Source organism: Stenotrophomonas sp. GD03958, assembly GCF_029839005.1.
GTDB lineage: Bacteria > Pseudomonadota > Gammaproteobacteria > Xanthomonadales > Xanthomonadaceae > Stenotrophomonas > Stenotrophomonas hibiscicola.
This window is the reverse complement of the sequence record NZ_JAOBZT010000023.1, coordinates 1-57,506: the sequence shown is the minus strand read 5'-3', so window position 1 is coordinate 57,506 and position 57,506 is coordinate 1. Positions and strand designations below refer to the sequence as shown.

The following is a 57,506-nucleotide window of genomic DNA, read 5'->3' as shown; positions in this document are numbered from 1 at the left end:
ACCCTTGAATTTCTCGTCGCCCAACACTTCATGCACGGCATTCTGCACCTGCTTGCCCTGCGCCCACGGGCCGACCACGCCCAGTGTCAGCTGGGTGGTCTGCAGGCGGTCGCCGCTGCGCGCATTGAAACCGAAGTTTGCGATCAGCACGCCGGCGTAAGGGCGGTCGTCCTCGATCAGGTCCCTGCGGCTGAAATCGGTTGGGGTGAAAATCCCCTGGCCGATGCTGAAGATCATGTTCTGCTGTTCGAACCTGCCCGGATGCAGCCCTTCCAGGTACCGGTTCACCCAGCGCGCCATGCGCGGCAGGCAGGGGTCGTCGGTGTAATCGACCAGATTGGGGGAGACCAGGGTCAACAGCGCACCGTTGGTATAGCCCTGATCCTGGTGGCGGCCGCCGAACAGGTCGTTGTCGACGCGGAAATTGACCTGAGGCGGATGGTCGCGCATCGCGTCCGGGCCACATTGTTCGGCCGCCTGGGCGGCAAGCGGGAGGGCAGCAGTCAGCAGGCCGTACAGGCCGAGGGCCGCAAGGCGGCGGTGGGAGGGGGGACTCATTGGGAGGGCTTTGTTCTGTCTGTCGTTATATGCCGCGACACGGTACTCGTGGGGACGTGACGGAACGAGCGCGTTCGAATCACTTGTCTGTTCCGAAAACGACATTGTCTCGTAAGGACAATCCTGAACCCTTCTGTAGCGGGCTTCGGGGCAATGACCAATGCTGAACGTCTGTTCAGCTGCAACGCAGCGACTCACCAGTGCGCCGTTTGACGTTGATGAATACTCTTGGGTTTGTTGCCCTGCGGCCCGATAATGGCTCCATGGAAATCAAGTCCGACAACCCCGACCACGGCTTCCAGTTCCCCGGCCAGTTCGAGCTCAGCGCCATGGGCCCGGCCAACCGCGGCCTGGAACATGAGCTCCCCCGCCTGCTGCTGGCTGCCGGCATCGATGTGGTCAACGAACGCATCAGCTGGAAGCACTCCTCCAACGGCAAGTACGTCTCCGTCCGCATCGTGTTCAAGGCCGAAAGCCGCGAGCAGTACGACCTGGCGCACCAGGCGCTGCGCGACCACCCGGAAGTGAAGTGGACGCTGTAGCCGACAGCTGCCCGGCCGAAGCCGCCCCGGAACACCGCGCGCCGCGTCCGGCGGTGGTCCGTGACCTCGGCCGCCAGGCCTACGAGCCGGTATGGCGCGCCATGCAGCGCTTCACCGACCAGCGCAGCGACAACGATGCCGACGAGCTGTGGGTGGTCGAGCACGACCCGGTGTTCACCCTGGGCCAGGCCGGCAAGGACGAGCATGTGCTGGCACCGGGTGAGATCCCGGTGCTGCACGTGGACCGAGGTGGCCAGGTGACCTACCACGGTCCCGGCCAGATCGTGGTCTATCCGCTGCTGCGCCTGCCGCGGCTGGGGATCGGGGTCCGCGACTACGTGTGCCGCATCGAGCAGGCCCTCATCGATACGCTGGCCGAGTGGAACATCGGTGCCGAACGCCGCGAGGGCGCCCCGGGCGTCTACGTTGGTGGTGCCAAGATCGCCGCGCTCGGCATCCGTGTGCGGCGCGGCTGCACCTTCCACGGGCTGGCCTTCAACGTGGCCATGGACCTGGAACCCTTCCACCGCATCAATCCCTGTGGCTATCAGGGGTTGCAGGTGACCTCGGTAGTAGACTTGGGCGGGCCCTCCGGCATGGAGGCCGTCAAGCCGGTACTGCTGGAGCACCTGGCCCGCCAGTTCGGCCTGCTGCTCCAGCCCACGCACGAACTGCCCGATCTTTCTGCGGCCGCCTGACCGCTCCCGGAACTGCCATGACTGAAACCACCGCCCGTTCCATTCCCCTGCAGATCGTGCAGGGCGACTCCCCATCCGCCGCGCCGTTGCAGGCCGGGGTCAAGCAGCTGGGCGGTGACAAGATCAACCGCTCGCCGGTGCAGTTCGCCGACGCGCCGGTGCTGCGCAAGCCGTCATGGATCCGCGTGCGCATTCCCTCGGGAAATGCCGTGCAGAACCTGAAGGCCAAGCTGCGCGAAAACCGCCTGGTTACCGTATGCGAGGAAGCCAGCTGCCCGAACATCCACGAATGCTTCGGCCATGGCACCGCCACCTTCATGATCCTCGGCGAGGTCTGCACCCGCCGCTGCTCGTTCTGCGACGTGGCCCACGGCCGCCCGAAGCCGCCGGATGCCAACGAACCGGCCAGCCTCGGCCAGACCGTGGCCGACATGGGCCTGAAGTACGTGGTGGTGACCAGCGTCGACCGCGACGACCTGCGCGACGGTGGTGCCCAGCACTTCGTCGACTGCATCACCGCCATCCGCGAAAAGTCGCCGGGAACCCGCATCGAGGTGCTGACGCCGGACTTCCGTGGCAAGGGCCGCATGGAGCGCGCGCTGGAGATCCTGGCGCAGAACCCGCCGGATGTGTTCAACCACAACATCGAAACCGTACCGGACCTGTACCGCAATGTGCGCCCGGGTGCGGACTACCAGTGGTCGCTGAACCTGCTGAAGAACTTCAAGGCGCAGCACCCGGGCGTGCCGACCAAGAGCGGCATCATGCTGGGCCTGGGCGAAGACTTCGAACAGATCAAGGCCACCATGCGCGACCTGCGCGCGCACGATGTGGACATGATCACCATCGGCCAGTACCTGCAGCCGACCGCGCATCACCACCCGGTGCTGAAGTACTGGACTCCCGAGGACTACAAGGCGCTGGAGGACTACGGCTACGAGCTGGGATTCAGCCACGTGGCCTCCGGCCCGATGGTGCGCTCGTCGTACCACGCCGACGTCCAGGCCAAGGGCGCCGGCATTTCCTGACACCCTGCCGGTGGGTGAGAGCTACTTCTCCTTGGGTGCGGACCGTTGGTCCGCACACCTCTGCCTGCCGTAGAGCCCAGCCCATGCTCGGCTGCTTGCTGCCGGCCAGCCGAGCATGGGCTCGGCTCTACATGCATTCACAATTTGCTACACCGGCCCGGCTAGGCTGGTTTTCCACCGAGCGCGGCCGGGTGACAAACCCGGCAACTTTCGGCACTGTCGTGGTGTCTTAACACCCCGCAGTCTCCCCCTTGGCAAGGCGCCTTCGAGCACGTCAATGAAATTCAAAGCCCCCGCATTCCTGATGGCCCTGGCGCTGGTGGCGCCGCTGGCGCTGGCGGCCAAGGCCGACTCGCCGGCATTGCCCGCTGCGGTAACCGCCGATCAGGTGACCACCTCCAAGCTGGTGTACGGCCTACTGTCCGACAGCCGTTATGCCTACCGCCCGCGCGCGCTGGACGAGGCCACGTCCAAGGACGTGTTCAAGCGCTACCTGGAGACGCTGGACGGAGGCAAGCAGTACTTCACCCAGGCCGACGTGGCGCGCTTTGCGCCGTTCGAAGCCAACATTTCCTCCGCCATTCGCGGCGGCGAGCTGGAGCCGGCATTCCAGGTGTTTGCGGTCTACAAGCAGCGCGTCGGCGAGCGCGTGGCCTACGCGCGCAAGCTGCTCAAGCAGGAACCGGACTTCACCACCGACGAGCGCTTCGAGTACGACCGCAAGAAGGTGCCGTGGGCCGCCAGCAGCGCCGAGCTGGATGAGCTGTGGCGCAAGTCGGTGAAGAATGACTGGCTGCGCCTTAAGCTGGCCGGCAAGAAGCCCGATGACATCCGCAAGACGCTGGACAAGCGCTATGCCACGCTTGAAAAGTCGGTCAACGAGCTGAAGGGCGAGGATGTCTTCCAGTTCTTCATGAACGCCTACACCAGCGCTGTCGATCCGCACACCGACTACTTCACCCCGCGCACCGCCGAGAACTTCAACCAGGCGATGTCGCTTTCGCTGGAAGGCATCGGTGCGCAGCTGCAGCGGCAGGACGACATGGTGGTCATCCGCGAGATCATTGCCGGTGGCCCGGCTGCAGTGGATGGCACGCTGAAGCCGGGTGACCGCATCGTCGGCGTCGGCCAGGGCAAGTCCGGCCTGGTCGAGGACGTGATCGGCTGGCGCATCGACGACGTCGTGGCCAAGATCCGCGGTGCCAAGGATACCCAGGTGAAGCTGGAATTCATTCCGGCCGCCGAGGGTGCCGACGGCAAGCACCACACCCTGGTGCTGACCCGCCAGAAGGTGCGCCTGGCCGAACAGGCCGCGAAGGGAGAGACCATGACCATCCCGGCCGCCAATGGCGAGCCGGCACGCAGGATCGGCGTGATCAAGCTGCCGACCTTCTACCAGGACTTCGAAGGCCGTCGCCGCAATGCGGCCGACTACGCCTCGGCCACCCGCGACGTGGCCAAGCTGCTGGCCGGCTTCAAGAACGACAAGCTGGACGGCGTGGTGCTGGACCTGCGCAACAACGGCGGCGGTTCGCTGGATGAAGCCATCGAACTGACCGGCCTGTTCATCGAGCAGGGCCCGGTGGTGCAGGTGCGCGAGTCTGGTGGCCGCGTCACCGTCAACAGCGACCGCAACCAGAGCGTGGCGTGGGATGGCCCGCTGGCGGTGCTGATCAACCGCGGTTCGGCCTCGGCCTCGGAAATTTTCGCTGGTGCCATCCAGGACTACGGTCGTGGCCTGGTGATCGGTGAAACCAGCTTCGGCAAGGGCACCGTTCAGAACATCGTCGACCTCGACCGTTGGCCGAGCGGCGAGACCCAGCGCTTTGGCCAGGTCAAGCTGACCATCGCCCAGTTCTTCCGCATCAGCGGCAGCAGCACCCAGCACAAGGGCGTGGTGCCCGACCTGGCCTTCCCGGCCAGTGTCGACGCCACCGAGTTCGGCGAGAGCACCTACGACAACGCCTTGCCGTGGACCCGCATCGCCGCCGTGCCGCACACCCAGTACGGCAACTTCGCGCCGCTGCTGCCGAAGCTGGAAACCCGCCACGACGCACGCATCGCCACCGACAAGGAGTTCCAGTGGTGGAACGAGGACGTGGAACAGTTCCGCACCGAGGCGGCCAAGAAGTACATCTCGCTCAACGAGGCCACCCGCCGCGCCGAGCGTGAGCGCCAGGACGCCCAGCGCAAGGAACGCCAGCTGCAGCGCAAGGAGCTGGGCCTGGCCCTGGACCCGCTGGCCGATGACAGCAGCGATGACGGCCTGACGGGCAACGAGCGCGACATCGTCAAGGACGCCGCGCGCGAGAAGGCGGCCGAGAAGCGCCCGGACCCGCTGCTGCGCGAGTCGGCGTCCATCCTGGCCGATGCGGTGAACCTGCTTGCCAACGACCGCCCGCTGTCGGCACAGGTGCTGCCGCAGTCGACCGGCGCCGGTCGCTGGGCGGACTGAGCCGGACACGGCATGTGATACCCGAGGGCCGGCATTGCCGGCCCTTCTGCTTGAAAAGGAGATGGAGGGGATTACGTCGCTTGTGCCACGAACGACTTGATCCCCTCCGTCCCTTTTTTCGTGCATGAACCGGCTGCAAACGGGGCCGCCTGACGCGGGTGCTTTCGACCTGCCGCACACAGCAACGGGGCTACCCTTGCCGGTACCGTCCTCGCAGGAGCACCCATGCGGTCCTCCCTCGTTTCCAGTGCTGTTGTGGCGCTTGGCAGCGCCCTGATCCTGTCGGCCTGTGGTGGCCGTGCCGCCGACAGCACGCTGCTGCGCGAATCCTTCGATTCGGGCGACACGTTCTCGCGTACCGTCGATGGCCGCCCCGGCGATGCCTGTGAAGCGGCGCGGCGCACCCTGCTCAGCCAGGGGTACGCCATCGCCCGTGCCGATGACGCACAGGTGGAAGGCAACAAGAACTTCCAGCCGCGCGAAGACGACCATGAGCAGCTGGTGCTGCGCATCTCCTGTGCGCCCCGGGGCGACCAGGCGTTGGTGTTCGTAAGCGCCGTGCAGGACCGTTATGCGTTGAAGAAGAGCCCGACGTCCGCCAGTGTCGGCGTCGGTGCACTGGGCTCGGTGTCACTGCCGTTCGGCAGCAATGACGATTCGCTGGTGAAAGTGGCGAGCAGCACGGTTACCGACGCCGATTTCTATCGCCGTTTCTTCCAGCGCCTGCAGCAGTACCTGCCACAGGCTGCGGGCACGCCACCGCCGCCACCACCCGCAGCAGTTCCTGAGCCCGCGCCGGTCCGCACGGACCAAGGGTGAACGTGCACGGCTGGCTGATGGGCGCGGCCCTGTTGCTCGCGCCTGTGATGGGCGTGGCGGCCACAGCCGGCGACTGCGCCCAGGGGCTGCTGCTGCGGCTGGGCTGGCGCTTCGACGAGGCCGCGCTGAAGGAGCCGCAGGTGCATGGTGGTGCGGTGTGCACCCGTGCGTCGCTGGCCGAGGCGCAGGCAGCAGGCGATCTGCACGTGCGCTGGCCGGCGCACATGCCCGCTGCTGCACGCCAGGCGCTGCTGCAGCAGTTGCTGGACGATCCGGCCACGATCTGCGCCTATGCGTTCCAGCTGGGGGCGGCCACGCAACGCGCCGCATCGGCATTGCAGGCCAACACCCGCTTCCGCTTCTTCGGCCTGCAGATGGGCTGGATCGGTTTCGGCCTGCAGGGCCCGCGCGCTCAAGGCTGGCAGCGTACGCACAGTCTTGGCCGCGGTTTCGTTCCCAGCGCGGGCAACAGCAAGGCGCTGCAGGCGTTCTACAACGGCGCCGTGCGTGCCGAATGCGGTGTCGGCCGCCAGGTCGCGCAGCTGGCCACCCAGCGCGAGCTGTATGGCGATGCTGCCTTCGATACGGAGTTCTCTGCGGATGAGCTGTCGATCGGCACCTTTCTCGCCCTGCATGGGACCGACAGCATCCTGCTTGGCGCGCATGCCGGCGATTTCTTCGCCGATGGCAAGGCAGTGCGTACCTCGGCGATGGGGCGCCAGGCGTTCGTCGGTGTGCCTGGTTTCATCGAGCATGCATACGACAAGGCCACGCTGGACGACCTGAGCAACCAGGCCGAGAACTTCGTGGTGGTCGACGTGGGCGAGGACGCTGCGCGGGCGCTGGCCACGCATGGCGGCCTGGCCTGGTACGACCAGCGCAACGTCGAACTATGGAAACTCGCGCAGGACATCCCGCGCACCGGCCAGCGCTACTTCGAACGCCTGCTGTTCGAGCGCGACCCTGAGGTGCGCGCGGCGCTTGCGCCGCGCTACCACGCCACGCTGGCACGCATGGACCGCCTGCTGGACGATCCGTTCTACCAGCAGTTCGTGATCTATGTGCATCCGCGCGGTATACGTCCCATCGGCTACCACATCGCCCGCCTGCTCGACCGCAACCCGCGAACCCCCTTTTCGATCGACCTGGCGGTGCACAATCTGCATACCACGCTCTACCGGCGTTGGCGCGAGGCGCAGCTGCGCCACTGCGCGGCTACCGGCAGGCCAGGCAGCCTGACCCTAGACCCCAACTGAAGGTGAAACAATGGATATTGCAATGATCGGCCTCGGCCGCATGGGCGCCAACATGGCCCAGCGCCTGCACCGCGGCGGCCACCGCGTGGTCGGCTACGACCCGGGCGAAGGCGCCCGCCAGCGCGCCGCCGAGGCCGGCCTGGAGGTGGTTGATTCGCTGGCCGCCGCCGTGGCCGCGCTGCCGGTGCCGCGCGTGGTGTGGCTGATGGTGCCCGCCGGCGAAACCGTCGACCAGACCCTGGGCCAGCTGACCCCGCACCTGGCCGAGGGTGACATCGTCATCGACGGCGGCAACTCCAACTACCAGGACTCGATCCGCCGCGCCAAGGCGCTGGCCGAGGACGACCTGGGCTACGTCGACTGCGGCACCAGCGGTGGCGTGTGGGGCCTGCAGGAAGGCTACAGCCTGATGGTCGGTGGCGAAGCGCCGGTGGTGGAGCAGATCGCGCCGCTGCTGCGTACGCTGGCACCGGCCGAGGACCGCGGCTGGGCGCGTGTCGGCCCATCCGGCGCTGGCCACTTCACCAAAATGGTGCACAACGGTATCGAGTACGGAATGATGCAGGCTTACGCCGAAGGCTTCGCGCTGATGGAGCGCAAGCAGGAGATGGAGCTGGACCTTGCCCAGGTGGCCGAAGTCTGGCGGCACGGCAGCGTGGTGCGTTCGTGGCTGCTGGACCTGAGCACCGAAGCACTCAAGCGCAATCCGTCGCTGGATGGCATCGCGCCGTATGTGGAGGATTCCGGTGAAGGCCGCTGGACCGTCGCCGAAGCCATCGCGCTGGACGTGCCCGCCCCGGTGATCACCTTGTCGCTGCTGGAACGCCTGCGTTCGCGCGAATCCAACTCGTTCACCGACCGCCTGCTGTCGGCGATGCGCAACGAGTTCGGTGGGCACGCCATCAAGAAGTCGTAAGCAATCGGCGTCGGACCCCTTTCCGCAGGAAAGGGCGCTGACCCCCATGGCGCCAGGGGCAGTCGAGCATGGCTCGACTCTACAAAAGCATTTTCCGATTGTTTGCACGTCATCCACGCGTGGCGTGGACCTACTGGCAGATCGCGGGAAAGTGTCGAAGGCCGGGTGGGGGCGGTTGCGGGGGTGTCTGCGGCATGGATGCCGCGGCCAAGCCTCCAGGGACGGATTTACGGCGTCCCCCGCAACCCGACCCACCCCGCCCTCCCACGGAATGCACGCCTTGGCTTCCGACGTTGACGTTGCCTCGGCGGGTGCAGGGCGCAGCCCTGCCGGTCACCCCAGTTCGATCCGCCGCCCTTGCTGGGCACTGTCCATGCCCGCCTGCAGCAACCGCATCAACTGCAGTGCCTGCACCGGGCTGACCGTAGCTTCGCCGTCGCCGTGCATCGCCGCGGCGAACTGCGCATACAGCCGCCGGTAGTCGCCAGGCAGGTTGTCCACCGTCGTGCGCTGCACGTTGTCTTCGGCATCGCAGCGCACCAGCTCACCATGCCGCGGATCGATACCCCAGCCTGGCGCACCGGGTGCCACACTGCGGCGCAGCTGCGCCTCCTGCACGTCCAGGCCGTGCTTGATCCAGCTTGCCTTGCTGCCATGCACGCTGAAGTGCGGGGTCTGTGCCGCGACCAATGAACCGGAATGGAGAATCGCGCGATGCCGCGGGTAGTGCAGCACGGCGTGGAAGTAATCGATGCCGCTGCCGCCTTGGCGCAGCACGGCAAGATCCGCATCGATCGCCTCGGGCCAGCCGAACAGCACCAGCATCTGGTCCAGCAGATGCGGACCCAGGTCGTACCACAGGCCACTACCGGGCCCGTCCTGCTCGCGCCAGCGATCGCGCACCTGCGGCCGGTAACGGTCGAAATGCGCATGGCACTCGGCCACGTCGCCCAGTGCGCCTTCGGCCAGCAGCGCCTGCAGGGTGAGGAAATCCGCATCGAAGCGCCGGTTCTGGAACACGGTGGCGATGCGGCCGGCGCTGCGTGCCGCAGCCAGTACCGCTTCGGCTTCAGCGACATCCAGCGCAAACGGCTTGTCGACCAGCACGTGCTTGCCCGCGGCCAGCGCCGCGATTGCAAGCGGCGCGTGCTGCGCGTTCGGTGTGGCAATCACCACCGCGTCCACGGCCGGATCGTCGAACACGTCCTGCGGCATCGCACGCACGTGCACGTCGCTGAACGCGCGCAGCAATGTGTCGCGCTGCGAACTGACGATGCTGTGCAGCGCCAGCCCGGGTGTGTGCTGGATCAGCGGCGCATGGAAGACGCGGCCGGCGAGGCCGTAGCCGATCAGGGCCAGTTGCAGGTCGGGGCGCATGGCAGAGCTCCGGCTTTGGGAAGGGCAGGGTATACGACGGGTGGTGGCAGGCCAAACTGAACCGTTGCCCCAGGAAACAGTTCGATTCACGGCGGCATGACCGCAGCGCCACGCCTGCTCTACGGCGGCTTGTCCAGACTGGCAGCACATCCCGAAGGAGTACGACACGATGAGCAATACCTCCCGCACACTGATTGCTTCTGCCTTGACGCTGGGCCTGGCGCTGTCCTCCTCGGCTGCATTTGCCAAGGATCCCGCTGCCAAGAGCCCGCCGACCAGCAGCCATCCGGCCACGCATGCTGATCGCCATGACTCCAATGAGCCTGTGACCGATACCTGGATCACCACCAAGGTGAAGGCCGACCTGCTGGCCAGCAGCAACGTTCCGGGCACGGAGATCAAGGTGGAAACCGTGAACGGCGTTGTCAGCCTGAGCGGCGCGGTGGCCTCCCAGGCCGAGAAGGACAAGGCGGTTGCCACTGCCAAGGGCATCAAGGGCGTGACCCGCGTCGATGCCGCTGCACTGAAGGTCAGCACTGCTGCCAAGCGCTGACCTGGCGGAGTGGGCGTCCCGGTATGGGGCGCCCACTCCCGTGTGACGCCGAGCCGTGCTCGGCTGCCGTTGGGTTCCAGCCGACCGTGGGCTCGGCCGTACAGCGCCGAAGTACCAGCCGTTCAGCCAGCGGCGCTGGAAACTCCAGAGTTTTGACCCGCCTGCGCTATATTGCCGGTTCCGCCGCACTGGGGCCGGGTACGGCCCATGCTTTGCGGCCGTGTTGATGAGGAACTATGGCGCTGGTTTTCAGTGATGACATCTGGGACCGCTGGCGGATGCCCGCCTTGGCGCTGGCCGCCGCAGCGATCATCGTGGTGCCGTGGTTGACACTGCGCCACCTGCAGCAGGACAGCGAAGATGCGATGGCCTGGGTCAATCATACCCAGGCTGTCGGCGTGGCCTTGCAGCAGCTGCAGGCCGATGTACGCGATGTCGAATCGGCCGCGCTGACCCTGTCCAAGGGCGTGGACGCGCCTGGCCTGCGCGAGCGCATGGCCAAAGCCAATGAACTTCCCGGTCGCCTGGCTGAACTGGGCCGGATGACCCGCGACAATCCTGAGCAGCTGATCCGCATCGGCCGCATCGAGTCGATGCTGGAAGGGCGCATGGCGCTTGCCCGCGAACTGGCAAAGTCAGAGCCCAACAGTGACCAGCGCGAGCTGGTGCAGGACCTGAGTACGCGTTATCCGATCCGCGGGCTGGTGGAGGAACTGCAGGCCAGCGAGCAGAAGCTGCTGGCACAGCGCGCTGAGCAGGCCGCCCGCCAGCGCAAGCAGACCGAGTTGGTGTCGTGGAGTTCGCTGGTGGTCCAGCTGGCGTTGCTCGGCCTGGTGCTGTGGCTGCTGCAGCGGCAGATCGGCCGCCGCCTGCACGCCGAGCGGCAGTCATTGCGTTCGGCCGCGCGTGCAGCGTCGGTGCTGCAGACGGTGCGCGAGCCGATCGTGCTTCTCGACCGCGATCTGCGCGTGCAGCTGCACAATCCTGCTTTCGCCGAGCTGTATGGTCTGCAGGATGAGCGCGCCGAGGGCCTGTTGCTGGATAACGTCGGCAACGGTGCGTGGCAAGACCCGGTGATGCGCCAGCGACTGTCCGATGTGCTGCTGCGCGGCCGGGAACTCTGGGACTTCGAGCATGAACAGCGCACCGCCGATGGCTTGGTGCGCTACATGCTGCTCAACGCCCGGCGCATGCCGCTGCCGGACACCGATGACGAAGTGGTGTTGCTCACGGTCAGCGACGTCACCGTGCAGCGTGCGGTGCAGCTGCGTGTGGAGGAACTGAACCGCCAGCTGGAAGGCAAGGTTGCACAGGTGTCCGAGGTCAACAGGGAACTGGAAGCCTTCAGTTACTCGGTCTCGCACGATCTGCGGGCGCCGCTGCGCCACGTGGCTGGATTCTCCGACAAGCTGTCGCGCCATCTCGGCGATGCGGCCGATGACAAGAGCCGCCATTACCTGGAAGTGATCTCCAGTTCGGCGCGGCGCATGGCCGCGCTGATCGACGACCTGCTGGTCTATTCGCGGCTGGGCCGTGCGGCAATGCGGCACCAGGCGGTGGACATGCAGTCGCTGGTGGCCGATACCCGCGCCATGCTCGATTCCAATCTGCAGGCCGAGGCTGAGGCCAGCGGCCACGTGCACCAGGTGGAGTGGAACATCGCGCCGCTGCCGATCGTGGTGGGTGACGAGAACATGATCCGCCAGGTCTGGCTGAACCTGCTTGGCAACGCGGTGAAGTACTCGGGCAACCGCGAACCGGCGAAGATCCGCGTGGATTACCAGCCCCAGCCCGACGGCGGCCATCAGTTCACGGTCAGCGACAATGGTGCAGGCTTTGACATGGCCTATGCCGGAAAGCTGTTCGGTGTGTTCCAGCGCCTGCACAAGGCCAGCGACTACCCCGGAACCGGTATCGGCCTGGCCAGCGTCCGTCGCGTGCTCACCCGCCATGGCGGCCGTATCTGGGCCGAGGCCGAACCGGACGTCGGCGCCACCTTCCACTTCTACCTGCCCCCCGCGACCGACGCGGACAAACAAGGTCCCTCTGCATGACGACTCTGCGCACCATTCTTCTCGCCGAAGACAGCCCGGCCGATGCCGAAATGGCGATCGACGCCCTGGAAGAGGCGCGTCTGGCCAATCCCATCGTGCACGTCGAGGATGGCGTGGAAGTGATGGACTACCTGCTGCGCCGCGGCGCCTTCGCCAACCGCGAGGAAGGCCTGCCGGCGGTGCTGCTGCTGGACATCAAGATGCCGCGCATGGACGGCCTGGAAGTGCTGCGGCAGATCCGCGAGCACGAAGAACTCAAGCGCCTGCCGGTGGTGATCCTGTCGTCCTCGCGCGAGGAAAGTGATTTGGCCCGCAGCTGGGACATGGGGGTCAATGCCTACGTGGTCAAGCCGGTGGACGTGGACCAGTTCTTCGGTGCGGTGCAGACCCTGGGCAAGTTCTGGGCGTTGATCAACCAGGCACCGGAACTCGAGTGAGCCCATGCCCCTGACCGGTCCTGCCCTGGGGGCGCTGCGCATCCTGCTGGTGGAGGACTCACCGGAAGATGCCGAGCTGATGTCCGAACAGATGCTCGATGCGGGCCTGGACGCTCGTTTCGAACGCGTCGAGAGCGAGGCGGAGCTGCGCCAGGCACTGGCCGCGTTCCAGCCGGACATCGTGCTGTCCGACCTGAGCATGCCGGGGTTTTCCGGTGATGATGCGCTGCGCATCGTGCGCGAGACGGCGCCGGAAGTCCCTTTCATCTTCGTCTCCGGCACCATGGGTGAGGAGAACGCGGTGGCGGCGCTGCAGAAAGGCGCCAACGATTACATCATCAAGCACCAGCCGGCGCGCCTGCCGTCGGCGGTGGCGCGTGCGATCCGCGATGCCCGCAGCGCCGTAGAGCGCGCACGGGTGGAGACCGAACTGATGCGCGCGCAGCGCCTGGAAAGCCTGTCGCTGCTCGCCGCCGGCCTCAGCCATGACCTGCGCAACATCCTGCAGCCGCTGCTGATCATGCCGGACCTGTTGAAGGCGCGTACCGACGATCCGCAGTTGCACCACCTGGCCGACGTCATCGCCGAGTGTGGCCGCCGCGGCCACGAGATGGCCGAATCGATGCTGTCGTTCGTGCGCGGTTCGCGCAAGCCGAGCGAGCGTATCGAGATCAAGGGCCTGTTCGATGCGGTGGCCCTGCTGTTGCGCAGCAACGTGCCCGATGCCGTGCGCCTGGAACTGCAGGTGCAGGACGAAGGCCTGGTAGTGGATGCCAACTACACCGAACTGCAGCAGGTCATGCTGAACCTGGCACTCAATGCGATCCAGGCGATGCCCAACGGCGGCCGACTGAGCCTGACCGCCAGCCATGCCGGCCAGCGCGATGGCGTGGACTGGATGCGTATCTGCGTTGCCGATGAAGGCATTGGCATGGATGCGGACACGCTGTCGCACCTGTTCAATCCATTCTTCACCACCAAGGCAGATGGCACTGGCCTGGGCCTGATCTCCTGCAAGCGCATTGTTGAGGGCGCTGGTGGCAGCATCCATGTCAGCAGCCAGCCGGGACAGGGCACCTGCTTCGAACTGCGCCTGCCGATGCACGAGATCATCGACGGCAGCGAGCCGATCGAACAGCTGGTGGCCTTGGGCAGCGGCCAGTCGATCCTGGTGGTCGATGGGGAAGCCACGCGCCTGTCGCTGCTCGGCAACGCGCTGTCCAGCCAGGGCTACCAGCTGCAGTTGGCCTCCGATGGCCCGGCGGCGCTGCGCTGGATGCAGCAGGAGGCAATGCCGGCGCTGGTGATTGCCGATGCCGGCTCCAAGCTGCTGCCGGCCAGCCAGCTGCTGGGCGAGATGGCTGCGCTCGGTTACCGCGGCCCGGCGCTGGTGCTGGAAGACCCTGCGGTGCCGGTCTCGGCCGACGCCTTCCCGGCCGGAGTGGAGGTGCATGTACTGCACAAGCCGCTGCAGATGCAGCAGGTATTCCGCGCCGTGGCAGAAGCGCTGGGCTGATGCCCCGGTAGCGCCGGCCGCTGGCCGGCATCCCTGTGTGCTGGTATCAACGCGGTCGCCGGCCAGCGGCCGGCACTACTGTTCGTCGGTTTCCCAGGGGAACCGCGGCAGGGCGTCCACCGCCTGTTCCAGGCGCCGTGACCAGTTCTGGTGGATATCGGCATACAGCGCTGAATCCGCGCCCAGCCGCAGTTGCCGACCGATACGCAGTTCACCGTCGCGCAGCAGCGCCAGGTCGATCGGCAGGCCCACCGACAGGTTGGACCGGATGGTGGAGTCCAGCGAGACGATGGCCGTGCGCGCGGCGTCCTCCAGCCGCGTGGTCGGGCTGAGGATGCGATCCAGGATCGGCTTGCCGTACTTGGATTCACCGATCTGCAGGTAGGGCGTCTCCGGCGAGGCGGCAATGGCGTTGCCGAGCGGGTAGATCATGTACAGCCCGGGCCGCTCGCCGGCGATCTGGCCGCCGAAGATCAGCGTGGCCTGGGTGTTGACCCCGTCATGGCCGTGTTCGCTGTGGCTGCTGTGCACCTGGCTGTCCACCAGCAGCTGACCCACATACGCGGCGGCTTCGAACAGGTGGGTCATGTCGCGCAGGTTGGGCACGCGCCGCTCTGCGGCGTCGCGGCCCAGGCGCGACACCAGCAGCTGGGTGGTGGCCAGGTTGCCAGCCGCCATCAGCACGTAGGCTGCCTGGCCGGGATATTCGAACACGTGCAGCTTGCGATGCACGCGCACATCGTCCAGCGAGGCATTGGTTCGGGTGTCGGCAGCGAAGACCAGGCCCTCGTCCACCTCGATTCCAACGCAATAGGTCATGTCGGTGCCCTATCATGTGCGTCCCGGATTGTAGGCAGGCCGCCGTGACGACGGCATGTCCACGCCCCCCCCAAGTGCCGTCACCTGAACCGCATGACCACCGTGCTCCTGAGCCTGGGCAGCAACGTCCAGCCCCGCCGCTACCTCCACGCCGCGGTGACGGCCCTGCGTGAGCGCTTTGGCGCACTGCAGGTGTCACCCGCCTACCGTACTGCCGCGGTCGGCTTCGATGGCCCGGCCTTCCTCAACAATGCGGTGGCGATCGAGACCGATCTGCCGCTGCAGGAACTGGACGACTGGCTGCATGCGCTGGAAGATGCGCACGGCCGCGATCGCAGCGGGCCGCGCTTCTCCGACCGGACCCTGGACATCGACGTGGTGTTCTACGGCGACCTGGTGGTGGAAGGCCCCGGCCACCTGCGCATTCCGCGCCCAGAACTGAAGCATGCCTTCGTGCTGAAGCCGCTGGCGGACATCGCGCCGGGCTTCATCGACCCGGTCAGCGGGCAGGACCTGGCCACGCTGTGGCGGGCGCACGCGCAGTTTGGCGAGGCGTTCGAGGTGGTGGACCTGGAATGATGGGGTTGCCGGCCAGCGGCCGGCACTACCTGTAGTGCCGCTGGCCGGCAACATTTCAGCTGACGGTGCGCCCACCATCCACGCGCAGGGTGTGGCCGGTGACGAAGCTGGCTTCGGCCACCAGCCAGTACACCGCTTCGGCGATCTCCTCGACCGTGCCGATCCGCGCCAGCGGCGTGCGCGCCAGCAGCGCCTCGCGCGCGAAATCGTCCTTGCCCTGTTCCGGCCACAGGATCGCACCCGGCGCCACCGCGTTGACCCGCACCTTCGGCGCCAGCTCCAGTGCCAGTGCGCGGGTGGCCATCTCCAGCGCGGCCTTGGCCATGGTGTAGGCGATGTGGTCGCGCATCGGATGGGTGCCGTGCAGGTCGGTCAAATTGACGATGCAGCCCTGCTGGCGGCGCAGGTAGGGCGCCGCCGCTTGTGACAGCAGCAGCGGCGCACGTGCATTGACTGCATACAGTGCGTCCATCGCCTCGGCGGTGACCTGGCCGAGCGGGGTGGGGAAGAAGTTGGAGGCGTTGTTGACCAGCGCGTCCAGGCGGCCGAAGTGGGTAACGGCCTGTTCCACCAGGTCGGGCAGGGCGTCGGCGTCACGCAGGTCGGCCTTCAGGGCCAGCACGCTGCCCGGCCGCACATTGTCGAAATCGAACGCGGCCTGCTGCAGTTCGGCGCTGGAGGTGTTGGCATGCAGTACCACCGACCAGCCACAGGCGTGGAACTGGCGGGCGATGGCCGCGCCGATCCGGCGCGCGCTGCCGGTGATCAGGACCACGGGGTGGGTATCGCTCATCGAGGGTCCTCCAAGGCTCAGCTATCCTGTGCACATTGTCACCGCATTCGAACACGCCATGCAGCCCACCTTCCCCCTGCCCGAAGCCGATGCCCTGGCCCACAGCGACCAGCTGGCGGCCGCCCTGCGTGCTGAAATCCTCGCGCAGGGCGGGGCCATGCCCTTCTCGCGCTTCATGGAGCTGTGCCTGTACACCCCCGGCTGGGGCTATTACAGCGCCGGCGCCAGCAAGTTCGGTGGCAGCGGTGACTTCACCACCGCGCCCGAGCTCGGCAGCCTGTTTGCCGGCAGCGTAGCCAATGCGCTGGCACCGGTGTTCGCCCAGCTCGGCGCGCAGGCGCGGATGCTGGAGCTGGGCGGCGGCACCGGCGCCTTCGCCGAGGCCGTGCTGCTGCGCCTGGCCGAGCTGGACGCGCTGCCGTCGCGCTACGCCATCCTCGAACCCAGTGCCGACCTGCGCGAGCGCCAGCAGCAGCGCCTGCAGCAGAACCTGCCGGCCGAGCTGGCCGCGCGCGTGGACTGGGTCGACCGCCCGTTCGACGAGGACTGGGAAGGCGTGGTGTTCGCCAACGAGGTGATCGACGCGCTGCCGACCCCGCGCTTCCTGATCCGCGATGGCGAGGTCTACGAGGAAACCGTCGAGCTGGACGCCGAAGGCAATTTCATCCGTGGCGCGCAGCCGGCCGACATCCTGCTCAACGGTGCGGTGCGCCATATCGAGCGCTACCTGGAAAAGCCTTTCGCCGAGGGCTACCGTTCCGAAGTGTTGCCGCAGCTGCCGTACTGGCTGCAGGCGGTGGCTGGTGGCATGCAGCGTGGTGCGATGCTGTTCGTCGACTACGGCTACAGTCGCAGCGAGTTCTACCAGCACGACCGCGATGAGGGCACCGTGCGCGCGTTCTACCGCCACCACGTGCACAACGACGTGCACCGCTGGCCGGGCCTGCAGGACATCACCGCGTCGGTGGATTTCACCGCGATGGCCGAGGCCGGCATGCACGGCGGTTTCGAGCTGGCCGGCTACTGCAGCCAGGCCAGCTTCCTGCTCGGCAACGGCCTGGACCAGGTGCTGCTGCTGGCCGAGGAGCGCACCGATGAAGTCGGCCGCATCCAGCTGCGCGACCAGGTGAAGAAGCTGACCCTGCCGACCGAGATGGGCGAGCGCTTCCAGGCCATCGGCCTGCAGCGTGGCGTCGACTTCGAACCGGCCTTCGAGCTGGGTGACCTGAGCTGGCGCCTGTGAGCACGGCGTTGCCGGTGATCAAGCCGCTGCGTCGGCCACGGTTGTGGACCGTACTGTGGGCGACAGCGGTGCTGCTGGTGATCGTGGTCTGCCTGATCCCACCGCCGCCGATTCCGTTGCCGGAAAACAGCGACAAGGGCGAGCACTTCCTCGCCTATTTCATCCTGGCCGGCAGCGCGGTGCAGCTGTACCGGCGCGGACGTCCGCTGCTGTGGGTCGGTGTGGGTCTGGTGCTGATGGGCATCGGGATCGAGTTCGCACAGGGCGCGCTGACCAGCAACCGCACCGCCGACCCGATGGATGCCATCGCCAACACGATCGGTGTGCTCGCCGGCATGGCCACCGCACTGACCCCGCTGCGCGACCTGCTGCTGCGCTGGCGCGGGTAAGGTTCCTGTAGAGCCGAGCCCATGCTCGGCTTCCTCCCAAAGGCAGCCCAGCATGGGCTCGGCTCCACAGTAGATCCACGCCATGCGTGGATCGATTGCGCCAGGACAGGCCTGGGGTCACTTCCCCAGCCTGACCTCATCCAGCACCCACATCGCCGGGCGCGTGTCGCCGGTGAAGTTGATGCACAGGTCACCGGTGCCCTGGATTCCCTTCGGCAGCGTTGCACGCAGGGTCACGAAGCCATCGGCATCCGGCTTGGCCGGCAACGGCACTTCCGCCAGCACCTTGCCGCTGCAGTCGCCACGACGCACCAGCATCTCCCCATGCGCGCGCCTCGCTTTTTCGAAGCGACGCTTCGGCTCGTCGTGGGCCAGCTGGAAGTAATAGGGGATGCGCCCGGCACGGACTTCCACGCTGCCGACGCCGTCCAGCTGCGCCTGCGGCCAGCGCCAGCAGGGCTGGAAGATATCCACGTTGAACACCGCGCGGTTTCCTTCGCGCGGGCCATCGTCCTCCAGGCGCAGCACCAGCCCCTTCTTGCCCACGCAGCTGAGCAGCTCATCGCTGCGGCGGCTGAGCAGCGATTGTGCGCTGAACGCCGCGACCGTCGGCTTCGCCGTCAGCATCTGGCCCTGGTAGAACGCGGCGGCCTGCACGGTAGCGGGCAGCTGCGCGGTCAGCGGCTGCTGGTACAGCGGCGACTGCGCGGTCACCGGCTGGCCATCGGTGCTGTAGCGCACTTCATAGCCCAGCGGATTGGCCAGCGACACGGTCACCGTGTTGGCGGCGCGGTTGTTGGTGTAGTCCACGCCCACTTCGAACGGGGTCTGCGCGTAGGCCAGGCCCCAGGCGCGGTAGCGCTGCAGCTGCGCGGGCAGGCGCGCGAGGAAATCGCGGAAGTCGCGATGTTCCGGCGTGCTCCAGCCGGTCTCGGCCACTGCGGCCAGGCGCGGGAACAGGTTGTGCTGCAGGCGTGCGTAGGTGCGCGTGTGCTCGGTGAACATGTTGGCCTGCAGACCGAGAATGTGCTGGCGCTTGTCGGTCGCCAGCTCGGCCGGCACCGGCTCGTAGTTGTACAGCTTGCCGAGGTTGACCTGGGCCGGGCGGCCCGGCGGTTCGTTCGGCGAGGCCGTCTGCAGGTAATCCAGATAGAGGTAGCCCACCGGCGACATGACCACGTCATGGCCAGCACTGGCCGCGGCCAGGCCACCTTCGGTGCCCTGCCACGACATCACCGTGGCCTGCGGTGGCAGGCCGCCTTCGAGGATTTCGTCCCACCCGATCAGGCGCCGGTCGTGCTTCTCCAAGAAGGTCTCCAGGCGCTTGATGATGTGGCTCTGCATGGCCATTTCATCCTTGATGCCCAGTGCACGCATGCGCTGCTGCACCTGCTTCGAGGCTTGCCACTGGTCCTTCACCGCCTCGTCGCCACCCACGTGCACGTACTTGGCCGGGAACAGTTCGATCACTTCCTCCAGGACGTTCTCAAGGAAGGTGACGGTGCTGTCTTCCACGTTGAACAGGTTCGGGAACACGCCCCATTCGCTGATCGGCTTCAGCGGGGTATTGATCGAACCCAGTTCCGGGTACGCGGCAATCGCTGCGGTCGCGTGCCCCGGCACATCGATTTCCGGAATCACCTGGATATGCAGCTTCGCGGCATAGGCGATCACTTCGCGGATCTGGTCCTGCGTGTAGAAGCCGCAATACGGATGCTCCTTGCCAGTGACCGGATCGATGCCACCGTCGCCGGCCGGCAGGCGGCAGCTGCCCACTTCGGTCAGCTTCGGATAGCGCTTGATCTCCATGCGCCAACCCTGGTCATCGGTCAGGTGCCAATGGAAGGTGTTGAGCTTGTGCGCGGCCATCGCATCGAGCACGCGCTTGATCTCGTCCAGGCTCTGGAAATGCCGTGCCGAGTCGAGCATGAAACCGCGCCAGCTGAAGCGCGGCGCGTCCTGGATCTGCACTGCGGGAAGCACGCCGTTGCTTCCGCCCGTGGCCAGCTGGGCAAGCGTGGTTGCGCCGTAGAACAGGCCGGTTTCGTTGCCGGCCTGGATCACCACGCCCTGCGCGGTGCTTTCCAGCGTGTAGCTCTCGCCGCTGTCACGGAAGGTGGGCACGATCTGGAAGCGGATGCCGCCCGGGGGGGCTGCCGTCTTGCCCTTGGCCGGCGTAAGGCGCGGACCGCCACTGCGCGCCAGCAGGTCGGCGAACTGGGTGGCGACGCGCTGCGCGGCTTCGCCTTCGGCGTGCAGCACGGTGTCGGCGCGGACGGTGATGCCGCTGCCCTGGCCACGCTGCACGCTGGCCGGGGCAGGAATCAGCATCAGGCTGTCGGCGCGCAGCAGGGGGCCGGGTGCTTCAGTGGCGGGTGTGGGGTCGGCGGCAAGTGCCGGCAGTGCCGGCAACAGGGCGAGCAGGCTGCCCAGCAGCACTGCGCTGCGCATCCGGGCGCGGGAAGGCTTGACCATCGGTACGACTCCTTGGAACGGTGCGATGAACGCTATACATGAAAAACGCCGGGCCCGGAATGACCAGGCCCGGCGTGCGTGCACGACTCGGCGATGTTGCCGCCGCTGGATCAGTACTTGAAGCGGAAGTTGAGGTAGTACTGGCGACCGTTCTCATAGAACGCGCTCGGGATCGAGGCGCTCTGGTAGTACTTCAGGGTCGGGTTGTTGAGGTTCAGTGCATCGAAGCTCACGCTCATCCAGTCGGTCGCCTTGTAGCTGAGCGACAGCGACAGTGTGCCGAAATCATCCTGGTAGTACGGGCTCGCGCCCTTCAGACCGATCAGGAACGAGGAACGGTAGGTGTAGCTGACGCGCGCACCGAAGGTATCATTCTCGAAGTAGGCACCCACGTTGTAGGTGTTCTTCGAGGTACCCAGCAGGTTGTTGCTGCCGTCTTCCCAGGTGTGGGAGGTGCTGCCGTCGGCGTAGGTGTAGTTGGCGTTCAGGCCGAAGTTCTCACCCAGCGGCTGTTCGTAGGCGAACTCCATGCCGTAGACCTTGCCGTCGGCGTTGACCGGCACGGCGACCTGGTAGGCCTCCAGCTGGTTGCTCAGCTCGCTGTACAGCATCTGGGTCTGGGTGCCGAAGGCCACGTAGTCCTTCAGGTTCATCGAGTACGCGCCCAGCGACACCAGGCCGCGCGGCATGAAGTACCACTCCAGGTTGGCATCGAAGTTGGTCGACAGCACCGGCTTCAGCTTCGGGTTGCCGCCACCGCCGACCTTGGTCAGGTCCGAACCCCAGGACGATGCGCCCAGTGCCGAGAAGTCCGGCAGGGTCTGGGTCTGCGACGCGGCGAAGCGGAACACCAGGTCATCGGCCAGATCGAACTTCAGGTTCGCGCTGGGCAGGATGCGGTCGTGCTTGTTTTCGAACGACAGCGCCTTCCATTTGCCGAACAGGCTGCTGACGTCGGCGTTGGCGATATCGCTGACCGCCTGGTAGGTGTCGATGTCCTGCTTGATGTTGACGTAGCGCAGGCCGACGTTGCCGCTCCAACGGTCGCCGCTGAAGTTGGCCTGCACATAGCCGGCGAAGTTCTTCTCGGCAACCTTCCACTCGGCGCCATAGTTGTGGCGACCGGTCGGGCCGTCATTGCCGGCCAGCCAGGTGGAGTTGTTGAGCACTGCGTCCTTCAGCGCACCGGGGGTGTAGTACCAGATGTTGCGCGGGAAATTGCCGCCGATGCCGCCGGCGAAGCCACCCGGGAAGCTGCCGGTGGGGGCGCCCTTCAGTGCGTCCCAGATCGCGCCCGGCGTTGCGCCTTCCGGCGACAGCGCCTCGCGCTTGTGGTCGGCATAGCGCACACCGAAGTCGAGCGAGTTCAGCACGCCGCCATCGTTGAAGTACTGATTGAAGTCCGCCGTGAACCACTTTTCCTTGTCTTCGGCAGTGACTTCCTGGTTGCCCCAGGTGCCGAAGCTGGTCACGCCGTTCGGGCTGATGTCGCCGCCGACGTTCCAGTCCACCGGCGAACCGTTGCCGTGGGTGGTCCAGTTGGCGCCGCCGCCGTCAGCCACTGTCACTTCCGCGATGAACTGGCGCGGCGTGGTGCCGGTGCCCTTGGTGCTGCCGGCCTGGAACTTGGCGTTGAGGCTGTCATTGATCTGCCAGTCGGCATCGAGGGTGATGTAGTTGCTCTTGGCGGTGGCCTCGCGGTAGATCATGTCGTACACCGCGTACGGCGTACCGGCGACGCCTGCGAAGTTGGCGTTGGTCAGCACGCCATCCTTGACCACATAGCCTGGCAGCGGGGCCTGGCCCGGGCGGGTGATCACGCCGGCGTCGTCCTTGTCGTCGCCCATGATCTTGCTACCCCACAACATGAAGTTGCGGTTGTAGTTGTTGGCTTCCATCTTGGAACTGAAGCCTTCCAGGCCCAGCGTCAGATTGTCGGCCGGCTTGAACTGCAGTGAGATCAGGCCACCCTTGCGCTCGCGGGTCTGCTCGAACAAGGTCGAGCCGAGCAGGGCGGGCGCATAGACACCGGCCAGGTCCGGGTTGGACTTGGCTACGGTGCCGTTCGGGTCGATCTTGAAGAAGCCCGACGGGATTTCCTGCGCTTCACGACGCAGTTCACGCTTCTGGCTGAACCCCTGCACCATCACGCCGAAGGTGCCGTCGTCGTTCTTGTAGTTGAACAGGCCCGACAGCTGCGGGTCGGTCGACTTGGCCTGGTCCGAGCGCACCGCGCCGATCGAGGCTTCAGCGGTGATCTGCTTGGAAAATTCCAGCGGCTTGCGGGTGAGGATGTTGACGGTGCCGGTGGTGCCGCCGTCCTGCAGCTTGGCCTGCGAGGACTTGTTCACCTCCACCGAGCGCACCAGTTCCGACGGCAGCAGGGTGTAGCTGACGCTGCGGCCGACATTGCTACCTTGGCTGAGCACGAACCAGTCGGCCGAGCCGACGCTGTGGCCGTTGATCAGGGTCTGGGTCAGGCTCGGACTGGTGCCGCGCAGGCTGACACGGTCGGCTTCGTCGAAACCGCCTTCATCGGCGCTGGACGAGCTGATGTTCACGCCAGGCAGGCGCTGCAGGGTATCGGCCACGTTATGCGCGGGCAGCTTGCCCACGTCTTCGGCAGTGACCACTTCCACGCGCGCATTGGCTTCGCGCTTGGTGTCCAGCGACTTTTCCATCGAGCCACGGATGCCGGTAACGGTCACGGTGTCCAGATCGGTGGCGGTCGGGGCCGCCTGCTGCGCGTGCACACTGAAGGCGATGCAGCTGACGATGGCGGCCGAAAGCAGGGTCTTGCGGGTGTTCATGATGTCTCTCCTCATCATTCGATTGGGTGCCGGCGGCGGTGTTCGGTTACGGTTGCCTTGACATGCGCGGGGCGGCGGCGAAGTCCCGCGTTGGCGTGCCACGTACTGCGTGCTGCGATTGCGTTGAAGCCTGTTGCGGTGTCAGGCGGCGGACTGCTGCTGCAGGTACCAGCTGGCAGCGCCGACCACGCCCAACTGGCCGTGCTCGACGACCTTCACCGGGATGCGTGCCAGCGCTTCGCCCATCGGCCCCTTCTGCAGGTAGCGCTCGACGAAGGTGCTGGCGCGCAGGTATTCGCGGATCTGCGGCAGGATGCCGCCGGCCAGGTAGACGCCACCGTAGGCACCGTAGAACAGGGCCATGTCGCCGATGGTGCTGCCGAGCAGGCCGCAGAACACATCCAGCGCCTGGCGGGCGTTCGCATCGGTATCGGCCATGGCGGCGGCAGTGACCGCATCGGGACTGGCCAACGTCGGTGCCTGCCCCTGCAGCGCGCACACCGCGCGGTAGAGGTTCATCAGGCCCGGGCCGGAGATCGCATGTTCGATCGACACATGGGCGCGGTCGCGCTGCATGTGGCGGACGATGGCCATTTCAAGTTCCGTGCTGGCCGCCAGGGTAGGCTGGCCGGCTTCGGTGGGAAGCACCACCGGGCCGTGCGCAGTGGGAATCCACAGTGCCGCACCGAGGCCGGTGCCGGGGCCGACCACCAGGGTCGGGCCACGTGCGGCGGTGTCCGGCCCGCACAGGTGCAGCACGCCACTGGCGTCCACCTGCGCGGCGGCATAGGCCACCGCTTCGAAGTCGTTGACGATGTAGACCCGCTGCAGGCCGACGTCGGCTTCCACCTGGCGCGCCGACAGCGGCCACGGCAGGTTGGCGGTGATCACCGTGCCGTCCTCGCGGGCGTAGCCGGCGCTGGCGACCACGCAATGCGTGGGCCGCGGGCCTTCACCCAGGAAGTCGGACAGGATCGCGCTGAGGCCGCCGTGGTCGGCGTTGCGGTACTTGCGGTACTCCAGCACCTGCACCGGGTGGGCGGCATCACCGCTGGCCTGGACCCGGGCCACACGCACATGGGTGCCACCGACGTCGGCGGCCAGGAACGAGGGCGCGATTCGGGACAGGACATGGGCCGGGGCGGGGTGGCTGGCGGTCACGCGGGCTCCTGCTGCAGGTGGGGCCGGACCCGGGAAAGGGGGCGGCGATTGGGCGGAGTCTGTAACCCCGCTGACAACGATGTCAACGAGTTCGTGACACTTTCGTTGCTGCGCCGCAACGAACGGGGTATGCAGTAAACGTTTACATGGCGTGATCATGCGTTTCACGCGGGAACCTTTGCTGCACGGGGCTCAAGGGCTCAAGCGCATTCAGCAGAACGCGCTGTGATCGGGTTGCGCAGTGCAGCACGAGGTTCACAGGGCTGCGCGTGGAAGTTGACAAACCGCGGCTGTCCATCGAAAGAATGTGACAACGTTGTTCCCAGCCACTCTCCGACGCCGCGTTCTGCGGCCGTCGCCGCAGGAGCCCTCCTGATGTCCGCCGTCCCCGCTGCAAGCGCGCGCCCGAACGTGGCCACCTCCATCGCCATCGTTGGCGTGTTGTTCTTCCTGATCGGCTTCTTCACCTGGCTAAACGGTCCGCTGATCACCTTTGTCAAGTTGGCTTTCGAACTCAGCGAGGTCGGCGCCTTCCTGGTGCTGATGGTGTTCTACCTGTCCTATTTCTTCCTGGCCCTGCCGGCGTCCTGGATCCTGCGCCGCACCGGCATGAAGAAGGGCCTGAGCCTGAGCCTGCTGGTGATGGCCGGTGGTGCCGCGCTTTTCGGTGAATTCGCCACCCAGCGCTGGTACCCGGGCGCGCTCGGCGGCCTGTTCGTGATCGGCAGCGGCCTGGCCCTGCTGCAGACCGCGATCAACCCCTACATCTCCATCCTCGGCCCGATCGAGACGGCGGCGCGCCGCATCGCGCTGATGGGCATCTGCAACAAGATCGCCGGCATGCTGGCGCCGGTGCTGATCGGCACGCTGGTGCTGCACGGCATCGGCGACCTCGATGCGCAGGTGCAGGCGGCTGACGCGGTCACCAAGGCCGCGCTGCTGAACGAGTTCGCTGCCAAGATCCACACCCCGTACCTGGCGATGGCCGCGCTGCTGGTGGTGCTGGCGGTTGCGGTGCTGTTCTCGCCGCTGCCGGAAATCAAATCCTCCGAGGCCAATGCCACGCCGGCGGCTGCCGGTGCCGCCGAGCGCCGCAGCATCTTCCAGTTCCCGCACCTGTGGCTGGGCGTGCTGTGCCTGTTCGTCTACGTCGGCGTGGAGGTGATGGCTGGTGATGCGATCGGTACCTACGGCCACGGCTTCGACCTGCCGCTGGACCAGACCAAGATGTTCACCTCGCTCACTCTGGGCGCGATGCTGATCGGCTATGTGGTCGGTCTGCTGCTGATCCCCAGGGTGGTTTCGCAGTCGCGCTACCTGACCATCTCAGCGGTGCTGGGCGTGGTGTTCTGCCTTGGCGCCTGGGCCACCCGCGGCTACGTATCGGTGGCCTTCGTGGCCCTGCTGGGCTTTGCCAACGCCATGATGTGGCCGGCCATCTTCCCGCTGGCGATCCGCGGCCTGGGCCGCTTCACCGAGACCGGCTCGGCCCTGCTGGTGATGGGCATCGCCGGCGGCGCGATCATTCCGCAGCTGTTCGCCGTGCTCAAGCAGCACATCGACTTCCAGCTGGTGTTCGTGCTGCTGATGGTGCCGTGCTACCTGTACATCCTGTTCTATTCAGTGATCGGCCACCGCGCCGGCCTGCCGCAGGACAAGGCCTGATCGGCGATGATGGACGGCAGTCAACCCCAGGGAAAACCCATGCGCAGAGCGACCATCAAGGACGTTGCGGAGAAAGCCAAGGTCTCGCTGAAGACGGTCTCGCGCGTGATCAACAACGAGCCCTCGGTGATGCAGGCCACCCGCGCGCGGGTGCTGCGTGCCATTGCCGAGCTCGACTATGAACCCGATCCGTCCGCGCGCAACCTGCGCAGCGGCACCACCTTCGTGATCGGGCTGGTCTACGACAACCCGAACCCGTACCACATCATCGGCGTGCAGAACGGCGTGCTCGCCGCCTGCCGCGAGACCGGGTTCGGGCTGCAGATCCATCCCTGCGATTCCAGCTCGCCGCTGCTGGCCGATGAACTGGCCGACTGGCTGCAGCGTTCGCGCCTGGCCGGGCTGGTGCTGACCGCACCGATGTCCGAGCGCCGCGACCTGATCCAGGCGCTGACCGCGCGCGGCATCAAGCTGGTGCGCATCATCGCCGCCACCGAAGACCCGGCCGATGGCGCCTGTGTGTTCGTGGACGACCGCGAGGCCGCCTACGAGATCACCGAGCACTTGATCCAGCTCGGCCACCAGCGCATCGGCTTCCTCTGGGGCGGCAGCTCGCACCGTTCCTCGGGCGAACGCTATGCCGGTTACGAAGCCGCGCTGAAGGACTACGGCATGACCGTGGACAAGCACCTGGTGGTGCAGGGCGATTACACCTTCGATGACGGTTTCCGTGGGGCGCGCCGCCTGCTGGCGCTGCGCGAACCGCCCACCGCCATCTTCGGCTCCAACGATGAAATCGCCGCCGGCGTACTGGCAGCCGCAAAGTCGGCCGGCATGAACGTGCCCTACGACCTGTCCATTGCCGGTTTCGAGGACAGCCCGTTCTCGCGCCAGTCGTGGCCGCCGCTGACCACGGCCAAGCAGGCCACCGAAGATATCGCCCGCCACGCCGCGCGCCTGCTGATCGCGCAGCTGCGCAGCGATGCCTACGACGACGCGCCGGCGCCGCTGCACAACCAGGGCTTCGTGCCGCAGCTGGTGGTGCGTGGTTCGACCGCGCCGATGCGCCCCGCCGGCGCACGCCCCCTTCCTTCCGATCCTGCCTGAGCCTGCCATGTCGCTGTCAGACCCCACGTCCACCCTGATGTTCGCCGAGGCCGCTGAAGCGGCCGACGTGGTCGCGCGCCAGTTCTCGCGCAACCACGCCATCATCGAAACCCTGGCCGCCAGCCTGCGTGCTGCACCGCCGCCGTTCGTGGTCACCTGTGCACGCGGCAGCTCCGACCACGCCGCCACCTATGGCAAGTATCTGCTGGAAACCCAGCTGGGCCTGGTGGTCGCGTCGGCCTCGCCATCGGTGGGGTCGGTCTACGCCGCACCATTGCAGCTGCGCGGCGCACTGTTCATCGTCATCTCGCAGTCGGGCAAGAGCCCGGACCTGCTGCGCAACGCCGAGGCCGCCAAGGCGGCCGGTGCGCGCGTGATCGCGCTGGTCAACGTCGAGGATTCACCGCTGGCGCAGCTGGCCGACACGGTCATTCCGCTGCACGCGGGTGCCGAAAAGAGCGTGGCGGCGACCAAGAGCTACCTGGCGTCGCTGGCCGCGCTGCTGCAGCTGGCCGCGTACTGGAAGCAGGACAGCAGCCTGCGTGCGGCGCTGGACCTGCTGCCCGACGCGCTGCGTGAGGCGTGGCAGTGCGACTGGAGCGCGGTGACCGAAGGCCTGGTCGAGGCCACCAACCTGTTCGTGCTCGGCCGTGGCCTGGGCTTGGGGGCGGCCCAGGAAGCGGCGCTGAAGTTCAAGGAAACCTGCAGCCTGCATGCCGAAGCCTACAGCTCGGCCGAAGTGAAGCATGGCCCGATGGCGCTGGTCGACCGCGGCTTCCCGGTGCTGGCCTTCGCCCAGCCCGACGAAACCGGCGCCGGCACCCGCGCGGTGGTCGAGGAATTTTCTGCCCGGGGCGCGCAGGTGTGGCTGGCCGGGGCCGGCGGCAACCTGCCGGTGGCTGCAGCGCCGCATCCGTTGTGCGCACCGTTGTTGACCGTGCAGAGCTTCTACCGCGCAATCAATGCGCTGGCATTGCGTCGTGGCTTCAACCCGGACCTGCCGCCGCACCTGAACAAGGTGACGGAGACGGTGTGATGGCAACCGTGCTGCGCAATGCCCGCATCCTGGCGGGCGATGAGTTCCGCGACGATCTGGCAGTGGTGATCGAAGATGGCCGCATCAGCGCGCTGCTGCCCGATGCCGCGCCGCAGCTCGGCCACGCTGCCGAGCAGGTGGACCTGGGCGGTGGCTGGCTGCTGCCCGGCTTCATCGACGTGCAGGTCAATGGTGGTGGCGGCGCGCTGTTCAACAACACGCCGGACGTGACGGCGCTGCGCACCATTGCGCAGGCGCATCGTCGTTTCGGTACCACCGCGATGCTGCCGACGCTGATCAGCGATGACGTGGCGGTGATGCGCGAAGCCATCGGTGCGATGCGCGAGGCCATCGCGCAGGGCGTGCCGGGCGTGATCGGCATCCACTTGGAAGGCCCGTACATCGCGCCGGCGCGCAAGGGCACGCACGATGCCAGCAAGTTCCGCGTGCCGGATGAAGACGAGATCGCGCTGGCGGCATCGCTCGACAACGGCGTGACCCTGCTGACGCTGGCGCCGGAACGCGTCCCGCTGGAGACGATCCGCGCGCTGGTCGAGCGTGGCGTGATCGTTGCTGCCGGTCACACCGCCGGCACCTATGAGGAGATCCGCGCCGGCCTGGATGCCGGTGTGCGTGGCTTTACCCATCTGTACAACGCGATGTCGCCGCTGCAGGGCCGCGAGCCGGGCGCGGTGGGTGCTGCACTGGAAGACCGCGATAGCTGGATCGGCATCATCGTAGATGGCGTGCATGTGCACCCGGCCAGCCTGCGCGTGGCGCTGGCTGCCAAGCCGCGGGGTCGCCTGCTGCTGGTGACCGATGCGATGCCGCCGGTCGGTGCCGACGATCCCAGTTACGTGCTGTATGGCGAAACCATCACCGCCATTGATGGCGTGGTGCGCAATGCCGCCGGTTCGCTGGCGGGCTCGGCGCTGGACATGGCCACGGCGGTGCGCAACACCGTGCAGCTGCTCGGCCAGTCGCTGGCCGAAGCGGCACGCATGGCCTCGACCTACCCGGCGCAGTTCCTCAACGTCGATGATCGCCTGGGCCACATCGCCGAGGGCTACCAGGCCGACCTGGTGCTGCTGGATGACGCCCTGCAGGTGCGTGGCACCTGGATTGCCGGGCAGTACGAGGCCGCCTGATGAACAGTTCGCCGCCACGCCGGCTGGGCTCGATCGATGCCCTGCGCGGCATCACCGTGGCGGCGATGCTGCTGGTCAACAACCCGGGTGACTGGAGTGCAGTGTTCGCGCCGCTGCGCCATTCGGAATGGCATGGCTGCACGCCCACCGATCTGGTGTTCCCGTTCTTCCTGTTCCTGGTGGGCGTGTCGATGGCCTTCAGCGTGGCACCGCGCGCGCAGGATGCGGCGGCGCGACCCGCGTTGGCGCGCGGTGTGCTGGAGCGCGCGCTGCGCATCCTGGTGGCCGGTGCGCTGCTGCACCTGCTGATCTGGTGGGCACTGCATACCCAGCACTTCCGCATCTGGGGCGTGCTGCAACGGATTGCCGTGTGCGCGGCATTGGTGGGCGTGCTGGCGGTGTATGCACGGCCGCGCATGCAGATGGGCGTGCTGGTCACGCTGCTGGTGGGCTACGCGGTGCTGCTGATGGGCATCGGTGACCTGGCGCCGTGGACCAACCCGGCCAGCCGCCTGGACACCACGCTGTTTGCACCGTGGATCTATCAATGGCATGCCGATACCGGCCTCGGCCATGACCCGGAAGGATTGCTGAGCACGCTGGGTGCACTGGCCAGTACCGTGCTCGGCCTGTTGGCCGGTGGCCTGTTGCGCAGCGGACGTGCCGCCGCGCTGGCGGGGCTGGGTGCGGTGACCGCCGTGCTGGGTCTGTTGCTGGCCACGGTGCTGCCGTTGAACAAGCAGCTGTGGACGCCCAGCTACGCGCTGTGGACCGGCGGCCTTGCCGCGCTGGCACTGTGGCTGGGCCACGTGCTGATCGACCAGAAGGGATGGCCCGCACTGGGCCGGCGCTTCGGGGTCAATGCGATCACCGCGTACCTGGGGGCCTCGGTGATGTCAGTGCTGTTGATGGCCAGCGGCGCCTGGAGCTGGATCTGGCAGCAGCTGGCCACGGCGATGCCGCAGGCGGTGGAGCTGGCGTCGATGCTGCAGGCGCTGGCGTTCGTCGCACTGTGGTGGGGCGTGGCGTGGTGGCTGGATAAGCGGAAGATCTATCTCAAGATCTGATCCCTCGGGACCCGGGGTCGGATCCCGTTTCCGCAGGAAAGGGCTCTGGCCCCATCCGTGAACGGCATCCACGCATGGCGTGGTTCTACCGACCCTGCATCGTCGATCGATCGCGCGAGATGCCCCGTAGATCCACGCCATGCGTGGATGCTCTCCGCGTGGCGTCTGACCGCCGCAAAGATGAACAATTTCAGTCACGTAGAGGTGGGGTGATAGCTGATCGAGTTCGCATCTGAACTGTGATAGTTGGCACGCTATTTCACCTGTCGAAACGGTTCACCATGGCGCAGACTGCGCTCGCAGTACCGCATATCCGCAGTTCCTGATCCCTTGTCCAGGAGTGCCGTATGTCCCGTGCCGTCCCGCGCGCAACGCGTATGCGCCGCCTCACCGCTTCCGTACTGCAGGCCCTGGCCGTCCCGTCCGTCATGCTGTTGAGTGCCGGCGCCGCCTGGGCGGGCTGTGACAACGCCACCCCGACCGCAGGCCAGACGGTCACTTGCGACGCCAACGCGCCGAACCCGCAGACCGTTCCCATCACCGCCAATGGCCCGGCCGGCATCACCATCAATGTCGCCAGCGGCGCACAGCTGCAACAGAGCGGCGGTGCAAGCGCCATCTCGCTGGTCGGCGCAGGTGGGCATCTGTTGTCCAACGTGGGCACGATCAGTTCGGTCGGCGGTGTGGCGGTCCAGCTCGGTGGCGGCAGCCGTGTCGAAAATGCGGGCAGCATCAGCACCGGCAACAACACCGCCCTGCAGCTCGTCGGTGCGGGCGACAGCGTGCTGGTCAATCGCGGAACGATCAGCGGGCGCAGCGGGGTGCAGTTCGGTGCCGGCAATGATCGCCTGGAGATGCAGGCCGGCAGCATCAGCGGCGGGGTCCTGCAAGGGGATGGCAACGATGTGCTGCTGCTGGGCAATGGCACCATCGACAGCGTCGACCAGGGCAACGGCGATGACCAGATGACCGTCACCGGCGGCACCGTCACCGGCCTGGTAGCGCAGGGCAGTGGCCGCGATGATTTCGTCATGAGTGGCGGCACGGTCGGCGCGCTGCAGCAGGGCGACAACATCGATACCTTCCGCATGAGCGGTGGCCGCATCATCGGCGCGTTCGAGGATGGCGACCAGGCCTGGATGACCGGTGGCCGCATCGGCCGCGTCAACATGAAGCTGGACAAGAACCTGTGGGACCAGTCCGGCGGCACCGTGGATGGCAATGTGGTGACCGGTTTCGACACCGATACCATCATCATCTCGGGTACCGCCTACATCGGCGGCAACATAAGCGTCAGCGGCGGCAACGACAGCGTGACCATTACCGATGGCACCGTGCGCGGGCAGGTACTGCTCAGTACCGGCGATGACACCTTCAACTGGAATGGCGGCGGCATCGTCTACGGCGCGATCGACATGGGCCCGGACAACGACGTGGCCAACCTCAGCAACCTCAACCAGGGCAATCTCGGTGCGGTGCCGCTGTTCGACGGCGGCAGTGGCATCGACCAGCTCAACCTCAGCAACGTCAAGACCACGGGCGTGGGCCGCTTCCAGAACTGGGAGACGATCAGCCTGACCAACAGCACCGAGCTGAGCTTCGATGGCGACCTGGTGCTGGGCGACAGCGCAACCGGCACCGGCACGCTCACCGTGGATGACACCAGTACCGTGTATGCGGGCAGTGGCGGCCATGCCATCCGTCCGTTCAACAGTGGCGCACTGGTGGAGATGGTCAATGCCGGGCGCATCGACCTGACCGGTACCGGCGCGGGCGACGTGTTCACCGTGCGTGGCAATTATCGAGGCGATGGCGGTGGCCTTTACCTGCGTACCGTGCTGGGCGCGGACAACTCCACCAGCGACCGTCTGGTGATCGACGGCGGTACTGCCACCGGGACCACCGGCATCGGCGTGCTCAATGCCGGCGGTAGCGGCGCCGCCACGCTGGCCGATGGCATCCTGGTGGTGCAGGCCTTGAATGGTGGCCGCACCGCGCCGGGCGCGTTCTCGCTGTTCGCACCGGTTGCCGCCGGTGCCTACGAGTACTTCCTGTTCAAGGGCGGCGTCAGTGCTGGTACCGGGGAGAACTGGTACCTGCGCTCCACGCTGGTCAGCGGGCCGACGCCGGCACCCAATGGCGGCGGTACTGCCGTACCACCACCATTGACGCCGCCGGTGGCACCACCGCCGCCGATCACCCCGGCACCGCCGCCGCCGCCCGAAGGCGCCCCCGACCCGGACCTGACCGCAGGCGAGACCGCGCCACCACCGCCGCCACCGGAACCGGCGCCGGTGGCGCCGCCCAGCGATCCGGCCGTGCCGGACGTGCCGGTGGCCGGTGGTGCGCTGCCCGGAACCGGTACGCCGCCGACGCCGGGCGCACGCCCCGCCGAGGGCGCAGTGGTACCGCTGTACCGGGTGGAGACTGCGACCTATGCCGTGGTGCCGCCGCTGCTGCGTGAGACTTCGCTGGCCAGCCTGGGTGCCTTCCACGAGCGCCAGGGCGAGCAGCGCCTGCTGTACAACCAGGGCACATTCCGTACCGCCTGGGGGCGCTTGGTGGGCCAGAGCAGCGAGATCCACTGGAAGGGCGATGCGCAGCCCGGCTTCGGTGGCGATGTGATGGGCCTGCAGGCCGGCATCGACGTATGGGCTGCGGCGTCTGATAGCCATCGTAACCAGATCGGCGTGTTCGTCGGCCGCACCCGTGCGCAGGGCAAGACCACCGGCCTCGCACTGGGCTGGGAGAACGTGCAGGTGGGCCAGAACCGCCTGGACGACAAGCACGTGGGCCTGTACTGGACGTTCACCGACAGCAGTGGCGGCTACATCGACGCCGTGGCGATGCAGAGCCGCTACGACGGCCGCGTGCGTTCCTCGCGTGGGCTCGGCTTCGGCATCAAGGGCGATGGCACCAGCGTGTCAGTGGAGGCCGGAAAGCCGCTGCTGCACGTCGGGCAGTCCGCATGGTGGCTGGAACCGCAGGTGCAGGTGATCTGGCAGCGCGCTTCGCTGGATGACCGTCGCGATGAAGTATCGAGCGTGCGCTTCGACAACGACAACGCCTGGACCGGCCGCATCGGCCTGCGCCTGGCCGGCGATTATCAGTTGGCCGACAACGGCTGGCAGCCGTATTTCAAGCTCAATTACTGGCATGGCCGTTCCGGCGAGGACCGCATCCGTTTCGACGACGACGTGATCGTCAATTCGCAGCGCTCGCGCGCGCTGGAAGCCGGCGTGGGTGTGGTCGGGCGCTTCAACCGCACCATCAGCGCGTACGCGGTGGCCGACTACACGCGCGAACTGGGCGGCGACCGCAACGAGAAGCGCCGCATCATCGAAGGCAACATCGGCCTGCGCGCGGACTGGTAGCGCCGGGCCATGCCCGGCGGCATGACCCGCTCTGGTGGGTGTCGACCTTGGTCGACACGAACCCTGCCGCCGTCATGACTTTGTAGAGCCGAGCCATGCTCGGCTGCTTCAGTCGCGATTTCCCCAAGCCGAGCATAGGCTCGGCTCCACAGAACACTAGCGCGTGGCGAGATCGATCCCACCGCGGCTATCCTACGGCTTCGATACATGACAAGGAGTCGTCGATGCTGGACCTAAGGAATGTCCGTGCCGCCATGCTCACCACGCTGCTGCTTTCATCTTCGGCCGCAGTTGCAGAGGAGACAGTGGAGCTGCCGTCGCCGGAAGCGCGTGAGCAGATGCTGCAGTTGTTGGAAACCCAGTCCTTGTACCGTCGCCGCGTAGATTGGAACGACGTGCGCGCGCGCCTGAACGCGGCAGGGGATGACCGCGCGCAACAGCGCCGTGTTCTGGATGAAGCCGCCGCACGCAGCAGCGGAGGCCATGGCCGCTGGTTTTCACCAAGCGAGCAGCGTCAGCGCTCCGAACGTGCCCAGCGCTTGAATGCCAGTCAGGCGACCGACTTCGCTGCCCCCAGTCATGCCAATCCCCGCATCGGCGTGCTGCGGGTGAGCCCCTTCGTGGAAGACCTGCAACGCAACGAATCAGAACGTTATGAAGCACGCAAGGTCTACGCGCTGGCGTTGCAGGAGCATATCGCTGGCCTGGATGACGGCACGCGGTGCGGCTGGGTGGTGGATGTAAGCAGCAATGGTGGTGGCAACATGTGGCCTATGTTGTTTGGTTTGTTGCCATTGCTGCATGGAACGCCGGATACGCAGGGGGCGCTGATCGGCGCCTTCCGTAGTGCCGATGGATTGCTGTGGTGGCGGCAGGCGGAAGGAGAAGTCGTGCAAGGCAATGCCTCGATGCTGCGTTCACGACAGGGCGCGTATCGGTTGCGAGCGGGCACGGCACCGGTGGCGGTGGTGATGGGGGCAGGCACTGCAAGCTCCGGCGAAGCAGTGGCACTTGCGTTTCGAGGGCAACCGGGGAGTCGCAGTTTCGGTCAGCCCAGCGCAGGCTTTTCTACTGGCAATCGACCGACGACGCTGGTGGATGGTACCACCCTGTTGTTGACTCACAACGTGATGACCGATCGTAACGGGCAGGGCGACGGTGGCAGAATGCAGCCGGATCAGGCTACGGCCAGCGGGCCGGCCACCCTTGCCGCCGCCCAAGCCTGGCTGCTGGCCCAACCAGCCTGCCAGGGCCGCTGATCCATGATCCTGATCGGCCAACAGGAACGGGTGCTGATCGTCGGCCCGACCGAAGCCCATCACTGTCTGCGCTGCCAGACGGAAACCGAGTTCGCGCCGCAGCTGCCCTACAAGATGGCGCGCATCGACCTGCTGTTCGGCCTCACCTACCATCGCCGTTATGAGCTGGCCTGCACCCGGTGCGGGCACGGCTGGGTGCTGGACACCGACACCATGGACCAGCAGCTGGGCGGGGTGCCGATCCCGTGGCGGCACCGCTTCGGCCTGCCACTGATGCTGGTGGTGGTGGCCGGTCTGGCTGCGTTGGGCTGGCTGTGGCGGCATGGATTCCTCGGTTGAGGAGCGGGCCTGTTAAAGTCTGCCCTGCAACCACGTACCGGAACCGACCATGGACCACGACACCCCGTTCGAACCCCTCAACGACCTCGAGGTGCGCCTGCTGCAGGCCCAGGACGGCACGCTGACCGCATCGCAGTTCCTCGATGGCCTGCTGACCTCGACGGCGTTCGTGCTGCTGGACAAGGCCATCGGCGAAGACGGTGCCTGGGACGAGAGCATCTCGCCGCTGGTGCTGACCAGCGAGAGCGGCGAGCCGATGTTCGCAGTGTTCACTGCGCATGAGCGCGCTGGCCTGTGGCATGAGCAGCTGCCGCAGTTCGCGCATGCCATGCCGATCGCGGTGCACGCGCTGCTGGCCGGTATCGGCGACGGCGTCGGCCTGGTGCTGAACCCCGGCCTGGACGTGGGTATGGAGATGATTCCCGATGCCGTGGCCCAGCTGAAGCAGCGGGCGGCGGCGATCACCCGTGGGATGGCGCATTGAAGCCAGCGATATAGGGTTGCCGGCCAGCGGCCGGCACTACCAATAGCGGTGCACGCGGCTGTCGCGGATCAGCGGGCCGCCGCGAAGGCTTTTACCCGCGCCTTGGTGGGAGAGACAGTGTGTCTTCTCCTATTGAGGGTCAGTCTTTTCTGACTCTCACACAGCTGACAAATGTGATAGCGTCGCTTCGGGCGGCGTAAGGATTGTGCAGTCGCCTTCGGGAAAAGGACGGTGCAAGGCCGGCCTTTGGGAAATGGAATCCAAATCTGAAGGAATGCCTAGTGATCGATGCATTGCGTCGTGTTGCGTTGCGTTCGACTGTGCTGCCAGTTTTCTTGATCGGTCTTATTATCTCGGGACCAGTCGCGGCTCAGTCGGTTGCGGACGGTATCCATCCCTATTTGGAATACCGGAAGCGAATCCAGAACGCTGAATCGCTGTCCACTTTGGATACGGGGCTGTTCGGCGAGGGCGTAAGTCTATACGACGGAAGCACGCAGTTCCGCGTGGTCGAAATCGACCTGCCAGGCAACAGTAATCTGCCCGTGCAGTTTGCACGCCGATTGAATATGCAGTTGCAGCCGCAAGGTAGCATCCGCGACCACGATGCTCGCCTGTTGGGCCTGGGAAATTGGGATGTTGAAGTGCCTCATGTGGCGGTAACCTACGCGAATTCCACCGGTCTTCCTGCAAGGGTATGCACTGTGGGGAGTGTGCCGGGCAGCGGCATCTTCAATGTCAGGGAGTTCTGGAGCGGGCTCAACGTACACCTGCCAGGTCGAGGCGACACTGCCATGCTTGGCATTATCGCAGGCACCCCCTTGCCTACTGCAGGAACGAGCACCCGACTTTCGACCCGCGGGGTATCTCCAACACATGCAACAGTTGTTGGGCTTGAGCCGGAAGCAGCCAGCCGCTTGTTTTCGCCTTCGGTATCCAATCCCGTTCCCGTCGTCGAAAGGCTTCAGAGGCCGTAAATGTCTACGCTAAAAGTATTTGTCGATTTCAATAACAGGGATGCTGAAGGCCTTCTCAGGCTTATCCTTAGAGGCACGTTGGATGACTTGTGGAAAGAGTGCGTGACCCTCGAAAAGGGAATGCCAATAATTGGATCGGACGGAGACCTTGTCGCCTCGATCATCGTTGTTGAACCAGGGGGAGAGGGCATATGGCGAGGCAGGATCGTTGATGGCCCTTGGGAAGATGATTCCCATAAGTGATTCAGGGCAATTGACGCAGCTGGAGTCACTCCTTTGTGAATAACTTCATCCGGTTCCAGAATGCGCATCAACACTGCGAACGCCGTGGGTGCAATCTCCCGTTCCATGCATGAGGCACGACGAAACGACTTGGCTTTCACTCAGGGCTTTTCTTCCAGGGCCTAGGATCTTTCATCTTCGCAGTAGAGTCGTGCAGGTAGCTGACTGCCAGCATGATTGCCTCCTGGTAGTGTCAGACCGCTGTACCCGGCCATCCAACGGGTTGGTGGTGCAGGACGGCTTTGAACGGTGAACTGCCATGAGGGCCGCCTGGGAGGCGACAGTGATGCTATCGGTCATTTTCAGAACGTTGCTGTCTTGACTCTGGTTGCGTGGGGGGGGCTGCTGCCAGGGCGCAGACGATCACCTATATCCACACCGATGCGCTTGGATCGGTGGTGGCCAATCGGATGTCAATGGCGCAGTGATCAAGCGCCATATCTATGAACCCTACGGGACAGTATTTGGTGGTCAGGTTGATGATGGTCTTGGGTATACCGGGCACGTGAGCGATTCGGCCAATGGGCTGAGCTACATGCAGCAGCGGTATGTGGATCCGTAGTTGGGTCTATTCCTGTTGGTGAACCCCGGTGACAGCACATCAACAGCCAGCTAGCCAATTCAATCGATACCGAAATGCGGACGGAAATCCCTACAAGTTCACGGATCCTGATGGAAGGGCCGCGCTGCCACTGCTCGCAAGGAACCCCGATGAGTGGAGTGGAAGATGAATGACAGTGTGACGAAGGTAAGATTTGCCTTGGATGACGGCGGGGTGGAGATTATGCATGTCCGACTTTTGCCGGATGGTTCGCTTGTGCTGGACAATATTCCATTTTATGCATACGGGGTTAGTTGTGGAGATACTATCGCGACGGAGCGTGACGAAGATGGCTTAATGTTCGTGGGAGTTCTCGCTCGGGGGGGGCATTCCACATATCGAGTCAGGTTGCCAGCATTCGCAGGAGATGAGCGCTTCCTGATGCGTTGGTCAGAACTGGAAGTTCTTGGCTGTACCTACGAAGGCTCTAACGTTGGTGAAAGACTACTCTATGCCGTGGATGTGCCGCCTCACGCTGCAGTGGCCGAAGTGTATAGGCTCTTGGAGCAAGGTGAGAGCGAGGGTGATTGGGAGTTTGAGGAGGGATTCTACTGTTCTCCTGATTTCATTTCTTCGGAACTTCACTAATCGTGGTCTTACCATGTTTTTCCTTTGCATTGGGGTTGCGGCGGCGAAAGTTCAGTGGGAAGGAAGTCGATGAGCGTAGTGTCATCAACTCGCAGAATTCCTATTCGGATCCTTAAGCGCATCAAGGCTCTCATGTCTCCGGTGAAATGTTCTGTTCCGGTCCTCAGGCGCGGCGAAACGTCCCCATTGTTTAGCCCATTGACGGTAGCCCAAGGGCTCCCATCAGGCATTCGACTACTCTCAGGCATGGCCGCCCATTCACCGTGCGGTTTAAGGCGTACGCGGGGCTGGTATGCGTCACGATGCGAACGGGCAGAAGCAATCCTCCAAGAAGTCCATCGACAAAGCGGGCGCTTCTCCGGCGCAGCGAGGCCTGCAACTCGTATTCGCCCAATCGAATTCTGTTCGGATTGCCACCTCCGATCGCGTTCGAAGGCGTGGATACGAATTAGATGGTTGTAGTCATGGATGGGGCAGGGAAGTGATTCCCGGCACTGTGACCCAATTGAAGCAACGGGCTGCGGCGATCAACCGTGGGAAGGCGCACTGATCGAGGAAGCTAAGGCGGCAGGCGAGTACGTACTGTTCAATGGAGAGGAGCATCGTGGGCAGGCGTTCTAACCGATCGCTGTGGGTCTATGAGATCGGCCTTGTTGCGGGTTTGGCACTGGCAGCTGCGTTCATCACCCGGTTCAATCCGGTGGAGACACTCCGGCTGGGTGGATGGCTGTTCCTCTTGATGCAACCCATCTTGTTGGGTGCTCATGCTGTCGACCACTTCTCGCGTAAGCGTCGTCGATAGACGGGCGATCGGTGCCGGCCAGCAGCCGGCATCACCAGGTGCTTCAGCGGGCGGCGGCGATGGCTTTCACCCGCGCCTTGGCCAGCGCCTCGCCAATGGCCGGCCCCTTCAGGTGCGTGGTATCCAGATCACGTGCCTGCACTGACAGCGCCGCCTGGTGCAGGCGCTTGAGCGTTTCGCCCTGCGGGTAGTCGGCGTCCTCGAAGCCGAGCCGCCCGCGCTTGTCGGCCTCGCAGCACAGTGCGATGCGGGCCACGCGCTCCGGCCGACGCAACGCATCACAGCGGCCCAGCAGTTCCAGCACGGTGGCATCGCGCAGTTCGTCGATGCGGTGCACGTTCAAGTGCTCGCGACACACCGCTTCGGCCAGCTGCTGGTGCTCGGTGGGAATCTTCAACCGCGCGCACAATGCCTTCAGCGGCTTGATGCCGCGCTGCTCGTGCATGATGTGGCGCGGCCATTCCTCCGGCGGGGTCAGGCCCTTGCCGAGGTCGTGGGTGAGGGCCGCGAAGCCGACCAGGTCATCGCCCGGCGCCAGCCTGGCAGCCATGTCGCTGACCATTTCCTGGTGGATGCCGGTATCGACTTCCGGGTGGAATTCGGCACGCTGCGGTACGCCGTACAGTGCTTCCAGTTCGGGCAGGATTGGGCCCAGTGCCTGCGCATCGTGCAGCGTGCGCAGGAAGGCGGAGGGCCGTTCACTGACCAGCGCCTTGCGCAGTTCCTGCCAGACGCGTTCCGGCACCAGCGCGTCCAGTTCACCGCTGGCGGCGACCTCGCGCATCAGTGCCATGGTCTCTTCGGCGACGCTGAAGCCCAGTGGTGCAAAACGGGCCATGAAGCGCGCCGCGCGCAGCACGCGCAGCGGATCCTCGACGAAGGCCGGCCCGACATGGCGCAGCACGCGTTGCTCGATATCGCGCACACCGCCGTAGGGATCGACCAGCGTGCCGGTGTCTTCGTCGCAGGCAATCGCATTGATGGTGAAGTCGCGGCGCTGCAGGTCCTCTTCCAGCGTCACTGCTGGGTCGGCATCGACCACGAAGCCGCGGTAGCCACGGCCGGATTTGCGCTCGGTGCGCGCCAGCGCGTATTCCTCGCCGGTCTTCGGGTGCAGGAACACCGGGAAATCGCGGCCGACAGCGGTGTAGCCCTGCGCTTCCATCTCCGCGGGCGTGGCACCGACCACCACCCAGTCATGGTCGCCGGCAGGTCGCTGCAGCAGGCGGTCACGCACGGCGCCGCCGACAAGATAGATCTTCATGGCGGGAATCATCGCATGCCCGGCACTACCGATACAGCGGCCAGCCTGATCCAGGCCAGCAGGCTCATCGTTTCACTCCCCAGGGCGTGGACACCCGGGAATGCCGGCCAGCGGCCGGCAGTACCGTGTTGCGATCAATCGCCGCCCTGCTCGGCGTCGGCCGCGCAGCTGAAGCGCTTGCGCTTGTCCACCAGGCGACCCATCAGGCGGTCGCTCAGCGGCAGCGCATCACCGTTGAGGCGCCAGTCGTAGATCACGCTGAAGGCCAGCACGCGGGCGACGTACTCGCGGGTTTCCTTGTAGCTGATGGTCTCGATCCACAGATCCGGATCGAAGCCCGGGCGCTGGCTCTGCCAGCGTGCCGTCGGCGTCGGCCCCGCGTTGTACGCGGCGATGGTCACGTACGGCAGGCCGTCGTACTTGTTCATCAGCTGGCGCAGGTAGGCGGTGCCGATCGCGATGTTGGTGTCCGGGTCGTACAGGCTGTCGGCGCCGCCGTAGCCGGTCAGGCCGATCGACTTGGCCACGCTGGCACCGGTGGCCGGCAGCACCTGCATCAGGCCCATGGCGTTGGCAGGCGAGCGCGCGCGCGGGGTGAACGTGCTCTCGGCACGGATCTCCGCCGCCACCCAGGCCGGGTCGATGGCGTTGCGTGCCGACTCGCGGCGGATGGTGGCGTCGTGGTGCAGCGGGAAGCGCAGGTCGTACAGGCGCTGTTCCTGCGGCTGCTTGCCGAGCGCGAACACGGCACGGTCGAACCAGCCGTTGTCCTGCGCCACGCGCACGGCGAGGCGGCGCTGGGTGTCATCGAAGCGCGACAGCGCGCTGTTCCATTCGGCCACGGCCCAACCGGCGCGGTCGATCTGGTACAGCGCCATCGCCCGCTGGATGGCCGGGTCGCGCGCGATCACGGCCTGTGCCTGCGCGCTGTCGTTGGGCTTCCACGGGCACAGGGTATAACCCTGCTGCAGCTTGTCGGCGGCAAGGAAACCGTGGAAGGTCGGTGCGCGTGCGGCTTCGCGGAACAGCGGCTGCGCCTGCTGGGCCTGGCCGGTCTTCTCCAGCATGCGGCCTTCGAAGTAGCGCCAACGCGGGTCGCTGCGCTGCTTGCTGGCCATCTTGCGGATCGCTGTCAGCGCCGCTGGCCAATCGCCGCGCGACATCGCTTCGCGCACGCGCCATTCGTGCAGGCGTTCGTCATACGCCGATTCCGGCACCGCGTTGAGGCGGCGCGCCGAATCGGGCAGGTAGGAAGCCACCGTCCACAGTGCGATCTGGTATAGCACCTGGCCCTGCTGCGCGGCACTCAGGCCCAGCGCCTGGGCGTACTGCGGCAGCTGCTGTTCGGTGGCGGCCGGGTCGGCCTTGGCCAGCTTGGCCAGGCCATCGGTGGCGATGCGCCGGCTGCGTTCGTTGCGCGGCCAGTTCAACGCGCTGGCATTGGGCTTGTCGACAAAGGCAGCGTAATTGTTCGCCAGCGCCAGGTCGGTGGCAGGCAGGCCACGCGCAGCGCTGCGCATCACGGCCGGCTGCTGGGCGTCGGCGGCGGCATCGATGCGTTCCCAGCGCAGGGCGTCGCTCAGGCCACCTTGCGCCTGCAGCACGGCGAAAACGGCATCACAGCCGTCCGGCAGCGACTTGCCGTTCTTGCGCCACAGGTCCTGCGCCTCGCTGATCCACTGCGGATCGACCTTGCCCGTCACCTGACGCGCGGTCAGCTGCGCACAGCGCAGGCCGACGTTGTCGGTGGGCACCCAGTTGGCGAGCAGGGTGGGCCAGTCCTGGCGGCGGGCGAGCGAGGGCAGCCACACGCTGCGGAACGTGCTGGCCACGGCCTGGCCCTCATAGCGCTTGAGGAAGGCCTGTGCCTGCGCGGTATCGACGGTGTCGATGTTGCGGCGCAGGTTGGCGTACTCCAGCCAGCCGTACGCCGGGTGGCGGCTGAGCGCAGCGGCCTGGCCAGGATCGAACTGGCCGCGTTCGGCGGCCGCGATCGCGGCTTTCAACTGCGCGTTCTGGGCGTCGAGGGACTGGGCATTGGCGCAGCCGATCAGCAGCGTGGTGGCCAAGGGCAGCAGGGACAGGGCGGTCGGAGATCGTCGGGTCATGGCATGCAGCATAGCGGGCGGTGGCTGAATTCAGTTTCGCATTGCGTGCACGCCGGGCGTCGGCAACGACAGCTGAATGAATCCCTAGAAGCCCCTGCCGCAGCGAGTGACAGTCGTCGTAACGTCGGCCTTGGGCGAACGGCCCGGCTGCAGGGAGCGGCACATGGCGTTCAGTAGCGCAGGAAGAAGCGGCCCGCTGGCGGACATCAATGTCACGCCACTGGTGGATGTAATGCTGGTGCTGTTGATCATCTTCATCGTGACCGCGCCGATCGTGGCCCGGCCAATCGCCGTGCAGTTGCCACAGGCCACCGATCGCGTGGTTGACCGACCCGAACCGCCCCCGCCGATCGAGCTGCGCCTGGACGCTGGCAACCAGCTCAGCTGGAATGGCAAGCCGATGGCGATCAGTGAGCTGCAGGCGCGCCTGCAGGCACAGGTGGGCGAACATGCCGGCAACCTGCCGGAGCTGCGCATCGCCACCGATCCGGCGGCCGAGTACGAAGGCATGGCGCGGATATTGGCTGCGGCCGAAGCCACTGGCATGGAGCGCATTGCTTTCGTGCGATAGCGTATCTAAACCGCCGCTCATGGGGAGATTGCGACATGAGCGGCGGATGAGGGTGTCAGTATTGCTGGCAGTAGACTGTGCGACCATCCCAACTGCACGAGATGCGGCTGCTGCTTCCGCGCTGGACGGGGACTCCATACATCTGTGCGGATCTGACCCAGTTGTCCAAGTCGCCATGCTGGCCGAAATAGTATTGTCCGGCGTACGAAGGGGCGGAGATCGGGTCGGCGATGGATTCGTCAGGAACCTTGTTGCCTGTGCTGTCGCGACTTTCGCCCTTCTGATACTTCGCTTCGGCAACGTTGTCCGGTGTTACTCGATAAAGCGTCTTCGATCCGTCACGCCATGTGATCATTATTGTTATGGATCCGCCACCTTTGAGGCCTGCCCAGTTCAGGGCCGCTTGTTGAATCGAGAGCGCAATACTGTTCCAGGTTGGGCTTCCCGTATTGGCTCCTGCCAGTTCTGTGGCTAGATACTGGCCAAGTCGGGTTCGCAGTGTGGCTGAGGCGACGATGTCAAAGGTATTGGAGGACTTGTAAGACTCGGGGAACCTCACTCCATTGGAGTTTCCGGGGTTGTCTGGATGCAGCACGACCACTGATCCGCCTCCTGCCATCGCGTGGGCCCCTTCAGGTGGACCTCGAAAGGCTGACGTCGCATCCAGAATCCGTAGGAAGGCCATTTGAATCTGTGCGGGAACCGGTGTCGAAAGTGCGCGCCACTTTCTGATCTCGCGATCATATTCAACTTCGAAGGCGCTCAGTCGGGCTTTTTCGAAGTCCATTACAACCGCCAACCCGGAGCCTGACATCAGGGCTGCATCTTTGGGAGAGGCACAGTTGTTGCATTCAATCAGGCCCCCCGCTCTCGATTCGCTTGTAGGGAACAGAAGCAATGCCGTGACAACCGCGACATGGATCATGACGGTGATTGTTTTCACAATTGAGCCTCATGAGAATGACTGGGGCTCTCAGTCTCACCTTGGTTGGCCCCGGAAATTCGTTTGACGGGCAGTTTTCAAACTATTCCTAAGTGTTGTCTGAATTTGCTTCGTAGATTCAAGCTAGTCGATGCATGTGGCTCTGTCATCGAGATGGCAGCAGCCAAAAGAGCAGCCATTGAGTGCCTCAGGTTCGCACGGTGATCCCGGCGATCTGCAGTCCGTCATTGCAAGGGCTCCTGCCTATGGATTACTCGCCATCTTGGTATGAGTTCCAGCTCAAATGCGATCTGTTCGACGCCGTCAACCGACGGCAACGGCGATGATCATGCTGCCGATGGCACCGGCGCATTGTCGTTGGACGGATCGGCAAGGGCACTTGCCCAATTGCGGGAAAGCCGGGAAGCCGCTGTCGCAGCCAGCATCAAGGCTGCCTGCGGTGAACAGTATCGTCCGGTCATAACCTGCAGCTATCTGACGCAATCGGCCTGCAATTACGTCAATTCCGCGTGAAAGAGTGTCGATCATCACGCCGCGATTTTTACCACTTGTTTACAAAGGAGACGGCGCCGCCATGCAGGGAGGGAGTGCGGCAGCCCATGTCCCGACATTCCTTTGGAGAGAGAGCGAATGAATTACCTGCACCACCGCCCGTTGGCGGTTGCCGTCGCGCTGTGCGTGATGGCCTTGGCACCGCTGGGTGCCGCTGCACAATCCACCACCAACCTCGATGCGGTGGAAGTGACCGGCACCCGCATCAAGCGCGCTGAAGTCGAAGGCCAGGTGCCGATCCAGACGCTGACGCGCGGCGATATCGAACGCACCGGCCTGACCTCGATCGGCGAAGTGCTGCAGCAGCTCACCGGTTCCGGTTCGGCGCTCAACGCCAAGTTCAACTCGTCCGGCAACTTCGGTTTCCCGCCCGATGGCAGTGGCGTGGGTGCCGGCTCGGCGCAGGTCGACCTGCGCCACCTGGGGGCCAAGCGCGTGCTGGTGCTGGTCGATGGCATCCGCTGGGTCAATGAGTCGTCCGCCTCCGGCGTCGGCTCGGCCACCGATCTCAATACCATTCCGTTGGCCATCGTCGAGCGCATCGAGGTGCTGGAAGATGGTGCGTCGTCACTGTACGGCTCCGATGCCATTGCAGGCGTGGTCAACATCATCACCCGCCGCGATTTCGATGGTGGCCAGGTGACGCTGAACTACGGCGAGTACAGCAAGGGCGACGGCACCCAGAAGGGCGTGGATCTGGCTTGGGGCAAGAGCGGCGACCGCTTCAGCCTGTTCCTGGGCGCCAGCTGGACCAAGCAGGATCCGGTGTTTGCCAAGGACCGCGAACAGTCGCGCTTCCCGATTCCCGGCACCGGTCTGGCCTTCGGCAGCGGCGGCATTCCGCAGGGCCGTTTCATGTTCACCGACCCGAACACCGGCGCGGTGCAGAACATCGTGCCCAATACCGGCGTGAGCAACCCGCGTTACGACGGCAGTGCAGGCTGCACGCGCACCGATGACTATCACTGCTTCACCACCGCCGACCGCTTCAACTTCGCCGAATACAACATGGTGCTGACACCGTCGGAGCGCAAAGGCCTGTTCGGCCAGTTCCGCTTCGACATCACCGACAACGTGCAGTGGTACGTCAAGGCACTGGGCAACCGTCGCGAGTCGACCAACCAGGCCGGCCCCGAGCCGCTGTTCTTCGGCCCCGATGGCGCCACCGGCAATCCGCTGGCCGACAACATCACCGTGTCTGCACTCAACCCGTACAACCCGTTCGGGTTTGACCTGGTAGCGGGCGACAACCTGAGCCTGATCGGCCGCCGTCCGGTGGAAGGCGGTGCGCGCGTGTTCAAGCAGGAAGTGGACACCACCTATTTCGCCACCGGCCTGGTCGGTGACTTCCATGCCGCCGACCGCAGCTGGTACTGGGACGTCAACGGCATGTACAGCAAGAACAAGGCCGAACAGACCAACTACGGCAGCTATGACATCTACAAGGTGAACATGGCGCTGGGCGATCCGGCGGTGTGCGCGGCCACGCCGGGCTGCGTGCCGCTGAACATCTTTGGTGGCGTCGGTTCGATCACCCCGGACATGCTGAAGTGGATCCAGCCGGTGGTGCGCGACCGCAGCCAGAACGAGCTGAGCCTGTTCACCGCCAACCTGTCCAGCGAGCTGTTCTCGCTGCCGGCAGGTCCGGTGTCCTTCGCCACCGGTTTCGAGTACCGCAAGTACAAGGGCTCCTACCAGCCCGATCCGCTGACGGTGATTGGTCACTACAACGGCGTGCCGTCGCAGCCGACCTCCGGTTCCTACGATGTCAACGAGGCTTACCTGGAGTTGAGCGTGCCGATCTTCGCCGATTCCTCGTTCGGCAAGAAGCTGGACCTGAGCCTGGCCGGCCGTTATTCGGACTACTCCACCTTCGGTGGCGAGTTCACGCCCAAGTACGGCCTGCGCTGGCAGGTGACCGATGATTTCGTGCTGCGCACCACCTACGCCGAGGGCTTCCGCGCGCCGTCGATCGGTGAACTGTACGGCTCGGCGGCGCGTGCCGACCTGCAGCTGTTCGACCCGTGCTCGGTGGGTCTGGGCGGCACGCCGCCGCGTGGCAGCGCCGCCAACTGTGCCGCGCTGGGCGTGCCGGCCGGCTTCCAGCAGGCCAACTCGCAGATCTCGGTGACCACCGGCGGCAACCGCGAGCTGGAGCCGGAACGCTCGCGCAGCTTCAGCGCCGGTTTCGTGTGGAGCCCGTGGTTCGGCAACAATGCGTCGTGGTCGGAGCGCTTCGATGTGGAGGTGACCTTCTACCGCCATGCCATCGATGGTGCGATCCAGGCGATCAACGCGCAGACCCAGCTGGACCTGTGCGTGGATACGCTGGACCCGGTCTACTGCGATGGCATCACCCGTGCCAGCACCGGTGCGGTCAGCAGCTTCAACAACCGCCTGACCAACCTGGGTTCGATCAAGACCGACGGCTGGGACGTGGATCTGTTCTGGACGCTGCCGCAGACGTCCATCGGCCAGTTCAAGCTGGGCTGGAAGAACACCTTTGTCGGCCGCTACGAGGCCACCGGCGCGGCCGGGCAGAAGCAGCCGCAGAAGCCGGGCGTGGAAGTGGCCGACAGCTCGATTCCGGAGTGGACCAGCAATGCCAGCATCGGCTGGACGCTGGACCGCTGGAGCGCCAACTGGACCGTGCGGCATATTTCCGAATTGACCGAAAACTGCGGTGACGCCTCCGTGTTCCCGGTCTGCAGCAACCAGGCTGCGGGCACCAATACGCTGTCGGCCACCACCTTCCATGACATGCAGGTGGGCTACAAGATCGACTGGATGAAGGGGCTGCAGCTGACCGCCGGCCTGAACAACGTGTTCGACAAGGATCCGCCGATCTGCCTGTCGTGCTCGTTGAACGGCTACGACGCTTCGACCTACGACATCCCGCGTGGCCGCTACTGGTACCTGCGCGCGGACCTCCGCTTCTGATGTGAGGGTGGCAGCGCCGGACAGTTCCGGCGCTGCCTTGCGGATGTAGCGCCGAGCCCGCGCTCGGCTGATTCTCTGAGCCGAGCATGGGCTCGGCTCTACAGGTGCGGCGCGGTCGTACCCCGCGTCTGATCAGAACGCCCAGGTGAACGTCAGCGAGCCGTTGCGGCCATCGCCGTAGGCACCGTAGCCGTTGATCTGCGACAGGTACTTCTTGTCCAGCAGGTTGTTGAGGTTGGCCTGCACGCTGAACTCCGACGAGATGCGGTAGCGCACGAAGGCGCTGACCAGTGCGTAGCCGCTCTGCTCGATGCGGCCGTAGGCCGGCACCGGGTAGTAGATGCGGTTCTGCCAGTTGGCACCGCCACCGACGGTCAGTGCCTGCAGCGACTGCGGGGTGTAGCTGGTGAACAGCTTCAGTGCGGTCTGCGGCAGGTTGGTGTTGATGTCGGCGTCGTTGATGTCCTTGGCCACGTAGCGCGCCGCACCGAAGGTCGCATTCCAGCCCGGGGCCAGTTCACCGTTCAGCTCGAACTCGAAGCCACGGCTGACCGTGCCACGCGCGGCGCGGTAGGCGGTTTCGCCGCCGGTACCGCCGATGACCGGCTCACCGGTGGCCTGGCCGACGTTGTCCTGTTCGATGCGGAACACGGCCAGCGAGGCGTTCAGGCGGCTGTCGAACCACGCGCCCTTGACGCCAACTTCGTAGCTCTTGCCATCGACCGGATCGAGGTAGCCGCCATTGCGGTCCTTCAGCGTCTGCGGCTGGAAAATTTCGGTGTAGCTGGCGTAGGTCGAGTACGTCCCGTTGATGTCGAAGACCAGGCCGGCGTACGGCGTGGTCACCTTGTGCGCGCGGTCGGCGCCTTCGCCTTCGCTCTTCCAGTCAGTGTAGCGTGCGCCAATGATCAGCTTCATCGGATCGGCCAGCGACAGGCGCGCGGCCGCGTAACCGGCCTTCTGCGTGATGGTGCCCTCGCTGGCCAGGGCCAGCGGGTTCCAGTTCGGCTCACCGATCTTGCCCGTCCAGTTCAGATAGCTGGCGAACGGATCCCAGGTCTGGCCCGGGCCACCGACCTGGTAGTCGCCGTAGTTGGCGTACTCGCGCCTGTTGTAGCTGAGGCCGGCCATCAGCTGATGCTCGCGGCCGAACAGCTGGAACGGGCCGTCAATGTAGCCATCAACGCCGGTGACCTTGCGCTCAGTGTTGTAGAAGCCTGCGGATGGCGAGATGCCCGCGCCGGTGGTCCTGTCGAAGTTCGACGCGCCCGTGGTCCAGTCGTTGTAGGCCGGGTAGAACAGTTTGTCGTCGGCCTTGGTCTCATCGTGCGTGGCGCCAACCTTGAACTTCCAGCCATTGCTGAAGGCGTGCTGCAGGGTGGCGAAGGCGCGCTTGCTGGTGGTGTCCCAGTAGGTCCAGTCCGGGCTGGCGTTGAACGATTCGTCGTAGCCAGTGCGCGAGCCATCGGAATACAGCATCGGGAAACCGCCCCAGGTCGCGCCGTTGGCGCGCTTCTGCTGGTAGTCGTAGCCCACGCTCAGCTGCGTGTCCGGGGTCAGGTCGGCGTCGATGACGGCGTAGCCCAGCGTCTTGCGCTGGTTGTAGCGGTCCATCTGGCCGTCGGTGTCCAGGTAGCTGCCGATCACCCGGCCGCGCACCGTGCCACTGGCGTTGAGCGCGCTGCCCACGTCCACGGTGGTGCGGGTGCGGCCCCAGCTGCCGACGTTCACCGAGACGCTGCCGGTCAGTTCGGCGCTGTCGGCATGCTTGCGGATCAGGTTCACCGACGCCGACGGATTGCCGGCGCCGCTGAGCAGGCCGGTGGCACCGCGCACCACTTCCACGCGGTCATACAGCGCCAGGTCCAGGCCGGAATCGCCGTAGCTCCAGTTCTGCACCATCTGCGTCGGCAGGCCATCGAACTGGTAGGCATCGATGTAGAAGCCGCGCGCATAGAACTCGGTGCGCTCGCTGTCGGACTGGGTACTGGTCACGCCGGTGGTGTTGGCCAGCACGTCGATGATGTCGTCCAGGTTCTGATCTTCGATGCGCTGGTGGCTGATGATGCTGAGCGACTGCGGGATCTCGCGCGGTGCCAGGTCGAAGCGGGTACCGGCCGAGGTGCGGCGCACCGAATAGCCTTCGGCGCGTTCGCCCTTGACCACCACCTTGTCCAATGTGGTCGGGTCGGCGGCGGTGTCGGCGAAGGCGGCCGGGGCCGGGGCCAGGGCGCAGAGTGCAACGAGCACGGCAACGGACAGCCGTTGTGGCTGCGGCGTACGGAAGACGGAACGGGTCATGGGGGGGCCTGGACGAGCACGCGCGCTCGGCCGGCATCCAGAAGGCGAGGCGCTACGGGTGGGAAACGGGCGGGCAGGCCGTCCTGGCACCACCGGAAACGAAAGAAATGGTAATACGAACTATTCCTATTTACAAATCATGAACGAGGTGGGCACTCACGCGGGCCGCGACGCAGCGCATTGGGTTCAGCGCAGCAGCGGCAGCGGATCGCGCGCGCCATCGGCGCCGTAGATGCCCCAGTGCAGGTGGGGCGGCGTGCCCTTGGCATTGCCGCTGTCGCCTACATGCCCGAGCAGGTCGCCGGCCTGGACCACCTGGCCGCGCGCCAGGCCCTCGGCCCAGTCGTCCAGATGGGCGTAGTAGTAACGTTCACGCCCGGGCCCGATCACCCACACCTGGCGGCCACCGAGGCCGCGCTCGCTGACATCCGCGATGACGCCGGCAGTGACGCTGCGCACCGCGGTGCCGCGCTTGGCGAAGATGTCGATGCCGGCGTGGGAGCGGTCACGGCCACGTGGTGCGCCGAAGGTGTCGGCGATCTGGCGTGGCCGCACGCCGTCCACCGGCACCGTCAGTTGCGTGGCCGGCGGCATACGAGAGAGTGTCCACAGCATCTTCGGTGCGGCGGCCCAGGGACTGTTCCACAACGCCATCATCGCAACGACGGCAATGGCCAGCCACAGGCCGCGCAGCAACCAGCGGCGCAGGCGGTGGGCGTGGGAGGGCGATGTGCTCATGGTTTCGGAGTGTAGAGTCGAGCCATGCTCGACTGCTTCAGTTTTGCGGTCAAAAGGCAGTCGAGCATGGCTCAGCGCTACAGAACCGGGGCCAGCGGCACTTCGAAACTGCGCTTCAACGTCCCCAGCGCGACCGACGTACGGAAGCGCTCGATGTTGTCATCGCCGCCGAACAACCGGTCGGTAATGGCCTCGTACTCTTCCATCGACGCCGCCGAAAGCAGCAGCAGGAAATCGCCATCGCCGGTGATCGAGTAGCACTGCTGCACCGCCGGGTCGTCCTGCACGCGGCGCTTGAACGGCGCCACGTGATCACGCTGCTCGCTGACTACGCGCACTTCGACGATGATGGTCAGTGGCCGACCGATCTTGGCTGCGGCGACCACCGCCACGTTGGCCGCGATCACGCCGCTGTCCTGCAGGCGCTTGATGCGGCGCTGCACGGCCGGCGTGGACAGGTGCACGGCCTCGGCGATTTCGCGCTGCGGCAGGGTGTTGTCCCGCTGCAGCAGGTTGAGGATGGCGCGGTCGAAGCTGTCGAGCACGGGGGCGGTGGCCATGGCGAGCAGAAGTTGCACGAACAGGCTGTCAATTGAGCCAAGTGCTCGGCACCGGCGCAATAGACTTTGCCCATGCAGACCTCACGACTCGCGCCGATGTTGCCGGCGCTGGCGGTGCTCGGCTCGGTCACCTCGCTGGCCGTCGGCACCTCCTACGCAAAACACCTGTTCCCGCTGATCGGCGCCCAGGGCACCAGCGCGCTGCGCGTAGGCTTCTCGGCACTGTTGCTGCTGATGTTCTGGCGGCCATGGCGCTGGAAGACCAGCCGCGTGGATGCGATCACCATCCTGCGCTACGGGCTCACCCTGGGCCTGATGAACCTGCTGTTCTACATGGCCCTGCGCACGATTCCCTTCGGCATCGCGGTGGCCATCGAGTTCACCGGGCCGCTGACGGTGGCGATGCTGTCGTCACGTCGGCCCATCGATTTCCTCTGGGTGGGCTGCGCGGCCGTGGGGCTGCTGTTGCTGCTGCCGATCGGCGGCGGCCCGGCGCTGGATCCGGCCGGCGTGCTGTATGCGATGGGTGCCGCGGCCTGCTGGGGCCTGTACATCGTGTTCGGCAAGCGTGCCGGCCACCTGCACGCCGGGCATTCGGTGTCGCTGGGGCTGCTGGCGGCCTCGCTGGTGGTGGTACCGGTGGGCGTGGTGCATGCCGGCACCGCGCTGCTCGATCCGAAGATCCTGGCGGCCGGCCTGCTGGTGGCGCTGGTCTCCAGTGCAATCCCGATGTCGCTGGAAATGATGGCGCTCAAGCGCCTGCCGAAGGAAACGTTCGGCATTCTGATCAGCATGGAACCGGCGGTGGCCGCGCTGTGGGCGATGCTGCTGCTGCACGAGCACCTGCATGGATTGCAGTGGCTGGCAATCGGTTGCACGGTGCTGGCCTCGGTGGGCAGCACGATGACGCGCGGCGGTTGAAGGTGCCGGTGGTCCAGGCCGGGTAGCGGCAGAGAGCGTGCGGACCAACGGTCCGCACCCACCAGAGCGGCGCGCCAACCAAGGTTGGCACCTGCCAGGAGCGGTCAGCGCAGGGCGTCGGCCGGGACGTCGATCTGCATCGCCAGGGCGAGGTGATCGGAGAACGCGGCCGGTACGGCTTCCACGGTGCGGGTCTGCAGGCCGCTGCTGACCAGGATGTGGTCGATGGCGCGGTCGGGGCGCCAGCTGGGGAAAGTCGGCACGATGCAGCCCGGGGGCTGCAGCCGGGTCTTCTGGTACAGCACCTGCATTTCCGGGCGCTCGGCCAGGCAGTTGAAGTCACCCATCAACACCGCGTTGGGGTGGTCGGACAACAGCTCGGCGATGAAGCCCAGCTGCGACATCCGCGAGCCCGCGCCCAGCGACAGATGCGCCACCGCCACTGCCAGGCCCTCGGCGCCGTCGCCGAACTTGGCCAGCAGCACGCCGCGCCCGCCGATGCGGCCGGGCAGGGCGTGGTCCTGCACTTCCACCGGTTCCAGCTTGCTCAGCAGGCCATTGGCGCTGGAGGCGACCCCGCCCATGCGCCGGTTCGGCTGGTGACTCCAGTAGTTGAAGCCGGCGCGTTGGGCCAGGTAGTGGGTCTGATTGGTGAAGCCCGAACGCAGGCTGCCCGGGTCGGCCTCCTGCAGGCCGACGATGTCATGGTCGCGCGCCAGCGTGGCGATCGCGTCCAGGCTGCTGCGCTTGCGACCCGCCGGCAGCGCATGTGACCAGCTGCGGGTCACATAGTCGCTGTAGCGGCGGGTACTTGAGCCGGCCTGGATGTTGGCCGTCAGCAAACGCAGGGTCCGTGTGCGGGGGGAATTCACGGCCGGGAACAACGTCCTTTGGATCAGTGAGCCTGGGCCGCACCGCGTTCGCGGGCGATCAGGTGGTCGGCAATGCGCAGCATGTCCGGGAAGCTCTTGCCCTTCACCAGGTACTTGCCGTTGACGATGATCGACGGGGTGCCGCTGATCTGGCTGCGCTGGGCGAACTGCTTGGCCGAGTTGGTCTTGGCATTCACCGCGAAGCTGCCCATGGTGGCCGCGAACTGCTTCGGATCGACGCCGTAGGCGGCGTAGAACTTGGCGATGTCTTCCACCGAGTCACGGCCGCGCTCGCCCTTCAGGGTCTTCTGCGAGTGGATGGCGGCGTACAGCGCCTCGTGGGTCTTCTCCTGCACGCCCAGGGTCTGCGCGGCGTAGAAGGCGCGGGCGTAGTCATCCCAGGTGCCGCCGAACATGGCCGGCACGTAGACGAAGTTCACGTCGCTGGGCAGGCCGGCCTTCCACGGGCCGACCAGCGGCTGGAACGCGGCGCAGGCCGGGCAGACGTAGCCGAAGATCTCGGTCACTTCGATCTTGCCGGCAGCCGGCTGGAACGGCTGGCCGTTCGGGATCACCTGGTAATCGGCGCCTTCCACCGGGGCCGGACCGGTCAGCGCGGCGGTGGTCGGGGCCGGTGCGGCGGCCGGCGCGGCTTCAGCCGCGGCCTTCTCGCCTTCGGCGGCGGCCGGAGCGGCGCCTTCGCTGCCCGCGGCCGGAGCGGCCGGTTCGGAGGTCGCCGGAGCTGCAGCCGTTGCGGCCGGGGCCGCGGTGGTGTTGGTGCTGCCGTCATCAGCCTTGCAGGCGGCCAGGATCGGCAGCAGCGCTGCGAGGGCGAGGGCGAGGGCGTAACGGATCTTCATGGAAACGTCTCCAGCATCTGGAAAGGTGGGGGCCGGCGCCAGGCGCCAGCCAGGGGGAAATGATGACATGCGGCGGCGACAGCGCCGTGTCGATGGTGTGTGTTGGTTCAGCGGCCGCGGGCGGCGCGGGCCTGGGCGATCAGGGCCGAGGCGATGCGCAGCTGGTCGTCGAAGCTGTTGCCGCGCACCAGATACTGGCCATTGATGATCAGCGCCGGGGTACCCGGGATCCTGGTGCGCTGGGCGAACGCGCGGGCGGCATCGACCTTCTTCTGTACGGCATCGCCGCGCAGGGCCTGCAGATAACGGTCCGGGGTCACCCCGTAGGCCTTGTAGAAGGTGGCAAGCTCATCGGCCGAAACGTTCTGCATCGGCAGCGAGCCATCCTGGTGCAGGGCCTTGAAGACCGCCGCGTGGCTGCGCTTGGCCACGCCGACTTCGTCGGCGGCGTAGTAGGCCAGGGCCCATGCATCCCAGGCGCCACCGAAGGCGGCCGGGACCGGGGTGAAGCGCACGTCGGCCGGCAGCTTGGCCGCCCAGGCTTCCAGTTGCGGTTCGAAGTGGGCGCAATGCGGGCAGGTGTAGCCGAAGACCTCGACCACCTCGATCTTGCCGGCCAACGGCTGGAACGGGCCCGGCTGCGCGATGCGCTCGTAGTCTTTGCCCTCGACCAGCGGGGCATTGGCGGGGGTGGCGGCGCAGGCTGCCAGCGGCAGCAGTACCAGCACGGACAACAGCAGGCGGGAAATCAACCTCATCGACACGCATCTCCGTTGAAAAAAGCAACGCCGGCGCAGCCGCCGGCGTGAAGGAACATACCGCAGCCGTGGGCCGACGTGGCGGCCCAGGCCGACCAGTGGTGGTCAGGGGGCGGCAGCCGGTTGCGTCGGCGTGGCTGCAGCGGCCACGTCGTCGGCCTTGTTGTGCAGGCCCTGCAGGTAGCTCGACAGCGCCTGCACCTCCTGCTCGCTCAGCTTCTGCGCGACCGTGGCCATGATCTGGAAGTGTGCCTTGTCGGTCTCGTTGGTCTGGCCGGCCTGGTACTCCTGCAGGCGGCGCGCGACATAGCTGGCGTGCTGGCCACCGAGATGCGGATAGGCCGGGCCGGGATTGCCGGCACCGCTGGGGCCATGGCAGGCCATGCAGGCCGGCAGGCCGCGCTTGGCATCGCCGCCGCGGTACAGCTGCTGGCCGATCTCGTAGAACTTCATGCCCTTGTAGGGGCCCTCGGTGACCGCCGTGTCATCGGCGATGCCGGCGTTGGCTTTCTGCGTGGCGAAGTAGGCGCCGATATCACGCATGTCCTGCGGGGTGAGGTTCTGCACGAACGGCACCATCGCCACTGCTGCGCCGGAACTGCGCTGGCCATTGGCGATCAGCGCCATCTGCTGGGCCACGTAGCGTTCGCTCTGGCCGGCAATGGACGGATACATCTCCACCGTGGAATTGCCGTCGACGCCATGACAGGCCGCGCAGGCCGAGGCCTTGGCCTGACCGGCCTTGGCATCGCCCCAGTGGGTCTTGCTGAAATCCACCTCCAGCGAGGCGGTATTGATCGGCCCGTTGTCGGGCAGCGGGGTCAACGTGGTCTGCGCGAACGCAGCAGCGGCAACGACTACAGCTGTGGCAAGGGCGGATACGGCAAGAACGCGAGCGTGGCGCATGCTGAAGCTCCGTATGGACCGGGCCGGGCGGCGGCCGCCGGCATCGCCCGGATTATCAACGCCGTTTCAGCACACGGTCAACGCAGCAGTGCAGCAAAATGGCCGCAGCGGCCGCCGGCACGGGCGCGCGGCGCCGCAACATGCGATCCTAGGCACATGTCATTGCTCATCGAACGCGCCCGTTACCACCTTTCGGCCCACAACGTGCGGCAGCTGCCGCCCGACGAAGGCGCCGAAGTGGCCTTCGCCGGCCGCTCCAACGCCGGCAAGTCCAGTGCGCTCAACGCGCTGACCCGCCAGAACGCCCTGGCCCGTGTCTCCAAGACCCCTGGCCGCACCCAGCAGCTGGTGTTCTTCCAGGTCACCCCGGAAGCGCATCTGGTCGACCTGCCAGGTTACGGCTACGCCAAGGTGCCGCTGGACCTGCAGGCGCACTGGCAGGCCTTCATCGACAAGTACTTCCGCACCCGCGAAGCCCTGAAGGGGCTGGTGGTGGTGATGGACATCCGCCATCCGCTGAAGGACTACGACCGGCAGATGCTGTCCTACGCCGTGCAGCGCGGCCTGCCGGCGCACGCCCTGCTGACCAAGGCCGACAAGCTCAGCCGCAGCCAGCAGATGCAGTCCCTGCAGAAGGTGCGCAAGGAACTGCAATCGGCCTACGGCGACAGCGTCAGCGTGCAGGTGTTCTCCGGCGAAGACCGTACCGGCGTGGACGAAGCCCGCGGCGTGATCGGCGGCTGGCTGGGGCTGGAATAAGGCATTTCCGGTCGCCCGGCTGGTAGCCGGGCGCTACCCGATCGGTGGGTGCCGACCTTGGTCGGCACACCCTCACAACGGCGAATACTCCGCCGGCACCCACGCATAGGCCTTGCCCTCGCCACGCACATGGCCCAGGCCGGGGAACGGCAGGTGCGCACCGGCCACCCACCAATCATTGGTGGTGGCCTGCTGCAACAGCGCCCGCCGGCTGGCGATGGCCGCCTTGCGGTCCGAATCCGCCTCGAATGCCGCTTCCGGATGCGCGAACTGCACCGCGTGGAAGTGCAGCACATCACCCCATACCAGCAGCGACTGGCCCTGGCTGTCGAACCGGTAGGAGACATGGCCGGGGGTGTGGCCATGGGTGTTCATCGCCACCGCGCCGCCGGGCAGGGCATCGCCGGGGTTGAAGGTGCGCAGGTGCCCGCTGGCCTGGTACGGGGCTACCGCGTTGCGCGCCAGCGGGAAGGCGAAGCGCACACCCTTCGGCGCGGTGGCCTCGCTGGCCGGGTTGAGCCAGTAATCGGCATCGGCCCTGGACAGCCACACCGTGGCATTGGGGTAGGCCGGCTTGCCCTGCGCGTCGAGTACGCCGCACAGGTGGTCCGGATGGGCGTGGGTCAGCAGCACCTCGTCCACCTCGGCCGGATCCACGCCGGAGGCGCGCAGATTGCCCAGCACCTGGCCCAAGCCGGGGCCGAAGCACTGCGCGGTGCCAGTGTCGACCAGGGTCAGGTGGCTGCCCTGGCGGATCAGGAACGCGTTGATCGCGGTCTGCAGGCCCTTCTTGTCTTCCGGCACGTAGCGACCTTCCAGCAGGCGGCTGACCAGGGTGGGCGGCACGTCCACCACTTCCTGCCGGCCGAGCGCGACCACGCCATCGAACAGGGCGGTGACCTGCAGCGCACCGACGCGCTGGTGGTAGACGCCGGGCACTTGCTGGGTGGGGGCGGGCGAGGTGGCTTCGGCCAGGGCGGCCAGTGGCAACGAGGACAGGGCCAGCAGCAGGGTGGCGTGCAGTGGCAGGCGACGCAGGGTCATGGCGGTTCTCGGTGGATGACGGGCGGTTCCGTTGCTGTATAGCGTGCCGTGGCCGGCGTGTGCACGGCGCTCAAACCACTGCGCGGAATGCTCAGGGAAGGGGTGTTGTCTGCAGGGCTGCGCCCTGCACCCGCTACGAGCCAGGGCAACGGCCGAAGCAACAGCAACAGCGACAGCGGGCTATCCGTGGGATGGCGGGGTG

47 protein-coding genes and 1 pseudogene (1 of these 48 running past the window's edge) are annotated in these 57,506 nt (G+C 66.0%); 29 read left to right on the top strand and 19 right to left on the bottom strand.

The window, feature by feature from the left end:
* The coding region annotated (locus N5C25_RS09370; protein WP_279936848.1) for a lipid A deacylase LpxR family protein crosses the window boundary (this coding region is incomplete at its 3' end): on the bottom strand, positions 1–558 show 558 of its 1,062 nt. The annotated region extends 504 nt beyond the left edge of the window.
* 263 nt (positions 559–821) lie between these two features.
* Between N5C25_RS09370 and N5C25_RS09365 the strand changes: the two genes are divergently transcribed.
* The 7 genes from N5C25_RS09365 to gnd all read left to right on the top strand — a co-directional run bounded on the left by N5C25_RS09365 (position 822) and on the right by gnd (position 8,272).
* Positions 822–1,100, top strand: a complete 279-nt coding sequence (locus N5C25_RS09365; protein WP_005411067.1) for a YbeD family protein — start codon at positions 822–824, stop codon at positions 1,098–1,100.
* On the top strand, positions 1,088–1,798 hold the full coding sequence (lipB, locus tag N5C25_RS09360; protein WP_019660675.1) for a lipoyl(octanoyl) transferase LipB: 711 nt from the start codon (positions 1,088–1,090) through the stop codon (positions 1,796–1,798). The genes N5C25_RS09365 and lipB overlap by 13 nt, the downstream gene beginning before the upstream one ends.
* Positions 1,799–1,815: 17 nt before the next feature.
* On the top strand, positions 1,816–2,826 hold the full coding sequence (gene lipA, locus N5C25_RS09355) for a lipoyl synthase (protein ID WP_019660674.1): 1,011 nt from the start codon (positions 1,816–1,818) through the stop codon (positions 2,824–2,826).
* A 277-nt stretch (positions 2,827–3,103) separates the two neighbouring features.
* Positions 3,104–5,281: a carboxy terminal-processing peptidase gene (locus N5C25_RS09350; RefSeq protein ID WP_279936847.1), complete on the top strand. Its 2,178-nt coding sequence runs from the start codon at positions 3,104–3,106 to the stop codon at positions 5,279–5,281.
* A 225-nt stretch (positions 5,282–5,506) separates the two neighbouring features.
* The gene (locus N5C25_RS09345) at positions 5,507–6,100 is read left to right on the top strand and encodes a DUF2242 domain-containing protein (protein ID WP_019660672.1); all 594 of its coding nucleotides are present in this window, start codon (positions 5,507–5,509) and stop codon (positions 6,098–6,100) included.
* A gap of 17 nt (positions 6,101–6,117) precedes the next feature.
* Positions 6,118–7,356: a hypothetical protein gene (locus tag N5C25_RS09340; protein WP_279936849.1), complete on the top strand. Its 1,239-nt coding sequence runs from the start codon at positions 6,118–6,120 to the stop codon at positions 7,354–7,356.
* Between the two features lie 10 nt (positions 7,357–7,366).
* Positions 7,367–8,272 carry a phosphogluconate dehydrogenase (NAD(+)-dependent, decarboxylating) gene (gnd, locus tag N5C25_RS09335; protein ID WP_043401640.1) on the top strand — a complete coding sequence of 302 codons (906 nt, stop codon included), beginning with the start codon at positions 7,367–7,369 and terminating at the stop codon, positions 8,270–8,272.
* A 333-nt stretch (positions 8,273–8,605) separates the two neighbouring features.
* On the opposite strand, the gene N5C25_RS09330 is transcribed toward gnd, so the two are convergent.
* Positions 8,606–9,649 (bottom strand): oxidoreductase, encoded by a 1,044-nt coding sequence (locus N5C25_RS09330; protein ID WP_279936846.1) that lies wholly within the window; start codon positions 9,647–9,649, stop codon positions 8,606–8,608.
* Positions 9,650–9,818: 169 nt separating this feature from the next.
* Between N5C25_RS09330 and N5C25_RS09325 the strand changes: the two genes are divergently transcribed.
* The 4 genes from N5C25_RS09325 (at position 9,819) to N5C25_RS09310 (ending at position 14,209) form a co-directional block, all read left to right on the top strand.
* Positions 9,819–10,202 carry a BON domain-containing protein gene (locus N5C25_RS09325; RefSeq protein WP_019660668.1) on the top strand — a complete coding sequence of 128 codons (384 nt, stop codon included), beginning with the start codon at positions 9,819–9,821 and terminating at the stop codon, positions 10,200–10,202.
* A 236-nt stretch (positions 10,203–10,438) separates the two neighbouring features.
* On the top strand, positions 10,439–12,256 hold the full coding sequence (locus tag N5C25_RS09320) for an ATP-binding protein (protein WP_251103458.1): 1,818 nt from the start codon (positions 10,439–10,441) through the stop codon (positions 12,254–12,256).
* Complete coding sequence (locus tag N5C25_RS09315; RefSeq protein WP_005411057.1) at positions 12,253–12,693, top strand: response regulator; 441 nt, start codon at positions 12,253–12,255, stop codon at positions 12,691–12,693. The genes N5C25_RS09320 and N5C25_RS09315 overlap by 4 nt, the downstream gene beginning before the upstream one ends.
* 4 nt (positions 12,694–12,697) lie before the next feature.
* A complete protein-coding gene (locus N5C25_RS09310) occupies positions 12,698–14,209 on the top strand; it encodes an ATP-binding protein (protein ID WP_019660666.1) in 1,512 nt (503 codons plus the stop codon).
* Positions 14,210–14,284: 75 nt separating this feature from the next.
* On the opposite strand, the gene N5C25_RS09305 is transcribed toward N5C25_RS09310, so the two are convergent.
* Entirely contained in the window at positions 14,285–15,028 is a 744-nt protein-coding gene (locus N5C25_RS09305; RefSeq protein WP_262213990.1) for a 20S proteasome subunit A/B, read from the bottom strand.
* A gap of 93 nt (positions 15,029–15,121) precedes the next feature.
* On the opposite strand from N5C25_RS09305, the gene folK reads away from it, so the two are divergent.
* Positions 15,122–15,607, top strand: a complete 486-nt coding sequence (gene folK / locus N5C25_RS09300; protein ID WP_012481279.1) for a 2-amino-4-hydroxy-6-hydroxymethyldihydropteridine diphosphokinase — start codon at positions 15,122–15,124, stop codon at positions 15,605–15,607.
* A 55-nt stretch (positions 15,608–15,662) separates the two neighbouring features.
* Here folK and N5C25_RS09295 read toward each other — a convergent pair whose 3' ends face one another.
* The gene (locus N5C25_RS09295) at positions 15,663–16,400 is read right to left on the bottom strand and encodes a pteridine reductase (RefSeq protein ID WP_262213989.1); all 738 of its coding nucleotides are present in this window, start codon (positions 16,398–16,400) and stop codon (positions 15,663–15,665) included.
* Positions 16,401–16,458: 58 nt separating this feature from the next.
* On the opposite strand from N5C25_RS09295, the gene N5C25_RS09290 reads away from it, so the two are divergent.
* Together N5C25_RS09290 and N5C25_RS09285 are read left to right on the top strand one after the other, a co-directional pair.
* Positions 16,459–17,643 carry an SAM-dependent methyltransferase gene (locus tag N5C25_RS09290; RefSeq protein WP_058981625.1) on the top strand — a complete coding sequence of 395 codons (1,185 nt, stop codon included), beginning with the start codon at positions 16,459–16,461 and terminating at the stop codon, positions 17,641–17,643.
* Positions 17,640–18,032: a VanZ family protein gene (locus N5C25_RS09285; protein WP_262213988.1), complete on the top strand. Its 393-nt coding sequence runs from the start codon at positions 17,640–17,642 to the stop codon at positions 18,030–18,032. The genes N5C25_RS09290 and N5C25_RS09285 overlap by 4 nt, the downstream gene beginning before the upstream one ends.
* Before the next feature lie 117 nt (positions 18,033–18,149).
* Here N5C25_RS09285 and N5C25_RS09280 read toward each other — a convergent pair whose 3' ends face one another.
* From N5C25_RS09280 to N5C25_RS09270, 3 genes are all read right to left on the bottom strand, one after another.
* On the bottom strand, positions 18,150–20,507 hold the full coding sequence (locus N5C25_RS09280) for a family 20 glycosylhydrolase (protein ID WP_279936845.1): 2,358 nt from the start codon (positions 20,505–20,507) through the stop codon (positions 18,150–18,152).
* 110 nt (positions 20,508–20,617) lie between these two features.
* The gene (locus tag N5C25_RS09275; RefSeq protein WP_058981595.1) at positions 20,618–23,317 is read right to left on the bottom strand and encodes a TonB-dependent receptor; all 2,700 of its coding nucleotides are present in this window, start codon (positions 23,315–23,317) and stop codon (positions 20,618–20,620) included.
* Between the two features lie 141 nt (positions 23,318–23,458).
* Positions 23,459–24,478 (bottom strand): glucokinase family protein, encoded by a 1,020-nt coding sequence (locus N5C25_RS09270; RefSeq protein ID WP_251103087.1) that lies wholly within the window; start codon positions 24,476–24,478, stop codon positions 23,459–23,461.
* A 375-nt stretch (positions 24,479–24,853) separates the two neighbouring features.
* Here N5C25_RS09270 and N5C25_RS09265 point away from each other — a divergent pair, with 375 nt between their 5' ends.
* The 11 genes from N5C25_RS09265 to N5C25_RS09215 all read left to right on the top strand — a co-directional run bounded on the left by N5C25_RS09265 (position 24,854) and on the right by N5C25_RS09215 (position 38,405).
* On the top strand, positions 24,854–26,143 hold the full coding sequence (locus tag N5C25_RS09265) for a sugar MFS transporter (protein ID WP_262213983.1): 1,290 nt from the start codon (positions 24,854–24,856) through the stop codon (positions 26,141–26,143).
* 39 nt (positions 26,144–26,182) lie between these two features.
* Positions 26,183–27,250: a LacI family DNA-binding transcriptional regulator gene (locus tag N5C25_RS09260; RefSeq protein ID WP_279936844.1), complete on the top strand. Its 1,068-nt coding sequence runs from the start codon at positions 26,183–26,185 to the stop codon at positions 27,248–27,250.
* Positions 27,251–27,257: 7 nt separating this feature from the next.
* On the top strand, positions 27,258–28,286 hold the full coding sequence (locus tag N5C25_RS09255) for an SIS domain-containing protein (RefSeq protein WP_021204669.1): 1,029 nt from the start codon (positions 27,258–27,260) through the stop codon (positions 28,284–28,286).
* The gene (gene nagA / locus N5C25_RS09250; protein ID WP_251103088.1) at positions 28,286–29,434 is read left to right on the top strand and encodes an N-acetylglucosamine-6-phosphate deacetylase; all 1,149 of its coding nucleotides are present in this window, start codon (positions 28,286–28,288) and stop codon (positions 29,432–29,434) included. The genes N5C25_RS09255 and nagA overlap by 1 nt, the downstream gene beginning before the upstream one ends.
* Positions 29,434–30,501 (top strand): heparan-alpha-glucosaminide N-acetyltransferase domain-containing protein, encoded by a 1,068-nt coding sequence (locus tag N5C25_RS09245; RefSeq protein ID WP_279936841.1) that lies wholly within the window; start codon positions 29,434–29,436, stop codon positions 30,499–30,501. The genes nagA and N5C25_RS09245 overlap by 1 nt, the downstream gene beginning before the upstream one ends.
* A 347-nt stretch (positions 30,502–30,848) precedes the next feature.
* Complete coding sequence (locus N5C25_RS09240; RefSeq protein WP_279936840.1) at positions 30,849–33,875, top strand: autotransporter outer membrane beta-barrel domain-containing protein; 3,027 nt, start codon at positions 30,849–30,851, stop codon at positions 33,873–33,875.
* 254 nt (positions 33,876–34,129) lie between these two features.
* Positions 34,130–35,134 carry a S41 family peptidase gene (locus N5C25_RS09235; RefSeq protein WP_279936839.1) on the top strand — a complete coding sequence of 335 codons (1,005 nt, stop codon included), beginning with the start codon at positions 34,130–34,132 and terminating at the stop codon, positions 35,132–35,134.
* 3 nt (positions 35,135–35,137) lie between these two features.
* Positions 35,138–35,473, top strand: coding sequence for a hypothetical protein (locus N5C25_RS09230; protein WP_279936838.1), 336 nt, complete (start codon positions 35,138–35,140; stop codon positions 35,471–35,473).
* Positions 35,474–35,522: 49 nt separating this feature from the next.
* Complete coding sequence (locus N5C25_RS09225; protein ID WP_279936836.1) at positions 35,523–35,957, top strand: SseB family protein; 435 nt, start codon at positions 35,523–35,525, stop codon at positions 35,955–35,957.
* Positions 35,958–36,238: 281 nt separating this feature from the next.
* Positions 36,239–36,934: a hypothetical protein gene (locus N5C25_RS09220; RefSeq protein WP_144435356.1), complete on the top strand. Its 696-nt coding sequence runs from the start codon at positions 36,239–36,241 to the stop codon at positions 36,932–36,934.
* 1,009 nt (positions 36,935–37,943) lie between these two features.
* Entirely contained in the window at positions 37,944–38,405 is a 462-nt protein-coding gene (locus N5C25_RS09215; RefSeq protein ID WP_080398817.1) for a DUF4265 domain-containing protein, read from the top strand.
* 845 nt (positions 38,406–39,250) lie between these two features.
* Here N5C25_RS09215 and N5C25_RS09210 read toward each other — a convergent pair.
* Both N5C25_RS09210 and N5C25_RS09205 read right to left on the bottom strand, forming a co-directional pair.
* On the bottom strand, positions 39,251–40,471 hold the full coding sequence (locus tag N5C25_RS09210) for a multifunctional CCA addition/repair protein (RefSeq protein WP_251103091.1): 1,221 nt from the start codon (positions 40,469–40,471) through the stop codon (positions 39,251–39,253).
* A gap of 134 nt (positions 40,472–40,605) precedes the next feature.
* Complete coding sequence (locus N5C25_RS09205; RefSeq protein ID WP_262213976.1) at positions 40,606–42,591, bottom strand: transglycosylase SLT domain-containing protein; 1,986 nt, start codon at positions 42,589–42,591, stop codon at positions 40,606–40,608.
* A gap of 151 nt (positions 42,592–42,742) precedes the next feature.
* Between N5C25_RS09205 and N5C25_RS09200 the strand changes: the two genes are divergently transcribed.
* Complete coding sequence (locus tag N5C25_RS09200) at positions 42,743–43,150, top strand: biopolymer transporter ExbD (RefSeq protein WP_262213974.1); 408 nt, start codon at positions 42,743–42,745, stop codon at positions 43,148–43,150.
* A 55-nt stretch (positions 43,151–43,205) separates the two neighbouring features.
* Here N5C25_RS09200 and N5C25_RS09195 read toward each other — a convergent pair whose 3' ends face one another.
* Positions 43,206–44,093 (bottom strand): hypothetical protein, encoded by an 888-nt coding sequence (locus tag N5C25_RS09195; RefSeq protein WP_144435357.1) that lies wholly within the window; start codon positions 44,091–44,093, stop codon positions 43,206–43,208.
* A 303-nt stretch (positions 44,094–44,396) separates the two neighbouring features.
* Positions 44,397–44,624, bottom strand: a complete 228-nt coding sequence (locus tag N5C25_RS09190; protein WP_262213973.1) for a hypothetical protein — start codon at positions 44,622–44,624, stop codon at positions 44,397–44,399.
* 99 nt (positions 44,625–44,723) lie between these two features.
* Between N5C25_RS09190 and N5C25_RS09185 the strand changes: the two genes are divergently transcribed.
* On the top strand, positions 44,724–47,585 hold the full coding sequence (locus N5C25_RS09185; protein ID WP_279936833.1) for a TonB-dependent receptor: 2,862 nt from the start codon (positions 44,724–44,726) through the stop codon (positions 47,583–47,585).
* A 132-nt stretch (positions 47,586–47,717) separates the two neighbouring features.
* On the opposite strand, the gene fhuE is transcribed toward N5C25_RS09185, so the two are convergent.
* The 3 genes from fhuE to N5C25_RS09170 form a co-directional block, all read right to left on the bottom strand.
* Entirely contained in the window at positions 47,718–49,886 is a 2,169-nt protein-coding gene (gene fhuE / locus N5C25_RS09180) for a ferric-rhodotorulic acid/ferric-coprogen receptor FhuE (protein ID WP_279936832.1), read from the bottom strand.
* A gap of 186 nt (positions 49,887–50,072) precedes the next feature.
* Complete coding sequence (locus tag N5C25_RS09175) at positions 50,073–50,624, bottom strand: M23 family metallopeptidase (protein WP_279936831.1); 552 nt, start codon at positions 50,622–50,624, stop codon at positions 50,073–50,075.
* 77 nt (positions 50,625–50,701) lie between these two features.
* Positions 50,702–51,184 (bottom strand): Lrp/AsnC family transcriptional regulator, encoded by a 483-nt coding sequence (locus tag N5C25_RS09170; RefSeq protein WP_262213966.1) that lies wholly within the window; start codon positions 51,182–51,184, stop codon positions 50,702–50,704.
* 72 nt (positions 51,185–51,256) lie between these two features.
* Here N5C25_RS09170 and N5C25_RS09165 point away from each other — a divergent pair.
* Positions 51,257–52,131 (top strand): annotated as a pseudogene (locus N5C25_RS09165) (EamA family transporter).
* A gap of 78 nt (positions 52,132–52,209) precedes the next feature.
* On the opposite strand, the gene N5C25_RS09160 reads toward N5C25_RS09165, so the two are convergent.
* The 4 genes from N5C25_RS09160 to N5C25_RS09145 all read right to left on the bottom strand — a co-directional run bounded on the left by N5C25_RS09160 (position 52,210) and on the right by N5C25_RS09145 (position 55,501).
* Complete coding sequence (locus N5C25_RS09160) at positions 52,210–52,947, bottom strand: endonuclease/exonuclease/phosphatase family protein (RefSeq protein WP_251103098.1); 738 nt, start codon at positions 52,945–52,947, stop codon at positions 52,210–52,212.
* A gap of 53 nt (positions 52,948–53,000) precedes the next feature.
* On the bottom strand, positions 53,001–53,837 hold the full coding sequence (locus tag N5C25_RS09155; RefSeq protein ID WP_279936830.1) for a thiol:disulfide interchange protein DsbA/DsbL: 837 nt from the start codon (positions 53,835–53,837) through the stop codon (positions 53,001–53,003).
* A 107-nt stretch (positions 53,838–53,944) separates the two neighbouring features.
* Positions 53,945–54,595, bottom strand: coding sequence for a thiol:disulfide interchange protein DsbA/DsbL (locus N5C25_RS09150; protein ID WP_019660639.1), 651 nt, complete (start codon positions 54,593–54,595; stop codon positions 53,945–53,947).
* 105 nt (positions 54,596–54,700) lie between these two features.
* Positions 54,701–55,501 (bottom strand): c-type cytochrome, encoded by an 801-nt coding sequence (locus N5C25_RS09145; protein WP_019660638.1) that lies wholly within the window; start codon positions 55,499–55,501, stop codon positions 54,701–54,703.
* A gap of 156 nt (positions 55,502–55,657) precedes the next feature.
* Between N5C25_RS09145 and yihA the strand changes: the two genes are divergently transcribed.
* The gene (gene yihA / locus N5C25_RS09140) at positions 55,658–56,260 is read left to right on the top strand and encodes a ribosome biogenesis GTP-binding protein YihA/YsxC (protein WP_005411022.1); all 603 of its coding nucleotides are present in this window, start codon (positions 55,658–55,660) and stop codon (positions 56,258–56,260) included.
* A gap of 72 nt (positions 56,261–56,332) precedes the next feature.
* Here yihA and N5C25_RS09135 read toward each other — a convergent pair whose 3' ends face one another.
* Positions 56,333–57,304: an MBL fold metallo-hydrolase gene (locus N5C25_RS09135; RefSeq protein ID WP_279936829.1), complete on the bottom strand. Its 972-nt coding sequence runs from the start codon at positions 57,302–57,304 to the stop codon at positions 56,333–56,335.
* Between the last annotated feature and the right edge of the window lie 202 nt (positions 57,305–57,506).

Bases quoted from the DNA above. Each gene is read 5' to 3' on its own strand.
- N5C25_RS09365 (WP_005411067.1), top strand. From the start codon at position 822: ATGGAAATCAAGTCCGACAACCCCGACCACGGCTTCCAGTTCCCCGGC.
- lipA (WP_019660674.1), top strand. From the start codon at position 1,816: ATGACTGAAACCACCGCCCGTTCCATTCCCCTGCAGATCGTGCAGGGC.
- N5C25_RS09350 (WP_279936847.1), top strand. From the start codon at position 3,104: ATGAAATTCAAAGCCCCCGCATTCCTGATGGCCCTGGCGCTGGTGGCG.
- N5C25_RS09345 (WP_019660672.1), top strand. From the start codon at position 5,507: ATGCGGTCCTCCCTCGTTTCCAGTGCTGTTGTGGCGCTTGGCAGCGCC.
- N5C25_RS09340 (WP_279936849.1), top strand. From the start codon at position 6,118: ATGGGCGCGGCCCTGTTGCTCGCGCCTGTGATGGGCGTGGCGGCCACA.
- gnd (WP_043401640.1), top strand. From the start codon at position 7,367: ATGGATATTGCAATGATCGGCCTCGGCCGCATGGGCGCCAACATGGCC.
- N5C25_RS09330 (WP_279936846.1), bottom strand. From the start codon at position 9,649: ATGCGCCCCGACCTGCAACTGGCCCTGATCGGCTACGGCCTCGCCGGC.
- N5C25_RS09325 (WP_019660668.1), top strand. From the start codon at position 9,819: ATGAGCAATACCTCCCGCACACTGATTGCTTCTGCCTTGACGCTGGGC.
- N5C25_RS09320 (WP_251103458.1), top strand. From the start codon at position 10,439: ATGGCGCTGGTTTTCAGTGATGACATCTGGGACCGCTGGCGGATGCCC.
- N5C25_RS09315 (WP_005411057.1), top strand. From the start codon at position 12,253: ATGACGACTCTGCGCACCATTCTTCTCGCCGAAGACAGCCCGGCCGAT.
- N5C25_RS09310 (WP_019660666.1), top strand. From the start codon at position 12,698: ATGCCCCTGACCGGTCCTGCCCTGGGGGCGCTGCGCATCCTGCTGGTG.
- N5C25_RS09305 (WP_262213990.1), bottom strand. From the start codon at position 15,028: ATGACCTATTGCGTTGGAATCGAGGTGGACGAGGGCCTGGTCTTCGCT.
- folK (WP_012481279.1), top strand. From the start codon at position 15,122: ATGACCACCGTGCTCCTGAGCCTGGGCAGCAACGTCCAGCCCCGCCGC.
- N5C25_RS09295 (WP_262213989.1), bottom strand. From the start codon at position 16,400: ATGAGCGATACCCACCCCGTGGTCCTGATCACCGGCAGCGCGCGCCGG.
- N5C25_RS09290 (WP_058981625.1), top strand. From the start codon at position 16,459: ATGCAGCCCACCTTCCCCCTGCCCGAAGCCGATGCCCTGGCCCACAGC.
- N5C25_RS09280 (WP_279936845.1), bottom strand. From the start codon at position 20,507: ATGGTCAAGCCTTCCCGCGCCCGGATGCGCAGCGCAGTGCTGCTGGGC.
- N5C25_RS09275 (WP_058981595.1), bottom strand. From the start codon at position 23,317: ATGAACACCCGCAAGACCCTGCTTTCGGCCGCCATCGTCAGCTGCATC.
- N5C25_RS09265 (WP_262213983.1), top strand. From the start codon at position 24,854: ATGTCCGCCGTCCCCGCTGCAAGCGCGCGCCCGAACGTGGCCACCTCC.
- N5C25_RS09260 (WP_279936844.1), top strand. From the start codon at position 26,183: ATGCGCAGAGCGACCATCAAGGACGTTGCGGAGAAAGCCAAGGTCTCG.
- N5C25_RS09255 (WP_021204669.1), top strand. From the start codon at position 27,258: ATGTCGCTGTCAGACCCCACGTCCACCCTGATGTTCGCCGAGGCCGCT.
- nagA (WP_251103088.1), top strand. From the start codon at position 28,286: ATGGCAACCGTGCTGCGCAATGCCCGCATCCTGGCGGGCGATGAGTTC.
- N5C25_RS09245 (WP_279936841.1), top strand. From the start codon at position 29,434: ATGAACAGTTCGCCGCCACGCCGGCTGGGCTCGATCGATGCCCTGCGC.
- N5C25_RS09240 (WP_279936840.1), top strand. From the start codon at position 30,849: ATGTCCCGTGCCGTCCCGCGCGCAACGCGTATGCGCCGCCTCACCGCT.
- N5C25_RS09235 (WP_279936839.1), top strand. From the start codon at position 34,130: ATGCTCACCACGCTGCTGCTTTCATCTTCGGCCGCAGTTGCAGAGGAG.
- N5C25_RS09230 (WP_279936838.1), top strand. From the start codon at position 35,138: ATGATCCTGATCGGCCAACAGGAACGGGTGCTGATCGTCGGCCCGACC.
- N5C25_RS09225 (WP_279936836.1), top strand. From the start codon at position 35,523: ATGGACCACGACACCCCGTTCGAACCCCTCAACGACCTCGAGGTGCGC.
- N5C25_RS09215 (WP_080398817.1), top strand. From the start codon at position 37,944: ATGAATGACAGTGTGACGAAGGTAAGATTTGCCTTGGATGACGGCGGG.
- N5C25_RS09210 (WP_251103091.1), bottom strand. From the start codon at position 40,471: ATGAAGATCTATCTTGTCGGCGGCGCCGTGCGTGACCGCCTGCTGCAG.
- N5C25_RS09205 (WP_262213976.1), bottom strand. From the start codon at position 42,591: ATGCTGCATGCCATGACCCGACGATCTCCGACCGCCCTGTCCCTGCTG.
- N5C25_RS09200 (WP_262213974.1), top strand. From the start codon at position 42,743: ATGGCGTTCAGTAGCGCAGGAAGAAGCGGCCCGCTGGCGGACATCAAT.
- N5C25_RS09185 (WP_279936833.1), top strand. From the start codon at position 44,724: ATGAATTACCTGCACCACCGCCCGTTGGCGGTTGCCGTCGCGCTGTGC.
- fhuE (WP_279936832.1), bottom strand. From the start codon at position 49,886: ATGACCCGTTCCGTCTTCCGTACGCCGCAGCCACAACGGCTGTCCGTT.
- N5C25_RS09175 (WP_279936831.1), bottom strand. From the start codon at position 50,624: ATGAGCACATCGCCCTCCCACGCCCACCGCCTGCGCCGCTGGTTGCTG.
- N5C25_RS09170 (WP_262213966.1), bottom strand. From the start codon at position 51,184: ATGGCCACCGCCCCCGTGCTCGACAGCTTCGACCGCGCCATCCTCAAC.
- N5C25_RS09155 (WP_279936830.1), bottom strand. From the start codon at position 53,837: ATGAAGATCCGTTACGCCCTCGCCCTCGCCCTCGCAGCGCTGCTGCCG.
- N5C25_RS09150 (WP_019660639.1), bottom strand. From the start codon at position 54,595: ATGAGGTTGATTTCCCGCCTGCTGTTGTCCGTGCTGGTACTGCTGCCG.
- N5C25_RS09145 (WP_019660638.1), bottom strand. From the start codon at position 55,501: ATGCGCCACGCTCGCGTTCTTGCCGTATCCGCCCTTGCCACAGCTGTA.
- yihA (WP_005411022.1), top strand. From the start codon at position 55,658: ATGTCATTGCTCATCGAACGCGCCCGTTACCACCTTTCGGCCCACAAC.
- N5C25_RS09135 (WP_279936829.1), bottom strand. From the start codon at position 57,304: ATGACCCTGCGTCGCCTGCCACTGCACGCCACCCTGCTGCTGGCCCTG.